The sequence below is a fragment of the Actinomyces gerencseriae DSM 6844 genome, from assembly GCF_000429265.1.
Lineage (GTDB): Bacteria > Actinomycetota > Actinomycetes > Actinomycetales > Actinomycetaceae > Actinomyces > Actinomyces gerencseriae.
In genome coordinates this window covers 283429-341099 of sequence record NZ_KE386871.1, presented here as the reverse complement: position 1 = coordinate 341099, position 57671 = coordinate 283429, and the positions used below count along the sequence as shown (strand labels likewise).

49 protein-coding genes and 3 tRNA genes (1 of these 52 running past the window's edge) are annotated in these 57671 nt (G+C 70.7%); 41 read left to right on the top strand and 11 right to left on the bottom strand.

Annotated features, from left to right (window positions below; genetic code table 11):
* The first annotated feature begins 63 nt into the window (after positions 1–63).
* The 7 genes from G448_RS0110970 (at position 64) to G448_RS0110940 (ending at position 9241) form a co-directional block, all read left to right on the top strand.
* Complete coding sequence (locus tag G448_RS0110970; protein ID WP_026408019.1) at positions 64–1356, top strand: quaternary amine ABC transporter ATP-binding protein; 1293 nt, start codon at positions 64–66, stop codon at positions 1354–1356.
* Positions 1356–2246, top strand: coding sequence for an ABC transporter permease (locus G448_RS0110965; protein ID WP_026408018.1), 891 nt, complete (start codon positions 1356–1358; stop codon positions 2244–2246). Before G448_RS0110970 ends, G448_RS0110965 begins: the two co-directional genes overlap by 1 nt.
* Positions 2247–2333: 87 nt before the next feature.
* Positions 2334–3218 (top strand): glycine betaine ABC transporter substrate-binding protein, encoded by an 885-nt coding sequence (locus tag G448_RS0110960; protein ID WP_026408017.1) that lies wholly within the window; start codon positions 2334–2336, stop codon positions 3216–3218.
* Positions 3219–3371: 153 nt separating this feature from the next.
* Positions 3372–4406, top strand: a complete 1035-nt coding sequence (gene argF, locus G448_RS0110955) for an ornithine carbamoyltransferase (RefSeq protein ID WP_051268932.1) — start codon at positions 3372–3374, stop codon at positions 4404–4406.
* Between the two features lie 133 nt (positions 4407–4539).
* A complete protein-coding gene (locus G448_RS0110950; RefSeq protein ID WP_026408015.1) occupies positions 4540–5664 on the top strand; it encodes an o-succinylbenzoate synthase in 1125 nt (374 codons plus the stop codon).
* Positions 5661–7538: a 2-succinyl-5-enolpyruvyl-6-hydroxy-3-cyclohexene-1-carboxylic-acid synthase gene (menD, locus tag G448_RS16290; RefSeq protein ID WP_084436661.1), complete on the top strand. Its 1878-nt coding sequence runs from the start codon at positions 5661–5663 to the stop codon at positions 7536–7538. Before G448_RS0110950 ends, menD begins: the two co-directional genes overlap by 4 nt.
* Positions 7539–7783: 245 nt before the next feature.
* The gene (locus G448_RS0110940) at positions 7784–9241 is read left to right on the top strand and encodes a S1C family serine protease (RefSeq protein WP_026408014.1); all 1458 of its coding nucleotides are present in this window, start codon (positions 7784–7786) and stop codon (positions 9239–9241) included.
* Positions 9242–10222: 981 nt separating this feature from the next.
* On the opposite strand, the gene G448_RS0110935 is transcribed toward G448_RS0110940, so the two are convergent.
* The 3 genes from G448_RS0110935 to G448_RS0110925 all read right to left on the bottom strand — a co-directional run bounded on the left by G448_RS0110935 (position 10223) and on the right by G448_RS0110925 (position 12458).
* Positions 10223–11143 carry a hypothetical protein gene (locus G448_RS0110935; protein ID WP_026408013.1) on the bottom strand — a complete coding sequence of 307 codons (921 nt, stop codon included), beginning with the start codon at positions 11141–11143 and terminating at the stop codon, positions 10223–10225.
* Entirely contained in the window at positions 11140–11274 is a 135-nt protein-coding gene (locus tag G448_RS19030) for a hypothetical protein (RefSeq protein ID WP_281170952.1), read from the bottom strand. Before G448_RS19030 ends, G448_RS0110935 begins: the two co-directional genes overlap by 4 nt.
* Positions 11275–11738: 464 nt before the next feature.
* On the bottom strand, positions 11739–12458 hold the full coding sequence (locus G448_RS0110925; RefSeq protein WP_051268930.1) for an NUDIX hydrolase: 720 nt from the start codon (positions 12456–12458) through the stop codon (positions 11739–11741).
* A gap of 85 nt (positions 12459–12543) precedes the next feature.
* On the opposite strand from G448_RS0110925, the gene G448_RS0110920 reads away from it, so the two are divergent.
* Together G448_RS0110920 and G448_RS0110915 are read left to right on the top strand one after the other, a co-directional pair.
* Positions 12544–13563, top strand: a complete 1020-nt coding sequence (locus tag G448_RS0110920) for an SPFH domain-containing protein (RefSeq protein ID WP_026408011.1) — start codon at positions 12544–12546, stop codon at positions 13561–13563.
* 2 nt (positions 13564–13565) lie between these two features.
* Positions 13566–14462, top strand: a complete 897-nt coding sequence (locus G448_RS0110915; protein ID WP_026408010.1) for an NAD(+)/NADH kinase — start codon at positions 13566–13568, stop codon at positions 14460–14462.
* Positions 14463–14486: 24 nt separating this feature from the next.
* Here the strand turns inward: G448_RS0110915 and G448_RS0110910 are convergent, their stop codons facing one another.
* Positions 14487–15215 carry a demethylmenaquinone methyltransferase gene (locus tag G448_RS0110910; RefSeq protein WP_051268995.1) on the bottom strand — a complete coding sequence of 243 codons (729 nt, stop codon included), beginning with the start codon at positions 15213–15215 and terminating at the stop codon, positions 14487–14489.
* A gap of 311 nt (positions 15216–15526) precedes the next feature.
* Here G448_RS0110910 and G448_RS0110905 point away from each other — a divergent pair, with 311 nt between their 5' ends.
* From G448_RS0110905 to G448_RS0110825, 17 genes are all read left to right on the top strand, one after another.
* Positions 15527–16795: a geranylgeranyl reductase family protein gene (locus tag G448_RS0110905; protein WP_034495191.1), complete on the top strand. Its 1269-nt coding sequence runs from the start codon at positions 15527–15529 to the stop codon at positions 16793–16795.
* Positions 16792–17151: an NADH-quinone oxidoreductase subunit A gene (gene ndhC / locus G448_RS0110900; protein ID WP_026408007.1), complete on the top strand. Its 360-nt coding sequence runs from the start codon at positions 16792–16794 to the stop codon at positions 17149–17151. Before G448_RS0110905 ends, ndhC begins: the two co-directional genes overlap by 4 nt.
* Before the next feature lie 20 nt (positions 17152–17171).
* On the top strand, positions 17172–17792 hold the full coding sequence (locus G448_RS0110895) for an NADH-quinone oxidoreductase subunit B (protein ID WP_026408006.1): 621 nt from the start codon (positions 17172–17174) through the stop codon (positions 17790–17792).
* Positions 17789–18565, top strand: a complete 777-nt coding sequence (locus G448_RS0110890) for an NADH-quinone oxidoreductase subunit C (RefSeq protein ID WP_026408005.1) — start codon at positions 17789–17791, stop codon at positions 18563–18565. Before G448_RS0110895 ends, G448_RS0110890 begins: the two co-directional genes overlap by 4 nt.
* Positions 18565–19974 carry an NADH-quinone oxidoreductase subunit D gene (locus tag G448_RS0110885; protein WP_026408004.1) on the top strand — a complete coding sequence of 470 codons (1410 nt, stop codon included), beginning with the start codon at positions 18565–18567 and terminating at the stop codon, positions 19972–19974. The genes G448_RS0110890 and G448_RS0110885 overlap by 1 nt, the downstream gene beginning before the upstream one ends.
* A complete protein-coding gene (nuoE, locus tag G448_RS0110880) occupies positions 19974–20693 on the top strand; it encodes an NADH-quinone oxidoreductase subunit NuoE (protein ID WP_026408003.1) in 720 nt (239 codons plus the stop codon). Before G448_RS0110885 ends, nuoE begins: the two co-directional genes overlap by 1 nt.
* 77 nt (positions 20694–20770) lie before the next feature.
* Positions 20771–22045: an NADH-quinone oxidoreductase subunit NuoF gene (nuoF, locus tag G448_RS0110875; RefSeq protein WP_211228011.1), complete on the top strand. Its 1275-nt coding sequence runs from the start codon at positions 20771–20773 to the stop codon at positions 22043–22045.
* 3 nt (positions 22046–22048) lie between these two features.
* On the top strand, positions 22049–24826 hold the full coding sequence (locus tag G448_RS0110870) for an NADH-quinone oxidoreductase subunit G (protein WP_245572297.1): 2778 nt from the start codon (positions 22049–22051) through the stop codon (positions 24824–24826).
* Positions 24827–24885: 59 nt separating this feature from the next.
* On the top strand, positions 24886–26316 hold the full coding sequence (nuoH, locus tag G448_RS0110865; RefSeq protein WP_034495070.1) for an NADH-quinone oxidoreductase subunit NuoH: 1431 nt from the start codon (positions 24886–24888) through the stop codon (positions 26314–26316).
* Complete coding sequence (gene nuoI / locus G448_RS0110860) at positions 26309–27019, top strand: NADH-quinone oxidoreductase subunit NuoI (protein WP_034495068.1); 711 nt, start codon at positions 26309–26311, stop codon at positions 27017–27019. Before nuoH ends, nuoI begins: the two co-directional genes overlap by 8 nt.
* The gene (locus G448_RS0110855; RefSeq protein WP_051268929.1) at positions 27016–28050 is read left to right on the top strand and encodes an NADH-quinone oxidoreductase subunit J; all 1035 of its coding nucleotides are present in this window, start codon (positions 27016–27018) and stop codon (positions 28048–28050) included. Before nuoI ends, G448_RS0110855 begins: the two co-directional genes overlap by 4 nt.
* Positions 28047–28352, top strand: a complete 306-nt coding sequence (gene nuoK / locus G448_RS0110850; protein ID WP_026407997.1) for an NADH-quinone oxidoreductase subunit NuoK — start codon at positions 28047–28049, stop codon at positions 28350–28352. Before G448_RS0110855 ends, nuoK begins: the two co-directional genes overlap by 4 nt.
* A 13-nt stretch (positions 28353–28365) precedes the next feature.
* The gene (gene nuoL / locus G448_RS0110845; protein ID WP_034495066.1) at positions 28366–30405 is read left to right on the top strand and encodes an NADH-quinone oxidoreductase subunit L; all 2040 of its coding nucleotides are present in this window, start codon (positions 28366–28368) and stop codon (positions 30403–30405) included.
* 14 nt (positions 30406–30419) lie between these two features.
* Complete coding sequence (locus G448_RS0110840; protein ID WP_026407995.1) at positions 30420–32036, top strand: NADH-quinone oxidoreductase subunit M; 1617 nt, start codon at positions 30420–30422, stop codon at positions 32034–32036.
* Entirely contained in the window at positions 32033–33631 is a 1599-nt protein-coding gene (gene nuoN / locus G448_RS0110835) for an NADH-quinone oxidoreductase subunit NuoN (RefSeq protein WP_026407994.1), read from the top strand. The genes G448_RS0110840 and nuoN overlap by 4 nt, the downstream gene beginning before the upstream one ends.
* Complete coding sequence (locus tag G448_RS0110830; protein WP_026407993.1) at positions 33628–34737, top strand: polyprenyl synthetase family protein; 1110 nt, start codon at positions 33628–33630, stop codon at positions 34735–34737. The genes nuoN and G448_RS0110830 overlap by 4 nt, the downstream gene beginning before the upstream one ends.
* Positions 34738–35130: 393 nt before the next feature.
* Positions 35131–36513 carry an OmpA family protein gene (locus G448_RS0110825; RefSeq protein ID WP_245572296.1) on the top strand — a complete coding sequence of 461 codons (1383 nt, stop codon included), beginning with the start codon at positions 35131–35133 and terminating at the stop codon, positions 36511–36513.
* Between the two features lie 78 nt (positions 36514–36591).
* Here the strand turns inward: G448_RS0110825 and G448_RS16280 are convergent, their stop codons facing one another.
* From G448_RS16280 to G448_RS0110810, 3 genes are all read right to left on the bottom strand, one after another.
* Complete coding sequence (locus G448_RS16280; RefSeq protein WP_034495064.1) at positions 36592–38097, bottom strand: hypothetical protein; 1506 nt, start codon at positions 38095–38097, stop codon at positions 36592–36594.
* A gap of 28 nt (positions 38098–38125) precedes the next feature.
* Positions 38126–39577 carry a hypothetical protein gene (locus tag G448_RS16275; protein WP_051268924.1) on the bottom strand — a complete coding sequence of 484 codons (1452 nt, stop codon included), beginning with the start codon at positions 39575–39577 and terminating at the stop codon, positions 38126–38128.
* Positions 39578–39705: 128 nt separating this feature from the next.
* On the bottom strand, positions 39706–40995 hold the full coding sequence (locus tag G448_RS0110810; RefSeq protein WP_156911015.1) for a hypothetical protein: 1290 nt from the start codon (positions 40993–40995) through the stop codon (positions 39706–39708).
* A 402-nt stretch (positions 40996–41397) separates the two neighbouring features.
* Here G448_RS0110810 and G448_RS0110805 point away from each other — a divergent pair, with 402 nt between their 5' ends.
* The 10 genes from G448_RS0110805 (at position 41398) to G448_RS16270 (ending at position 48755) form a co-directional block, all read left to right on the top strand.
* Positions 41398–42885 (top strand): FAD-dependent oxidoreductase, encoded by a 1488-nt coding sequence (locus tag G448_RS0110805; RefSeq protein ID WP_026407990.1) that lies wholly within the window; start codon positions 41398–41400, stop codon positions 42883–42885.
* 84 nt (positions 42886–42969) lie between these two features.
* Positions 42970–44085, top strand: coding sequence for an alanine dehydrogenase (gene ald / locus G448_RS0110800; RefSeq protein ID WP_026407989.1), 1116 nt, complete (start codon positions 42970–42972; stop codon positions 44083–44085).
* Between the two features lie 73 nt (positions 44086–44158).
* Positions 44159–45022 carry a zinc metalloprotease HtpX gene (gene htpX, locus G448_RS0110795; protein ID WP_026407988.1) on the top strand — a complete coding sequence of 288 codons (864 nt, stop codon included), beginning with the start codon at positions 44159–44161 and terminating at the stop codon, positions 45020–45022.
* A gap of 202 nt (positions 45023–45224) precedes the next feature.
* On the top strand, positions 45225–46484 hold the full coding sequence (locus G448_RS0110790) for a sensor histidine kinase (protein WP_026407987.1): 1260 nt from the start codon (positions 45225–45227) through the stop codon (positions 46482–46484).
* The gene (locus G448_RS0110785) at positions 46472–47116 is read left to right on the top strand and encodes a response regulator transcription factor (RefSeq protein WP_026407986.1); all 645 of its coding nucleotides are present in this window, start codon (positions 46472–46474) and stop codon (positions 47114–47116) included. The genes G448_RS0110790 and G448_RS0110785 overlap by 13 nt, the downstream gene beginning before the upstream one ends.
* A 209-nt stretch (positions 47117–47325) precedes the next feature.
* Positions 47326–47407 (top strand) — tRNA-Tyr (locus tag G448_RS0110780).
* A 121-nt stretch (positions 47408–47528) separates the two neighbouring features.
* Positions 47529–47601 (top strand) — tRNA-Thr (locus G448_RS0110775).
* Positions 47602–47642: 41 nt separating this feature from the next.
* A tRNA-Met gene (locus G448_RS0110770) sits at positions 47643–47716 on the top strand.
* Between the two features lie 55 nt (positions 47717–47771).
* A complete protein-coding gene (rpmG, locus tag G448_RS0110765; RefSeq protein ID WP_026407985.1) occupies positions 47772–47942 on the top strand; it encodes a 50S ribosomal protein L33 in 171 nt (56 codons plus the stop codon).
* Positions 47943–48191: 249 nt separating this feature from the next.
* On the top strand, positions 48192–48755 hold the full coding sequence (locus G448_RS16270) for a MarR family winged helix-turn-helix transcriptional regulator (RefSeq protein WP_084436659.1): 564 nt from the start codon (positions 48192–48194) through the stop codon (positions 48753–48755).
* 53 nt (positions 48756–48808) lie between these two features.
* Here the strand turns inward: G448_RS16270 and G448_RS0110755 are convergent, their stop codons facing one another.
* Complete coding sequence (locus tag G448_RS0110755; protein ID WP_026407984.1) at positions 48809–49447, bottom strand: Maf family protein; 639 nt, start codon at positions 49445–49447, stop codon at positions 48809–48811.
* 82 nt (positions 49448–49529) lie between these two features.
* On the opposite strand from G448_RS0110755, the gene G448_RS0110750 reads away from it, so the two are divergent.
* From G448_RS0110750 to G448_RS0110735, 4 genes are all read left to right on the top strand, one after another.
* Positions 49530–50504 carry a biotin--[acetyl-CoA-carboxylase] ligase gene (locus G448_RS0110750; RefSeq protein WP_026407983.1) on the top strand — a complete coding sequence of 325 codons (975 nt, stop codon included), beginning with the start codon at positions 49530–49532 and terminating at the stop codon, positions 50502–50504.
* Between the two features lie 92 nt (positions 50505–50596).
* Entirely contained in the window at positions 50597–51790 is a 1194-nt protein-coding gene (locus tag G448_RS0110745) for an adenylate/guanylate cyclase domain-containing protein (RefSeq protein ID WP_245572295.1), read from the top strand.
* A gap of 74 nt (positions 51791–51864) precedes the next feature.
* Positions 51865–52533 carry a response regulator transcription factor gene (locus tag G448_RS0110740; protein ID WP_026407981.1) on the top strand — a complete coding sequence of 223 codons (669 nt, stop codon included), beginning with the start codon at positions 51865–51867 and terminating at the stop codon, positions 52531–52533.
* Positions 52534–52640: 107 nt separating this feature from the next.
* The gene (locus G448_RS0110735) at positions 52641–53720 is read left to right on the top strand and encodes a sensor histidine kinase (RefSeq protein WP_026407980.1); all 1080 of its coding nucleotides are present in this window, start codon (positions 52641–52643) and stop codon (positions 53718–53720) included.
* A 100-nt stretch (positions 53721–53820) separates the two neighbouring features.
* Here G448_RS0110735 and G448_RS0110730 read toward each other — a convergent pair whose 3' ends face one another.
* The 3 genes from G448_RS0110730 to G448_RS0110720 all read right to left on the bottom strand — a co-directional run bounded on the left by G448_RS0110730 (position 53821) and on the right by G448_RS0110720 (position 56601).
* Positions 53821–54516: a VTT domain-containing protein gene (locus G448_RS0110730; protein ID WP_156911030.1), complete on the bottom strand. Its 696-nt coding sequence runs from the start codon at positions 54514–54516 to the stop codon at positions 53821–53823.
* 149 nt (positions 54517–54665) lie between these two features.
* A complete protein-coding gene (locus G448_RS16265; protein WP_390882897.1) occupies positions 54666–55139 on the bottom strand; it encodes a GtrA family protein in 474 nt (157 codons plus the stop codon).
* Between the two features lie 148 nt (positions 55140–55287).
* Positions 55288–56601 (bottom strand): hypothetical protein, encoded by a 1314-nt coding sequence (locus tag G448_RS0110720; protein WP_034495058.1) that lies wholly within the window; start codon positions 56599–56601, stop codon positions 55288–55290.
* A 79-nt stretch (positions 56602–56680) separates the two neighbouring features.
* On the opposite strand from G448_RS0110720, the gene G448_RS0110710 reads away from it, so the two are divergent.
* Positions 56681–57671, top strand: partial view of a 5-(carboxyamino)imidazole ribonucleotide synthase gene (locus G448_RS0110710; RefSeq protein ID WP_026407976.1) — the 5' portion only. It continues 338 nt past the right edge of the window; only the first 991 of its 1329 coding nucleotides appear in the window; its start codon is at positions 56681–56683; its stop codon lies beyond the right edge, outside the window.

Here is a 57671-nt window from a genome sequence, read left to right as displayed (position 1 = left end):
CTGACATCCTTGCCTCCGGCTTCCTCATGGCCCGAGTTCCGGAGTTGGATCTCGAGGAGCGCTGTGAAAGTAATAGAGGCCGATAACATCTATAAAATTTTTGGGCGGCGTCCGGCCGCCGCCGTGAGGAGACTCCAGGCCGGCGAGTCGCGTGATGACCTCAGGAAGGAAGGCACGACGGCCGCCGTCATCAATACCTCCTTCGATGTCAACGAGGGCGAGATCTTCGTCGTCATGGGCCTGTCGGGGTCCGGCAAGTCCACGCTGATCCGAATGGTGAACGGGCTCCTCCCGATCACCTCGGGCGACATGACCCTCTACGACGAGAACCTGGCCAGCGTCTCCAAGCAGAAGCTGCGCGAGGTCCGCCGCCGGCGGGTGTCCATGGTCTTCCAGAACTTCGCCCTCCTCCCTCACCGGACGGTGGGGGAGAACGCCGCCTACGGTCTGCAGATCCAGGGCGTCAATCGTTCCGACCGCCGGAGCAGGGCCGAGAGGGCCCTCGCGATGGTCGGGCTCGAGGGCTGGGCGGACTACAAGCCCGGCGAGCTCTCCGGCGGAATGCGTCAGCGGGTCGGACTGGCTCGGGCCCTGGCCGCCGAGACCGACGTCCTGCTCATGGACGAGGCCTTCTCCGCACTCGACCCGCTCATCCGCCGTGAGATGCAGGACCAGCTCATCGACCTGCAGGGCGAGCTCGGGAAGACGATCCTGTTCATCACCCACGACCTCAATGAGGCGATGCGCCTGGGGGATCGGATCGCGATGATGCGGGACGGGCGGATCGAGCAGGTCGGCACCGCCGAGGAGATCCTCCGCGATCCCGCCTCGGACTACGTCGCGCGCTTCGTCGCGGACGTCGACCGCACTCGTGTACTGACCGCCGGGTCGATCGCCGAGCGGCCCTACGCGGTACTCGGCTCGGATCGCAGCCCTCGTGCGGCCCACAGGCTCCTGCGGGAGCACCAGCCGGCCTGGCTCCTCGTGCAGAACCGCGACCGCACTCCCTTCGGATTCGTCTGGGAGGACGACGTCGCCCGCGCGGTGACCGAGGGCTCCGACACCCTCCCGCTGTCCACCGTCCACGAGACGCCCGTCGTGCGGGAGGACACTCCCGTCAACGAGCTGTTCGACTACGCGGTGCAGCACGCCGCCCCCATCGTCGTCGTCGACGACGACGGCCGGATCTCCGGCATCATCCCGCGCGTCACCCTGCTCGCCGCGATCAGCGAGCACAGCCAGGACGGGGAGGCCGAGGGGCCCGCCGATGCCGCCGAGGGGGCCGAGGGGCCCGCCGATGCCGCCGAGACCGATGAGACCGAGCGGACCGCCGAGACCGAAGGAGACGACGACTGATGCTCCCCGCAGAGACCCCCATCCCCAGGATTCCCGTGGGCTCGTGGGCCGAGCTCATCATCAGGTGGATCCAGAACAACCTCAACGGATTCCTCGACGCCGTCGCCCACGCCGGGAACCAGATCAACGACAGCCTCACGGACGTCCTCCTGATCGCCTCGCCGTTGGTCATGGTGGTGATCTTCGCGCTCATCGCCTGGGTGGTGAAGTCGTGGAAGCTGGCCGTGGGCACCGTCATCACCTTCCTCCTCATCATCTCGATGAATCAGTGGGAGAACGCGATGGAGACGCTGGCCCTCGTCATCGTGGCCACCGCGACCGCCCTCATCATCGCCATCCCCCTGGGGATCTGGGCGGCCCGGAACAGATACGTCAGCGCAGTCGTCCGCCCGGTCCTCGACCTCATGCAGACCATGCCGGCCTTCGTCTACCTCATCCCGGCGGTGCTGTTCTTCTCGATCGGCGCCGTTCCCGGCCTGTTCGCCACGCTCATCTTCGCCATGCCCCCCGGGGTGAGGATGACCGAGCTGGGGATCAAGCAGGTCGACAAGGAGACCGTCGAGGCGGGCCGGGCCTTCGGCGCGACCGACTGGGAGATCCTCACGGGCATTCAGCTCCCCCTGGCCATTCCCACGATCATGGCCGGGGTCAACCAGGTCATCATGCTCGCCCTGTCCATGGCCGTCATCGCGGGAATGGTCGGCGCCGACGGTCTGGGTCAGGAGGTCGTCTCGGCGCTCGCGAAGATCAATATCGCCAAGGGCACGGAGGCCGGCCTGTCGATCGTCTTCCTGGCGATCTTCCTCGATCGCGTCACGTCGGCGCTCGGCGCGCCGAGGGAGAAGGGGTCCCTGCTCTCCCTCATGAGCGGGATCGGGCGACGGTCCTGAATGCCGCCGTTCCTCCGCCGCCCTCGGGGTCGTCGGCGCGGGGCGGACTCGCGAGCACTAGTCACCGGTACACACGAAAGGAACACCATGCAGACCTCTCGACGGACATTCAACGCGGCCCTCGCCTCCCTCGCGATGGGGGGCGCCCTCGCCGCTTGCGGCGGCTCGCGCTCGAAGGGCAAGAGCAAGAAGCTGACGCTCGGCTTCATCTCCTCCTGGACCGACGGCGTGTGCATGACTCACCTCACTAAGATCCAGGTCGAGAAGAACGGGTACACGACCGAGCTCAAGGACCTCAGCGAGCCCAGCGTCCTCTACACCGGCCTGAGCAAGGGCGATATCGACCTCTACGCCTCCGCGTGGCCCGAGGTCACTCACAAGCAGTACATGGACCAGTACGGCGACTCCATCGAGGACCTGGGGTCCTACTACGGGTCGGCGAAGCTGACCTGGGCCGTTCCCTCCTACTCCGCGATGAACTCGATCGCCGATATCCCGGGGCACGCCGACGAGCTCGATCACAAGATCATCGGGATCGAGGACGGCGCCGGCATCACCCAGATCTCCAAGGAGAAGGTCCAGCCCGCCTACGGGCTCGATGATGGCACGTGGGAGGTCAAGACCTCCTCGACCCAGGCCATGGTCACCGAGCTCGAGAAGGCGATCGATGCGCAGAAGGAGATCGTCGTGACGCTCTGGCACCCCTTCTGGGCCTACAACAAGTACGACGTGCGCGACCTGGAGGACCCGGAGGGCGCGCTCGGCAGTGGTGAGGGACTCCACTTCCTGGGACGCAAGGGATTCACGGACGACTTCCCCGAGGTGGCGAACTGGCTCGGCTCCCTCAAGCTGGAGGAGAGCCAGTACGGCGAGCTCGAGAGCCTCGTCAGCAACTACGGCGAGGGCAAGGAGGACGACGCCGTCACCGAGTGGTCCAACAGCCACCCCGAGTTCGACTTCAAGAAGTCCTGACCCTCCCCGGCGCCGTGCTGCCGTGCTGCGGCCCCGTCGTCTCGAGCCGTTGCCGAGTCGACGGGGCCGCAGCACGTGGCGGTGCGCCCTCCATGCCATACGATCCTCCTGTTCCACCCCTCCCTTCCGATTCACCGCGCTGAAAGGATCCGCATGACCGCCTTCGCCCTGCCCGCTCCCGATCCCGCCGTCCTCGCCGGCCTCAAGGGCCGCAGCTTCCTGCGCGAGCTCGACTTCACCCCCGAGGAGTGGATGGCCCTCATCGAGCTGGCCGCCCAGCTCAAGGCGGCCAAGAAGGCCGGTCGCGAGGTCCAGCGCCTGACCGGCAGGAACATCGCCCTCGTCTTCGAGAAGACCTCCACGCGCACCCGCTGCTCCTTCGAGGTCGGAGCGGCGGACCAGGGCGCCCGCACCACCTACCTCGACCCGTCGGGCTCCCAGATGGGGCACAAGGAGTCCGTGGCGGACACCGCCCGGGTCCTGGGGCGCATGTTCGACGGCATCGAGTACCGTGGCGACTCCCAGGCCAAGGTGGGGACCCTGGCCGAGCTCTCCGGCGTGCCGGTGTGGAACGGGCTGACCGACGAGTGGCACCCCACCCAGATGCTCTGCGACGCCCTGACCATGCTGGAGCACGCGGGCAGGCCCGCCGGCGAGATCTCCTACGCCTACGTCGGCGACGCCCGCTTCAACATGGGGCGCTCGCTGCTCGTCAACGGCGCGCTGCTCGGCGCCGACACGCGCATCGTGGCGCCCGAGGAGCTGTGGCCCGACGACGCGTGCGTCGAGGCGGCCCGCGAGGTCGCCCAGTCCACCGGCGCCCGCATCACCCTGACCGAGTCGGTCGAGGAGGGAGTCGCGGGCGCGGACTTCGTCCACACCGACATCTGGGTGTCCATGGGCGAGCCCAAGGAGGTCTGGGACTCCCGCATCGCCCTGCTGCGCCCCTACCAGGTGAATGCCTCCCTCATGGCGATCGCCGGCCCGCAGGCCAGGTTCATGCACTGCCTGCCCTCCTACCACGACCGCAACACGGTCATCGGCGAGCAGATCTACGAGGCCACGGGCATGGACGGCCTGGAGGTCACCGATGAGGTCTTCGAGTCGCCGGCCTCCATCGTCTTCGACCAGGCCGAGAACCGCATGCACACCATCAAGGCCGTCATGGTCGCGACCCTGGGGAGCTGACGCGCCCGCTGCACGGGGCGCTCGCACCCCCTCCGCCGGCCGGCCTCGTCGTGACGATCGTTCCGCGGAGCGAGCAGGACCTGCGACCGGACGGCGGACACGGTCCGCCGCTCATCCGGTTATCCTGGGCGACGTGCCCGACAGGAACGAGGTCGTCGGCTCGCCGCTCCGCGTGAGCGGCGAGCTCGACCTGCACGCCCTGAAGGCCCAGGACTCCTCCGGGCTCCTCGACGGCATCGATCGCGCCGTCGTGTGGGACATCAAGATGACCACCCGCTTCCGCGGCATCACGCGCCGCGACGGCGTTCTGCTCCACGGCGGCGCGGGATGGGGGGAGGTCGCCCCCTTCTGGGACCATGACCTCGACGCCTCCGTCCCGTGGCTCGCCTCCGGACTCGAGTGGGCCCTGGCGGGAACGACCGGGCTGCCCCGGAATCGATACAGCGTCCCCGTCAACGTGACGATTCCCGAGGTCTCCCCGGCCGCGGCCCGCACCCTCGTGAGACGATCCCGCGCGGACACCGCCAAGGTGAAGGTCGCGGGCTCGCACGCCTCCGCGTCCAAGGGCCTGGAGGCCGACCTGCGGCGCCTCGAGGCCGTTCGCGACGCGCTCGGACCCCGCGGCCGGATCCGTGTCGATGTCAATGGGGCCTGGGACCCGACCACCGCCGCCGCGGTCCTGCCACTGCTGGACAGGGCCGCGGGGGGCCTGCAGTACGTCGAGCAGCCCTGCCCCGACGTCGCCGGCCTCGCCGCCCTGCGCCGCCTCGTCGACGTCCCCATCGCCGCCGACGAGTCCATCCGCCTGTCGAGCGACCCCCTGGCCGTCACCCGCAGCGGCGCCGTCGATGTCGCCGTCCTCAAGGTCGCCCCGCTCGGCGGCGTGCGCCGCGCCCTCGCCCTGGCCGAGCGTCTCGGCCTGCCCGCCGTCGTCTCCTCCGCGCTCGACACGTCGGTGGGCCTGAGCGCCGGGGTCTCGCTGGCGGCCGCGCTGCCCGAGCTCGCGGGCGCCTGCGGGCTGGGCACCGTCCGCCTGCTGGACCGCGACGTGGCCGCCCCCTCCTTCGCGCCCATCTCCGGGGGGCTGCCCGTCAGACCCGTCCACGTCTCGCGCAGGCTCCTGGCGAGCGTCGGCGCCGACGACGACCTGACGTCTCGCTGGCAGGTGCGGCTCGGCCACATCGTCAACGCGCTGCGCACACGCCGCGAGCGGGAGCGGCGCGATCCGGCCTCCGCGATCGCGGGAATCCCCCTGTGAACGGGGCGATCGGCGAGCCCCGGGGCTCCGCGTCCGCCTCCAAGCCCCCTTCTGGCGATCCGCAGCCCGCCGCGCTCGCGGCCGCGCGGGCGGTTCTCGACTCACTGATCGGCATGGGCGTGCGGAACGTCATCCTCGCCCCGGGCTCGCGCAGCGCCCCCTTCGTCCCGGTTCTGGCCGCCGCCGAGGCCGAGGGCCTCATCCGCGTGCGCGTCGTGCTCGACGAGCGCAGCGCCGGATTCATCGCCGTGGGGCTGGCCCGCGCCGAGATGAGGCGCCGGGGCCCCCGTCCGGCCGCCGTCATCACGACCTCGGGGACGGCCGTGGCCAACCTCCATCCCGCCGTCGTCGAGGCCGATGCCGCCGGCGTCCCCCTCCTCCTGGTCACCGCCGACCGCCCCCATGAGCTCGTCGGCACCGGCGCCAGCCAGACCACCGAGCAGACGCGCCTGTTCGGAGGCGCCACGCGCGCCGTCGTCGACCTGCCCGCCGATCTGGTCCGCGACCTCGGCCCCGCGGCCGCGGACCTCGCCATCGGCGGCCGGGTCCGCAGCGCTGTCGAGGCCGCCCGCGGCCGGCTCAGCCGGGACCCGGGACCCGCTCAGATCAACGTCCGCTTCCGCCCACCGCTGGCGGGTGCGCTCGTGGAGCGGGCCGTCGCCCGCCCCGTGCCCGCTCCGGCCGCGGCGCCGAGCCCGGCCGGTTCCACGATCCCCGCGGCCCTCGCGGCGCCGCCCGGGTCCGCGAGGCCGGTCGCACCGGCGGTCCCGGCCGCCGGCCCGCCCCCGGCGACGCGGGAACCCCGGGGCGGCGCGCGCGGGCTGGTCGTCGTCGGCGACACCGCGGACCGTCTCGGCGACCTGGGACGCGCGCTCGCCGAGCACCTGGACTGGCCGCTCCTGGCCGAGCCCACATCCGGTGCGCGCGGCGGTCCTCAGGCACTCGTCCGCTACGCGGAGCTCCTGGCCGCCCCGGCCGGCGCGGAGCTGAGCGCCCGCGCGCAGCGCGTCCTCGTCCTCGGACGCCCCGGCCTCACCCGGGCCGTGACGGCGCTGCTGTCCCGCCGCGACCTGTCCATCGACGTCCTGACCAGCACGGCGCGGTGGACCGATGTCGCCGGCACGGCCGCGGCCGTCCACCCCGTCGACCCCCGGGAGCAGGACGTCGCCGGGCTCGCGGCGGCCCTCGGGCTGGAGTCGGCGCCGCCGTCGTGGATGGCCGCCTGGCGCGAGGCCGTCGACCGGCTTCCGGCGCTGCCCGAGGACGGCGAGGCCCTGACCCCGGACAGCGCCGCCCTGGCCGTCTACGCCGCGTGCTCCGCGCCGCCGGCGGGAGCGGCTCCGGCGGAGGCGGTCCCGGACCTGGTGCTCGGCTCGTCCATGACGATCCGCCGCCTCGACCGGCTCGCCCCGCCGACCGCGGGCCCCGCCCCCGCGCCGATCGCCAACCGGGGGCTGGCTGGCATCGACGGGACCCTGGCGACGGCCCTCGGAGTGGCGCTGGCGCAGGAACGGGGCGGAGCCGGTGTGCGGGCCGTCGTCGGGGACCTCACCTTCCTCCACGACGCCATGAGCCTGGGGCGAGGGCGGTGCGAGGCGGAGCCCGATCTGCAGGTCGTGGTCGTCGATGACGCCGGCGGGGCGATCTTCTCGACACTGGAGTACCCCGCCGTGACCGCGCCGGAGGTGCTCGACAGGTACTTCACCACTCCCCAGGGTGCCGATGTCGCGGCTCTCGCCCGCGCCCTGGGGGCGCGGGTCCACGGGCCGCGCACCGCGAGTGAATTGCGCCATGTGCTGGCCGGGCCGGTGCGGGGGCTCAGCGTCGTGCACGTGCGGGCGGACGATCGCTCCCGACAGGCGCGACCGGCGTGATCCGGCGCCAGGACCGGGATGCAGATCGTTGAGATGATGGCCGAAACCTGCCAGCCGGGGTTGGGGCGGCGTCGGGCGGGCGGAACGGATGGGGATGATGACCGATGGTGTCGGCGTCGGGCCTCACGCACTATAGACTCGCAGCCGACACAGGAAAGTCCCAGACGAGAGTCGGCAGTGGTCCAGACCGGCCGTGTTGGGTTGGAGTCGATTGATGAAAGGGCTACGGTCCGAGGAGGAACCCAATGAGCACCTACGATGAGCAGCAGTCCGGCGCCCAGTCCGGCACCCCGCCCTACCGTGGGGGCGCGTCCGATTCGCCCTACGCCTCCTACACCTCGGCGCCTCAGGCCCCGGCGGGCTACGACTTCACTCGGACCGCCTCCGCCCCGGCCGTCGACTCCACGATGCCCGACGGCGCCTCGGGCGGGCTCGGCGCCGACGGCCGGTCGCCGTACGCCACTGGGCCGCTCCCGCCGTCGGCCTCCGCCGGCGATGGCGGCGGGCGCCGCGGTCCGGGGTGGGGCGGGGTCATCGGGACCTCCCTCGTCGTGGCCCTGCTCGCCTGCGGCGGCACGGCCGCGGGTCTTCAGTACTTCGGCCGGGGCCTTCCCACGGCCTCGCCCGCCTCCGCGCCGACATCCGTCGCCACCGGCGCCACCACCCAGACCGTCTCCTCGACCGGCACCGCACCCGACTGGGAGGCGGTCACGGCGGCCGTCTCCAACGCCGTCGTGTCCATCACCGTGGAGCAGGGGCAGTCGACGTCGGTCGGCTCGGGGGTCGTCTACGACTCCTCCGGGCACATCGTGACCAACAACCACGTCGTCGGCGGGGCCAGCCGGATCCAGGTCACCCTGGCCGACGGACGCATCTACGACGCGAAGCTGACCGGCACCGATCAGGCCACGGACCTGGCCGTCATCGCGCTGGAGAACCCGCCCTCGGATCTGACGGTGGCTCAGATCGGGGATTCCAGCGGACTCGTCACGGGCCAGGACGTCATGGCCATCGGAAACCCGCTGGGCCTGTCCTCCACCGCCACCACCGGTATCATCTCGGCCCTCGATCGGCCCGTCGTCACCACTCAGGAGGAGAAGAGCGACTCGGCGGACGACCCCTCCGGCAGCAAGCTCCGCGACCTGGGCAATCGGCTGACCCAGAACGACAAGAAGTCCTCCCAGGTGTTCACCAGCGCCATTCAGATCGACGCCGCGATCAACCCCGGGAACTCCGGCGGTCCGCTCTTCGACGAGACGGGCACGGTCATCGGCATCACGAGCTCGATCGCCTCGACCGGGTCGTCCTCGTCCTCCTCCTCGGAGCCCTCCGGCTCGATCGGCATCGGTTTCGCCATCCCGTCGAACCTGGCCAAGAAGGTGGCCGACCAGCTCATCGCAACGGGGACGGCGACCCACGCCTACCTGGGCGTGAGCATCGGCAACGGCGGTGGCACCGCCGACGGCGTGACCCGTGCCGGCGCCGAGGTGGGCTCGGTCGAGTCCGGGTCGCCCGCGGAGACGGCGGGCCTGAGGGAGGGCGACGTCATCACCGCCATCGACGGCAAGCCGACCCGCGAGGGCTCCGCTCTCACGGGCTTCGTGCGGCAGTACTCCGCCGGAGACCAGGTGACTCTGACGCTGATCCGCGACGGCAAGGAGATCCAGGTGCCGGTGACGCTCGCCGAGCGCAAGGACTCCTGAGGGGCCGTTCTCCCGCGCGTTCGCGCTCTGCATGTCGGTCCCGCCGGCGCATGCCGTCGGCCTCCTGCGCATGCTGGCCTCGCCGGCGCCCGCCGTCCGATGACCGCGGGCGCCGGCGGTGTATCGGGGGCCGCTGCGTCAGGCTCCACCCCCGGGGCTCGTGGTGGGATTCCCGGGGCTCGCGCCGCCGGGGCTCGCGCCGCCTCCAGGTCCAGGAGCCGTCGGTGAGTTCGTCGGGGGTGGGTTCCAGGATGGTCAGGACGGTGCTCAGGGCCTTGGTTTTGGCGAGGTCGGCGCGCAGTCGTGCGTTGGTGGAGAGGGTGCGCAGGAGGCGGTCGAGCTGGCGAAGGCTTAACGGGAGGTAGCCTATGGAGTAGGAAAGGGTCTGGTTCTTCTTGGAGGCGATGACGGCCTTGCCCTGGGACACGCCCACCAGGTGAGGCCGGGCGCTCCACGGGATGGTGTCGGTGCGCCCATCGATCCAGGTGAACTCCACACCGTGCTCGCTGAGGGCGATCCTTCTGCGGTTCGGGCCGCCCGCACGGATGATGGGCGTCGCATAGGAGAGCGCGGCTGTCCCAATGGTGGCCGGCCCGGCGGGTGCTATCCACTCGCCGCGTGATCTCACCAGCCACACGAGCACACCTACGACGCAGGAGCACGCTGCGAGAAAGAGAGTGCCGAGCTCCCATCGGATCAGCGATTCGGGAGTATTCATGATGATTCGTGCACCTTTGTGACTCCACCACCGACGTCCCCCGGATATGGCTGTCTTCGGGTGGACCTGAGAGACGAAGAGCGACAGCAGAACCGTGTCGATGTAGAAGAATCCTGAGGCGGTACTGCGATCCCCGGCCGTATAAGCGAAGTGGGAGATGAGGGACAATCCGAAGGCGGAGAATGCGAATATCGAAGTATTATGCTTGCGCATTCTGTCGGCCTGTGGCGGCGGGAGCACCCTGGATCGTCGTAAGCTGATCGTCACCCGAATATTCTCTTCCAGGCGGATGACGTCTTATCGCCGATCCATTCCGTACTGGTTTCGTAGGCGTCGGAAATGCCCTCGTCAATGCGTTCGCGCGTCTGAAGGGGTATCCAACTCTCGTAGGCCTTTCCGGCGCCATAGGAAAGTGCTGCGCTGCCTAGCACTCCTAATGCGACTGCTCCCATTTCAGGAGCCAGGGCTGCTGCCCCTGCTATTACTAGTGCACTGCCGACATATCCTGCTGTTGTTTCGAGTGCCACCCTGCCCGGCGAGGCGCCGTTGGAGATCTCCCAGCCTGCGAGTGCGAGGGTCAGGACGGTCCCCGTGCCTTTGGTGAATTTTCCGGCTTTTGTCGCAATTCCGGTGTCGATGGTCTTCGATGAGGCAGATGCCTTTGCTCGTCTACTCATCGAATCGGGATTGGGTGACTTCTTCCCCGCTTTTTTCTGCGGATTGTCTGACTTGAGAGCGGCTCTCTTCGTGGCGGCGGGGACGGCTTTGCGGACAAGGGCGTCGAATTCGTGTCCGTAGTAGACATTCTCGATATTGTGCTCCGCGAACTTGATGGCGCCGTCCTGGAGCGATTTCGTGGTCAGCTCGAAGAGCGGCGAGTCCGGGCTGACCGTCATGTGCTCGGCCGCCCAGTCCGTCAGCTTCTTGTGGGCCTTGGGGACCTTCGTGGAGAGCTTGTCGAAGAGCTTCTTCTCCAGGTAGCTCTCGTGGTCGTTGTTCGCGCTCTCCCACGCGCTCTTCTCGTCCGCGGTGCCCTCGTCGAGGCGCTTCCCCGGCGATCCGCCGTAGCTGCCGGACGACGGCATGGTGGAGGCGTTCGCCTCGAGGTCCTCCTGCGCGTCATCGAAGGCGCTCCTCGCCTTCCGGGCTGCCTCGTAGTTGATCTCCAGCTGCCCTTGGCTCATTCGCCGTCCCCCTCGTGCCGCAGCTCGCGGGGCATGGCCAGGTCAAGGTGGATGACGTCGTAGGGCTGGTCGGCCTCGAGCTCGTGAAGCCTGTTCGTGTGGCACAGGATCCACGGCTGGTGCGGACCCATGCAGTCGTTCAGCGGTCCAGCGCCGTGTACGCCAGCAGGGCGACGCGCCCGTCCTTCGTGCGGCGCATCTCGACCTCGGCGCCGAAGCGACCCGGAGTGCGGCAGGTCAGGTACACGACCGGGGGATGGTGACGGGGCCCTGCTGTCCGCTCGTCATGGTTGTCGTATCAGGGAAGGGAGCCATGAAGTCGCGGTAGCAAGCCCATGGTGCCCCTGTCACGGCCGTTCGCAGCCGCGGATCCGCCGTATCGCGGGGCCGGCTGTGGTCTTTAGGCAGACCTAACGTAAGGGTGTCGCGGACCCGCTGACTCGCGGGGCCGGCGCTTCCGGGCTCGCCGATCTCGATGCGGAACCGGACCGATCTCGATGCGGAACCGGACCGATCTCGATGCGGAACCGGACCGATCTCGATGCGGAACTGAACCGATCTCGGCGAAGGGGGGCGGCGCCGGGTCGGTGGCGGGTCAGTGGCGGGTCAGTGGCGGGGAGAGCACGGTCGCCGTGGGCTCCACGCCGGGCGCCGCCCGGTACAGGGCGGCGGGCCGTCCCGCACCCGTCTGCGACACGCCCCCGGTCGGTTCGAGGAACCCCTCGGTGCGAGTGGCCTTGCGGTGGAAGTTGCGCGGATCGAGCCTCACCCCCCAGATCGCCTCGTAGACCGAGCGCAGCTGGGAGATCGTGAACTCGGGCGGGCAGAAGGCCGTGGCCAGGGGCGTGTACTCGATCTTGGAGCGCGCCCGCTCCACGCCGTCGGCGAGGATCCGCTCGTGGTCGAAGGCCAGGCGGGACGCGCCGGCGCCCACCTCGCACCAGCGGGCGCCGCTCGCGTCCCCACCCGCCCGGGGCGCGGTGAAGCGGGGCGCCATGAGCAGGTGGGCCACCGACAGCACCGGCCCGCGCGGGTCGCGCCCCTGGGGCCCGTAGGTGGCGATCTGCTCCAGGTGGCCCGGCGGGACGATCCCCGTCTCCTCGGCGAGCTCGCGTCGCGCGGCGTCCATCGTCTGCTCGCCGGCCAGCAGGAAGCCGCCCGGCAGGGCCGCCTCGCCCTTGAACGGCTCCAGGGCGCGGTCCACCACGAGCACGTTGAGCCGTGCGTCGATGATCGTCAGCGCCACGATATCGACCGCGACGGGCACCAGCAGCGCGGTGGGGGGCGGGGCGGGGGCGGCGTCCGGGGCGTGCATGCCCGCAGTCTATCGCGTCAGTTTGACGAGAACGGCTCGCCCCCGTTATCGTCTGACTGACGAAAAACCTGAGCGAGGAGCCGACATGGGCATCATCCGAACCGTCCCCTTCATCCGCCACTACCAGGGGGCGCCGACCGAGTACGTCATCCGCCTGCGGCGCGGGCGCGTCGTGCGCAGTGGCGTCGGTCAGGCCTTCTGGTTCCGCCCCGCGAGCGCGGCCCTGTCCGAGCTGCGCGTGGTCGACCGCGAGCGCACCGTCCTGTTCCACGTGACCACGGCCGACCAGCAGGACGTCACCGTCCAGGCGACCCTGACCTACCGCGTCGCGGATCCCGGGCTCGCCGCCTCCCGCTTCGACTTCGACGTCTACCCCCGATCCATGGCCGGACCGCCTCGCGGCGAGGAGGAGATCGGCGAGCTCGTCGCCCGTATCGCGCACTCCCTGACGATCGACGTCGTCGGGGGCCTGGAGATGGTCGATGCGCTGCGCAGCGGGATCGAGCGGGTCGGCGAGGCGCTGGCCGCCGGCCTGCCCGGCCAGAGGCGCCTGACCGGCTCCGGCATCGAGGTCTGCGACGCGCGGGTCCTGTCGCTGCGTCCCGAGGGCGACATCGAGAAGGCTCTGCAGACGCCGCTGCGCGAGCAGCTCCAGGCCGAGGCGGACCGGGCGCTGTACGAGCGACGGGCTCTGGCCGTCGAGCGCGAGCAGCGGATCTCCGTCAACGAGCTCGCCAGCAAGCTCGACCTCTCCCGGCGTCGTGAGGAGCTCGTCGCCCAGGAGGGGGCCAACGCCCGGCGCGAGGCCGAGGAGAAGGCCTCCGCCGCGCTCGTGGACACCAATGCCTCCGCCGAGCGCCGCCGCATCCGCTCCGAGGCCGAGGCGGCCGAGACCGAGCGGCTCGGCCGGGCCACCAACGAGGTCGAGGCGGCCCGCCTCAGTGCTCTGGCGTCGATCGGCACCGGGGCGCTGCGCGCCATCGCGCTGCAGGAGGCCGCCAGGCACCTGCCGCGGGTCGGCCAGGTCAATCTCGCCCCCGACATGCTCCAGAGCCTCCTCGCCGGCCTGCTGCCGCGGGCCGAGGCGGAGGAGGGGCGCTCATGACGCTGCGTCGCCGGGCGGTCCTGGTCCGCCGTCGCACCGAGCTCGAGGAGCTGCTCGATCGGCACTCCACGCGCGGGCAGGCCGAGTTCTTCCTGCGCTCGCGCGGGCGCTCCCTGGACGAGGTTCAGCGCGCCCACGACTGCGCGCACGAGGCCCTCGCCGCCGTCGCGGCCCGTCTCCCCGAGGACTGGGCGCGCACGGGCGTCGAGCGCCGGGACCTGGCCGCCTTCCTCTTCGCGCCCGAGGACGTCGTCATCGTCGTCGGCCCCGACGGGCTCGTCGCCAACGTCGCCAAGTACCTGCGCGGCCAGGTCGTCATCGGGATCGACCCGCGCCCGGGGGCCGAGCGCGGTCCGCTGGTGCCCTGCGACGTGAGGACCGGCGGGGAGCTGATCGACCGGATCGCCGACGGCGAGTCCCCGTCCGTCTCCCGGCGGACCATGGTGCGCGCCCGCCTCGACGACGGCCAGGAGGTGACCGCCCTCAACGAGGTCTACCTCGGGCACGCCTCGCACCAGTCGGCGCGCTACCGCCTGGACTGGCGCGGTCGTCGCGAGCTCCAGTCCTCCTCGGGCGTGATCGTCTCGACCGGGACCGGCGCCACCGGCTGGAGCGCCTCCCTGGCGCACGACAGGGGCGGGCGGGAGCTGCCGGCCCCCGCCGAGCGCGGTCTGGCGTGGTTCGTCCGGGAGGCGTGGCCCTCGCCGGCCACGGGCGTCTCGATGACCGAGGGGCGGCTGGGGGAGGGCGAGGAGCTGGGGCTCGTGGTGTCCTGCGAGCGCCTCGTCGTCTTCGGCGACGGGATCGAGGACGACTGCTGCGAGGCGGCCTGGGGCCAGCGGGTGCGGGTCTCGGTGGCCGAGTCCACCCTGGCGCTGGCCGATCCGCCCCGCGCCTGATCGCGCCGTCGCGCCCGTCGCCGCTCAGCCCCGCCCCGACCCGACCGACCGCGCCCACCCGGCCGGCCTGGTGGCCCGGTGGACGGCGACGATCCCGCCCGACAGGTTCTTGTAGCCCACGCCCCGCCAGCCGGCCCGATGCATGAGCGCGGCCAGCCCCGCCTGATCGGGCCACGCCAGGATCGACTCGGCCAGGTAGTCGTAGGCCTCGGCGCTGGAGGACACGAGCCGCGCGGCCGCCGGCAGCGCCGTGCCCAGGTAGAAGCGGTACGCGCTGCGGAGCGAGCGGCGCACGGGCGTGGAGAACTCGGCGATGACCAGGCGCCCGCCCGGGCGCGTCACGCGCGCCATCTCCCGCAGGGCCCCGCCGGCGTCCTGCACGTTGCGCAGCCCGTAGGAGATGGTGACCGCATCGAAGCTCTCGTCGGCGAAGGGCAGTGCCGTGGCGTCGCCGGCGATGAAGGCGATGCCGGGGTGGCAACGCCGGCCCTCGGCCACCATGCCGGTGGAGAAGTCGCAGGCGACGACGTCGGCGCCGTCGGCGGCGTAGTCCGCGGAGGAGGTCCCCGTGCCGGCGGCGAGGTCGAGCACCCGCGCGCCGGGCCGGGCGGCGACGGCGGCGCGGGTCGCGGCGCGCCACACGCGCACCTGCCACAGGCTCATGATGCTGTTCGTCAGGTCGTAGCGGCGCGCGACGGCGTCGAACATCCCCGCGACCTCGCGGGGGTCCTTGGCAAGAGTGGCTCGGCTCATGCGGCCCATGATCTCAGGTCGCGCCATTCGGGGCCGCCGGTATATTCGTGAGGGGGAAGGGCCCTAATTTGATCGGCGCCCCGACCGGGGCGCCGGGGCGCGCGCGCCGGCGCTGACGCCATGGCGCGGAATTGGGATTCCCCTCCGACCGGGGTTCGGGCGCCGGCCGCGGCCTCGGTAGAGTCGGCGCGGGTCCTCCTGGCCGGGAGGACTATTCGGCATGGGGGAACACGGGAGGAAGGGGCGCGGTGACTGACCGGGATGGCGGGAGCAGCGGGCGCGCCGCTCGTGCGGACGGCCCCGCCGGCGACATGCGCGCCGACGTCATCGTCGTCGGCGCGGGACCGGCCGGCTCGTCCGCCGCCTACCACCTGACCACGTGCGGCCTGGACGTCATCCTGATCGAGCGGCACGAGCTCGGCCGCGACAAGGTGTGCGGCGACGGCCTGACCCCCTCGGCCGTTCGCGAGCTCGTCCGCATGGGCGTGGACACGTCGACCTGGCAGCGCAACATGGGGCTGCGCGTCATCGGGGGCGGGCACCGCCTCCACATCCCCTGGCCCGAGCAGGCCTCCCTGCCCTCCTACGGACTGGCGCGTCGGCGCGCCGAGCTCGACCGGGACCTGGCCGAGCACGCGGCCGACGCCGGGGCCCGCCTGCTGACCGGCGTCACCGTGACCGGTCCGGTCACCACCGCCGCGGGGCGCGTCGTCGGCGTCGAGGCCAGGCCGACGGCCCGGGTCGCCTATCCGGGGATCCCCGCCCCGGCCGTCCTGCGGGCCCCCCTGGTCATCGACGCCGGCGGAGTGTCGGCCCGCCTGGCCACTGCCGTGGGCCGGCACAAGGACGAGCGCAAGCCGCTGGGCGTGGCTGTGCGCGCCTACTTCCGCTCGCCGCGGGCCGAGGACGCCTGGATGGAGTCCCGTCTCGAGCTGTGGGACGGACCGGCGAACCGCTCCGACCTCCTGCCCGGATACGGGTGGTTGTGGAGCGTCGGCGACGGGCTGGTCAACGTGGGGCTGGGCTCGGTGTCCTCCCGCGCCGCGACCACCCGGGTCGACTACCGGGCCGTTTTCCGCCGCTGGGTGGCGAGCGCGCCCGCCTCCTGGGGCTTCGGCCCGCGGACCCGGGTCGGGCGCCTGTCCTCCGCCGCCCTGCCCATGGCCTTCAACCGCAAGCCCCACTACGCCGACGGCCTCATGCTGCTGGGCGACGCCGGCGGCATGGTCTCGCCCTTCAACGGCGAGGGCATCGCCCAGGCCCTCATGTCGGGGCGCCTGGCCGCCGAGGCGGCCGCGCAGGCCGCCGCCCGCTCCACGGCGATCGGCCGCGAGCGGGCCCTGGCGCAGTACCCCGCCGCCATGGAGGCCGAGATGGGCGGCTACTACACCCTTGGCCGCGTCTTCGTCTCCCTCATCGAGCACCCCGAGATCATGCGCGTGTGCACCCGGTACGGCCTGCCGCGCAGACGCCTCATGAGGCTCGTGGCCAAGCTCCTGTCCGATGGTTGGGAGCGTCGCGGAGGCGACGCGATCGACCGCTTCATCCAGCTCCTGACAAGAATGGTGCCGGCAGCATGAACCCCTACGTCTCCCTCCTCATCATGGCGGCGATGGCCCTGGTCGTGGCCATCGGCGGCCTCGTCCTGTCCGCGATCGTGAGCCCCAACCGGCGCAACCGGGTCAAGGTCGCCAACTACGAGTGCGGCATCGACCCCACGCCGACCAACACCGAGACCGGGCGCTTCCCCGTCGCCTTCTACCTGGTGGGCATGACCTTCATCATCTTCGACGTCGAGGTCGTCTTCCTCTACCCCTGGGCCACGGCCTTCACGCGCCTGGGCCTGTTCGGACTGAGCGCCGCCCTCGTCTTCGTCGCCCTGATCACGGTGCCCTACATCCTGGAGTGGCGCCGCGGCGGACTGGACTGGGACTGACGGGACCGGGGCGGCACATCATGAGAATGCGCGACTACAACGAGAAGATGCTCCGCATCCCCTCCAAGCGGGATGACCTCCAGCTCGCCGCCGAGCAGTCCGTCGAGGGCCCCGGCTTCCTGATCACCAGCGTCGAGCAGCTGTCGGGCCTGGCCCAGGCCCGCTCGCTGTGGCCGGTGACCATGGGCCTGGCCTGCTGCGCCATCGAGATGATGGGCGCCGGCACCCCCCGTTTCGACATGTCCCGCTTCGGCTGGGAGATCTTCCGCGCCTCGCCGCGCCACGCCGACGTCATGATCGTCTCGGGCCGCGTCTCCCACAAGATGGCGCCGATCGTCCGCAACGTCTACGACTCCATGCCCGAGCCCAAGTGGGTCATCTCCATGGGGGCCTGCGCCTCGTCCGGCGGTGTGTTCAACAACTACGCGATCGTCCAGGGCTGCGACCACATCGTCCCGGTCGATATCTACCTGCCCGGTTGCCCGCCGCGTCCCGAGATGCTCATCAACGCCATGCTCGAGCTGACCCGCCAGATCGAGCGCCGCCCCGTCTTCAAGCACCGCGAGGACATCGCGCGCGCCGTCGAGGCCGCGGCCCTGGCAGCCGTCCCCCTCTCCGAGATGAAGGGGCGGCTGGCATGAGCGAGAACAAGGGGGCCGCTCCCTCCGACGCCGCGGGCGAGGAGCTGGAGAGGCCCGCCGCGCCCGTTCCCGAGGTCGTTCCCGGCCGTCCGGTGCGTCCCGAGCTGGTCACCGAGGTCGTGGCCACCCACTCCGGCCAGTTCGGCGCCGCCGACGCCGGGGACACGACCGGCTACGGCCGGCAGCGCACCGTGGTCGCCCTCGCACCGGCCGCCGCTCGCCCCTACGGCTCGTGGTTCGACGGCGTCGTCGACGCCCTCATCGAGGATCTCCAGGACGCCGGAATCGACCCGGCCGAGGCCATCGAGAAGGTCGTCGTCGAGCACGACGAGCTCACCCTGTTCATCAGCCGCGAGCACCTCCTCGACGTGGTGCGCCCCCTGCGCGACGACCAGGACCTGCGCTTCGAGCTGTGCCTGGGCGTCGCCGGCGTCCACTACCCGCAGGACGCCGGCCGCGAGCTGCACGCCTGCTTCGCCCTGATGAGCCTGACCCACGGCGGGCGCCAGCTGCGCCTGGAGGTCGCCTGTCCCGCCTCCGACCCGCACGTGCCCTCGATCGTGCCGGTCTACCCGGGCGACGACTGGCACGAGCGCGAGGCATGGGACCTCATGGGCATCGTCTTCGACGGGCACCCCAACCTCACGCGCTCGGCCATGCCCGACGACTGGGTGGGGCACCCGCAGCGCAAGGACTACCCGCTCGGCGGCATCCCCGTCGAGTACAAGGGGGCCACCACCCCGCCCGCCGACACCCGGAGGTCGTACCGCTGATGAGCACCCCCGCCTCCTCCGCCCCCTCCTCCGGCTCCTTCCACGCGGCCGGACCCGCCACCGACGACATCGCGGACGGCGCCCCCCAGTACACCCTGTCCGGCGGTGACTGGGACGACGTCGTCGCCGCCATCGCCGCCCGCGACGAGGACGACCGCCTCCGCCACGACCGCATCGTGCTCAACATGGGTCCCGTCCACCCCTCCACCCACGGCGTGCTGCGTCTGGTCCTGGAGGTCGACGGCGAGACCGTCACCGAGGTCCGCGTGGGCACCGGCTACCTGCACACGGGCATCGAGAAGAACATGGAGTACCGCACCTGGGTCCAGGGCGAGACCTTCGTGACCCGCATGGACTACGTGGCGCCCTTCTTCCAGGAGGTCGGTTACGCCCTGGCCGTGGAGAAGCTGCTCGGCGTCACCGACGACGTCCCCGAGAAGGCCTCGGTCATGCGCGTGCTCCTCATGGAGCTCAACCGCATCGCCTCCCACGTCGTCGCCATCGGGTCCGGCGGCAACGAGATGGGCGGCACCACCCTCATGACCATCGCCTTCCGGTGCCGCGAGAACATCCTGCGCGCCTTCGAGATGGTCTCCGGGCTGCGCATGAATCACGCCTACGTCCGTCCCGGCGGCCTGGCCCAGGACGTCCCGCCGGGCTTCTCCGACTTCGTCCGCTCGGTCATGCCGAACATCAAGAACGATGTCGGCGAACTCGAGGCCCTTCTCATGGAGAACCCGATCCTGAAGGCCCGTTTCGTCGGCGTGGGCGAGATCTCGCTGTCGGCCGCCATGGCCATGGGGCTGACCGGGCCGTGCGCGCGCGCCGCCGGCTACCCGCTGGACATGCGCAGGATCAAGCCCTACTGCGGCTACGAGACCTACGACTTCGACATCCCCGTCTACGACCGCTCCGACTGCTACAACCGCCTGGCCGTCCGCTTCGACGAGTGCTACCAGTCCCTGAAGATCGTCTCCCAGTGCGTGGACCGCCTCGATGAGATCACCGAGCGCGGCGACGACCCCTCCAACACGACCATGGTGGCCGACCCGACCATCGCCTGGCCCGCCCGCATGGCCATCGCCACCGATGGGCAGGGCCAGTCCCTGGAGCACGTGCGCGAGATCATGGGGACCTCCATGGAGTCCCTCATCCACCACTTCAAGCTGGTGACCCAGGGCTTCCGGGTCCCGGTCGGGCAGGTCTACCAGACCGTGGAGCACGCCAAGGGGGTCCTGGGCGTCCACGCCGTCTCCGACGGCGGCACCCGCCCCTACCGGGTCCACTTCCGCGACCCCTCATTCTCCAACCTGCAGTCGCTGGCCATGATGGGCGAGGGCGGCATGATCGCCGACCTCGTCCCCTCCCTGGCCTCCATCGACCCCGTCCTGGGAGGCGTGGACCGCTGATGAGCACCACCGAGAACGCCCGCACGACCGCCGCCGGTTACGAGGCCGCCGGCTACGAAGCCGATCTGGGGGCTCGCGTCGGCGTCGAGATCGAGCAGATCAAGTCCCGCTACCCCGCGGGTCAGGAGCGCAGCGCCCTGATCCCGATGCTGCACCTGGTCCAGAGCATCGACGGCTACGTCTCCCCGCGCGGCATCGCGCTGTGCGCCGAGGCGCTGGGCCTGACGCGATCCGAGGTCTCCGCCGTCGCCACCTTCTACAGCCAGTTCCACCGCCACCCGGCCGGGGAGTACCACGTCGGCGTGTGCACCAACGCCCTGTGCGCCGTCATGGGCGGCGACGAGGTCTGGCGGGCCGTGAGCGAGCACACGGGCCTGGGCAACGACGAGACCAGCGAGGACGGCCGCATCAGCCTGGAGCGCGTGGAGTGCAACGCCGGCTGCGACTACGCCCCGGTCGTCATGGTCAACTGGGAGTTCTTCGACAACCAGACCCCGGCCTCCGCCGTCGAGCTGGTCTCGCGCCTGGAGCGCGGCGAGGACGTCGTCCCCACCCGCGGCCCCGAGACCCTGCCGACCTTCCGCGAGAACGAGCGCCTCCTGGCCGGCTTCGAGGACGGGCGCGCCGACGAGGGCGTCGGCGCGGGCGAGGCGAGCCTGCTGGGCCTGCGCATCGCCCGCGAGAGGGGCTGGACGGTCCCGGGGGAGGAGACCAAGTGAGCGGCGGCGCGAGCGGCGGCCGGCCGGCCGGTCCGGTCTTCACCGCACCGGGGACCCTCACCCCGGCCATCACCGACATGTGGGACAAGGACCGCTCCTGGACCCTGAGGACCTACCGGGCCAACGGCGGCTACCGAGGGCTGGAGCGGGCCAGGACCATGAGCCAGGAGGAGCTCGTCGATCTGGTCAAGGCCTCCAACCTGCGCGGTCGCGGCGGCGCGGGCTTCCCCACAGGGCTGAAGTGGTCCTTCCTGCCCGCCCCCGACGGCGGGGCCCGCTACCTCGTCGTCAACGCCGACGAGTCCGAGCCGGGCACGTGCAAGGACATCCCCACCATCATGGCCAACCCGCAGGCCCTCATCGAGGGCGTGGCCATCTGCTCGCGCGCCATCGGCTGCGACCACGCCTTCGTCTACCTGCGCGGCGAGGTCGCCCACGTCTACCGCCGCCTGCTCCACGCCGTCGCCGAGGCCGAGCAGTCGGGGCTGCTGGACACCGGCTTCGGCCTGGACGGCTCCCGGCCGCTGACCATCACCGCGCACGCCGGCGCCGGCGCCTACATCTGCGGCGAGGAGACCGCGCTGCTCGACTCCCTCGAGGGCCGCCGCGGCCACCCGCGCCTCAAGCCCCCCTTCCCGGCGGTCCAGGGCCTGTACGCGCGCCCGACGGTCATCAACAACGTCGAGACCATCGCCTCCCTGCCGGGGATCCTCTCCCGCGGACCCGAGTGGTACTCGTCCATGGGCACCGAGCGCTCCAAGGGCCACGGCATCTTCTCCGTCTCCGGTCACGTGGCCCACCCCGGCCAGTTCGAGGCGCCCTTCGGCATCACGATGGGGGAGCTCATCGATCTCGCCGGCGGCGTCCGGGCCGGGCACAGGCTCAAGTTCTGGGTCCCGGGCGGATCCTCCACCCCGATCTTCGGGCCCGAGGAGCTCGATGTCCCCCTGGACTACGAGTCGGTCGGGGCGGCCGGCTCCATGCTGGGCACCCGCGCCCTCCAGGTCTTCGACGAGACGGTCTCCGTCGTGCGCGTCGTCGCCCGCTGGACCGAGTTCTACCAGCACGAGTCCTGCGGCAAGTGCACCCCCTGCCGCGAGGGCACCTACTGGATGCGCCAGATCATGCTGCGCCTGGAGGCCGGGCGGGGCCTGCCCGGGGACGTCGAGAAGCTGGAGTCCATCGCCTCCAACATCGCCGGCCGCTCCTTCTGCGCCCTCGGCGACGCCTCCGCCGTCCCGGTCCTGTCCGGCATCAAGCGGTTCCGCGCCGAGTTCGAGGCCGGGTACACCTCCGCGGCCCGCGAGCTCCTCCCCTATGAGGCCTCGGCAATCGTTGAAAGCGCACGGTGAGACATGACTGACACGGCCACCGACATGACCGACATGGTCCACATGACGATCGACGGCGTCCCCGTCGAGGTCGCCAAGGGCACGCTCCTCATCCGCGCCGCCGAGAAGATCGGCGTGCGCATCCCGCGCTTCTGCGACCACCCGCTGCTCGCGCCGTCGGCGAACTGCCGCCAGTGCCTGGTGGACGTGGCCATGCCCGGCCGCGACGGCGTGGTCCGCCCCATGCCCAAGCCCCAGCCCTCGTGCGCCATGACCGCCATGGAGGGCATGGAGATCTCCACCCAGGCCACCAGCGAGGTCGCCGCCGGGGCGCAGGCCGGGACCATGGAGTTCCTCCTCATCAACCACCCCCTGGACTGCCCGGTGTGCGACAAGGGCGGCGAGTGCCCTCTGCAGAACCAGGCCCTGGAGCTCATGGCCTCGGGCGCCCAGTCCGCCACCCGCTTCACCGACGTCAAGCGCACCTTCCCCAAGCCCCTGCGCCTGACCAGCAACATCCTGCTCGACCGCGACCGCTGCATCCTGTGCCAGCGCTGCGTGCGCTTCGTCGACCAGATCGCTGGCGACCCCTTCATCGCGCTGCAGGGGCGCGGCGCCGGCCACGTCGGCGGCGAGGTCACCGGGGGCCTGTACTCCGAGCAGATCGGCCGCTACGACTCCACCGTCCTGGACTTCTTCGACCCGGAGGGCGTGGCCGGCGTGACCACCGAGACCATCCGGGGCGAGGCCTACCTCGCCCCCGAGTCCGACCTGGCCGGGCCGGGCGGTGGTCCCGGCGTCATCGACGGCTCCGTCCACGGGCCCGGGGACCTGGCGGGCCGCGAGGACCTCGACGTCTCGGGCCGCCCCTTCGCCTCCTACTTCTCGGGCAACATCATCCAGATCTGCCCCGTCGGGGCCCTGACCAGCGCCCGCTACCGCTTCCGGGCCCGCCCCATGGACCTGGTGTCCACCGAGTCGGTCACCGAGCACGACGCCTCCGGCTCCGCCATCCGCGTCGATATGCGCCGCGGCGTCGTGCTGCGCCGCCTGGCGGGCAACGACCCCGAGGTCAACGAGGAGTGGATCACCGACAAGGACCGCTTCGGCTTCGCCTGGTCCGCCCAGCCCGACCGTCTGCGCGTTCCGCTCGTGCGCGACGAGGAGACCGGTCTGCTGACGGGCACCTCCTGGTCCGACGCGCTCGACGTCGCCGCCCGGGGCCTGGCCGCGGCGAGGGACGCCGGCGGCGTCGCCCTGCTGCCCGGGGCCCGCACCACCCTGGAGGACGGCTGGGCCTGGTCCCGCTTCGCCCGCCAGGTGCTGGGCACCAACGACATCGACCAGCGCGTGCGCGACCACTGCGAGGAGGAGGACCTCTTCCTCGCCTCCCGGGTCGCCGGAACGGGACTGGGCGCCGTGACGTACTCCTCGCTGGAGCGGGCCGGGCAGGTCCTCCTGGTCGCCCTCGAGCCCGAGGACGAGTGCGGCTCGCTCTTCCTGCGCCTGCGCAAGGGGGTGCGCGCCGGCGGCGTCCGCGTGGCCACGATCGCCCCGCTGATCACCAACGGCTCGCGCAAGCTCAGCGCCACCACCGTCCTGACCGTTCCCGGCCAGGAGGCGCGGGCCATCGCCCTGCTCTCGCAGACCCACCCCGACGTCGTCGAGGCCCTCAAGGCCGAGGGCGCCGCCATCCTCGTGGGAGAGCGCGCCGCCGCCGTCCCGGGCCTGCTCACGACCGTCGACACCCTCGCCACGGCCACCGGGGCCCGCCTGGCATGGGTGCCGCGCCGCGCCGGCGAGCGCGGCGGCATCGAGGCGGGGCTCCTGCCCTTCCTCCTGCCCGGCGGCCGTCCCGTCGCCGACGCCGCGGCCCGCCGCGAGGTCCAGGACGCCTGGGGCATCGACCCCGCCGGGATCCACGCCCACGCGCCCCTGCCCGACGCGCCCGGGCGCAACGCGACCCGGATCCTGACCGACCTGGTCGATGGCGGCCTCGGCGGCCTGGTGGCGGGCGGCATCGACCTGCGCGACTTCCCGGACCCGGGCCTGGCCAGGGCGGCGCTCGCCGCCTCCGGCTTCACCGTCCAGCTCGAGGTGCGCCGCTCGGAGGTCAGCGAGCACGCCGACGTCGTCCTGCCGGTCGCCCCCGCCGAGGAGAAGAACGGCACCTTCGTCAACTGGGAGGGGCGCGTGCGCCCCTTCGGTCAGGCCCATGTCTCGCGCGCCCGCACCGATCGCCAGGTCCTGGCGATGCTCGCCGCCGAGATGGGCGACGACCTCGACGTCGATGACCTCGAGACCCTCCACGCCCAGCTCGCCGAGCTCGGCCTGTGGAGGGGGGAGCGGGGCGGCGTCGTCTTCATCGAGCCGCCCGCCGCCGAGCCGGCCACCTCCGCGCGCCGGTCGGGCCTCTCGACCGCGACCGGCCTGGACGCCGTCCTGGCCACCCACAAGCCCATGCTCGACGCCGGCCGGCTTCAGGACGGGGACGCCTTCCTCGCCGCCACCGCCCTGCGCCCGGTCGCCCGTGTCGCCGCGGATCTCGCCGACCGGCTGGGCCTGCGCGGCGGGGAGAGCGTCGATGTCGCCACCGCGGTGGGCGCCGTCACGCTGCCGGCCGTGATCGCGGGCCGGGTCGCCCCGGGCACCGTCTGGTTGCCGGAGTGCTCGCCCGGCTCCACGATCCGTCAGGCGCTCGGCGCCTCCCACGGCTCCCGCGTCCGGCTCTCCCCGACTCCCACCGACATCCTGCCCAGCACGCCGGCGGGCACCCCGATCAGAACGGAGGCGACCCGGTGAGCATTGCGATTCCCATGATTTCCGCGTCTTCCGCGGCTCCCGCGTCTTCCGCGATCCCCATGACTCCCGCGGACGCCGAGGGCGGCGTGATCGCCGACTTCTCCGCCGAGACCTGGTGGCTCACGCTCCTCAAGGCGGTCTTCGTCGTCGCCTTCCTCATCGTCAGCGTCATCCTCGCGCTGTGGGTGGAGCGCCGCGGACTGGCGCGCATGCAGACGCGCCCCGGCCCCAACGTCAACGGCCCCTTCGGCTTCCTCCAGGCCGTCGCGGACGCGGCCAAGCTCATCATGAAGGAGGACTTCTGGCTGGGAGGGGCCGAGAGGCTCATCTACATCCTCGCCCCGGTCATCGCGGCGTTCAGCGCCTTCATGGTCTACGCCGTCATCCCCTTCGGGCCGCAGGTCTCCGTCCTCGGGCACTCCACGCCGCTGCAGCTGACCGACTTCCCGGTCGCGGTCCTCTACATCCTGGCGATCACCGCCTTCGGCGTCTACGGCATCATCCTGGGCGGCTGGTCGACCCACTCGACCTACCCGCTCTTCGGCGCCGTGCGCTCCGCCGCTCAGGTCATCTCCTACGAGCTGAGCATGAGCCTGGCGATCCTCACGGTCTTCCTCGCCTCGGGCACCATGTCGACCTCCGGCATCGTCGGGGCCCAGCAGCGCATGTGGTGGGGCCTGGCAATGGTGCCGAGCTTCCTCATCTACGTCGTGTCCATGGTCGGCGAGGTCAACCGCCTGCCCTTCGACCTGCCCGAGGCCGAGGGCGAGCTCGTCGCGGGGCATATGGTCGAGTACTCCTCCATGAAGTTCGCCTGGTACTTCCTGGCCGAGTACATCAACATGTTCAACGTCTCGGCCGTGTGCGTCACCCTGTTCCTGGGCGGCTGGCGCTCCTTCATCGTGGCGAGCTTCTGGGAGGGGGCCAACTCCGGCTGGTGGCCCGTGCTGTGGTTCGTCGCCAAGGTCTGGCTCGTCATGTTCTTCATGATCTGGACCCGCGGCACCCTGGTGCGCATCCGCTACGACCACTTCATGAAGCTGGGGTGGAAGTTCCTCATCCCCGTCTCGCTGGCCTGGTTCGTCCTGGTGGCCGTCCTCCAGGGCTACCGCACCTTCTTCAGCGGCTCGTCCCGCGCGCTGCTCATCATCCTGGCGGTCGTCTTCGTGGTGGCCCTGCTCGTGTTCCTCCTCCTGCCCGAGGAGCAGGACGAGCCCGGTCCCGAGGGCGACGGCGTGACCGCGCCGGGGGAGGAGCTCGACGCCTTCGCGGACGGCTACCCCGTCCCTCCGCTGCCCGGCCAGCAGCTGCCCGTCTCCCCGCGCGTGCGCCGCGCCCAGCGGGCGGAGTCGCCCGCCCGCATCGACGCGGCCGGCCCCGCGGCGCTCCCCGTCGGCGTCGGTGCCGTCGATACCGCCGGCTTCGCGGCGGGCGGCGCCCGGGCCACCCCCGACTCCGGCGACATCGTCCAGGAGGGAAACGATGACTGACCAGACCTCCGACGCCTCCCGCATCCCGGAAGAGCGGCCGAGCACGGACCACGACCAGTGGCTGCGCGACCCTCCCGGCCCCGTGGGACGCTTCTTCGCGCCCGTCGCCGGCTACGGCGTGACCATCTCCTCGATGTTCCGGCCCACCGTCACCGAGCTGTACCCCTTCGAGGCGCCGGTCCTCATGCCGCGCTACCACGGGCGCCATCAGCTCAACCGCTACGACGACGGCTTGGAGAAGTGCATCGGCTGCGAGCTGTGCGCCTGGGCCTGCCCGGCGGACGCCATCTACGTCGAGGCGGCCTCGAACACCCCGGGGGCCCAGTACTCCCCCGGCGAGCGCTACGGCCGCGTCTACCAGATCAACTACCTGCGCTGCATCTTCTGCGGCATGTGCATCGAGGCCTGCCCCACGCGGGCCCTGACCATGACCCATGAGATCGACGAGCTGGTCGGGCCGACCCGCACCGGCCTGATCTACGAGAAGCAGGACCTGCTCGCCCCCGTGCCCGACGGCGCGCTGGAGACCCCTCACCCCATGGTCGAGGGGACCGAGGACGGCGACTACTACCGGGGCGAGGTCACCGGCGTCACCCAGGCGCAGGTCGACTGGGTCCGCGCCCGCCGGCCCGAGGACCCGACCCTGGCGTCCGCGCGGCCGGCTCCCGTCCCGAGCACCCTCGAGGAGGCGGTGCACTCATGATCTCCGCGACCGCGCTGCCGGTGCCGCCGGCCTCGACCGAGCTGCTGCCCGCGACCCTGACCGCGGATGGCGCCCTCTCCGTCGGGGAGACGATCCTCTTCGCAGTCGTCGCCCTGATCGCCGTGACCTGCGGCCTGGGGCTGCTCACCGCCAAGCGCGCGGTGTCCGCCGCCGCCAACATGATCGGCATCATGATCTGCCTGGCGGTCCTCTACATCACGAGCGAGGCGCCCTTCCTGGGCATCACCCAGATCGTCGTCTACACGGGCGCCGTCATGACACTCGTCCTGTTCGTCATCATGATGGTCGGCGTCGGCGGCGAGGAGCCGATGGCCGGCACCGGCCCGCCCGCCGTCACCTGGGCGGTGGCCGCCCTGGGCGCGGGACTGGCCGTCATCCTGGCCGCCGTCGTGTGGCGCTCCGTCCTCCCGATCGCGACCGACGAGGGCGGAGGGGTCCTCGCGAATCCCTCCGAGCCCTCCGCTCTCGCCCTCGTGCTGTTCGGCGACCACGTCGTCATCATGGAGCTGACCGGCGTCCTGCTCATCATCGCCGCCGTCGGCGCCCTGACGCTGACCCACCGCCAGCGCATCCGTCCCCGCATGACCCAGCGCCTCCGGATGAGGGCCAGGATGCGCGCCTTCGCCGAGACGGGCGCCCACCCCGGTCAGAAGCCCATGCCCGGCGTCTACGCCGCCACCAACGCCGCCGCCGCACCGGCGCTGGGCGCCGACGGCGAGGCCCTGGAGGAGTCGATCCCGCGCGTGCTGCGCGTCCGGGACCAGGGTCTGGAGCTGTCCGAGGTCTCCCCGGAGACGGGGGCCGCCCAGCGCGCCGGCACCATCGCCGCTCGCGAGGACGCCGTCGTGGGGCGCTCCGGCATGGAGGCCATGCCCGGCGCGGCCGCCCCGGTCGTCGCCCAGCCCGTCGCGAAGCCGGTCGCGGCGCGGCCCGGGAGCCGGCCCGACGACGACTCCGACCGGCCCGACGACGACTCCGAGAAGAAGGCGCACGAGGAGGAGCAGAAGTGACCGTCCCCGTCACCGCCTACATCGTGCTCGCCGGGGTGCTCTTCAGCCTCGGGGCGCTCACGGTGCTCCTGCGCCGCAACGCCATCATCGAGCTGATGGGCGTGGAACTCATGCTCAACGCCGTCAACCTGGTCCTGGTGACCTTCTCCCGCATCCGCGGCGACCTCACCGGTCAGATCTTCGCCTTCTTCGTCATGGTCGTCGCGGCCGCCGAGGTGGTCGTGGGCCTGAGCATCATCGTGTCCATCTTCCGCACCCGCAGGTCCACGTCGGTCGACGACGAGAACCTGCTCAAGAACTGAGGGATCGCCGCCCATGATCGCACCATCTCTCGTGCTCGCCGGCGCCCCGGGGATCGGCGCGGGACCCGGCGCCGTCCCCCCCGCGCCCCTGGTCTCGCCCGCAACCGGTGCTGCGGCCCTGGCCTGGCTGCTGATCGCCGTGCCCGCGGCCGGTGCCGCCGTCCTCCTGCTGGCCGGACGCGCCTCCGACCGCTGGGGCCACCTGCTGGGCCTGGCCGCCTCGCTGACCAGCGCCTGCCTGGGGCTGGGGATCCTCGCGCAGATCCTCCGCCTGCCCGCCGCCGAGCGCGTTATGAGCGTGGACCTGTGGCGCTGGTTCGGCGCCGGGGACCTCACTGTGCGCATCGGCCTGCGCATCGACCCGCTCTCGATGACCTTCGTGGCGCTGGTGACCTTCGTCGGCTTCCTCATCCACGTCTACTCGGTGGCCTACATGGCCCATGATCGGGATCGCCGCCGCTTCTTCGCCTACCTCAACCTGTTCATCGCCGCGATGCTCACCCTGGTCCTGGGCGACTCCTACATCGTCCTGTTCGTCGGGTGGGAGGGCGTGGGCCTGGCCTCCTACCTGCTCATCGGCTTCTGGAGCACCGCCGACGCCGACGCCCCGCAGGCCGAGAGGTTCACCAGCCGGCAGAATGCGACGGCCGCCAAGAAGGCCTTCATCATGAACCGCGTCGGCGACGTCGGCCTCCTGCTGGCCATGATGACGATGGTCTCCTCCCAGGCCCGCTCGGTCTCCTTCATCTCCGTGCTGCCGGCCGCCGAGGACGGTTCGCTGTCCACCGCCCAGTTGACCGCCATCGGCTTCTTCCTCCTGCTGGCCGCCTGCGGCAAGTCCGCCCAGTTCCCGCTCCAGGCCTGGCTGGGCGACGCCATGGCCGGACCCACGCCGGTCTCCGCCCTCATCCACGCCGCCACCATGGTGACCGCCGGCGTCTACCTCATGGTGCGCTCCGGGGCGATCTTCGAGGGGGCCCCGGACGCGCAGCTGGCCGTCGCCGTCGTGGGCGCCATCACCCTCGTGCTCGGAGCGGTCATCGGGTCCGCCAAGGACGACATGAAGAAGGTCCTGGCGGCCTCCACCATGAGCCAGATCGGCTACATGATGCTGGGCGCGGGACTGGGACCGATCGGCTACGCCTTCGCCATCTTCCACCTGCTGACCCACGGCTTCTTCAAGGCCCAGCTCTTCCTGGGCGCCGGAAGCGTCATGCACGCCATGGGCGACCAGGTCGATATGCGCCGCTTCGGCGGCCTGGCCGGGGCGATGCGCACCACCTGGATCACCATGGGCATCGGCTGGCTCGCCATCCTCGGCATCCCGCCCTTCTCCGGGTTCTGGTCCAAGGACAGGATCATCGAGGCCGCCTTCGTCGGCGAGGGCGCGCGCCCCTGGATCCTCGGCTCCGTCGCGCTCCTGGGGGCGGGGCTGACCGCCTTCTACATGTCCCGCCTGTTCTTCATGATCTTCCACGGGCGCCCCCGCTGGACCACCGAGAGGGACATCGAGGGTGCCGTCCACCCGCATGAGTCGGGCCCGCTCATGACGCTGCCCCTCATCGTCCTGTCGATCTTCTCCGTCGGCCTGGGCGGGCTGCTGTCCATGAACGACGCCTTCGCCATCTGGCTGGAGCCGGTGACGGGGCGCGTCGAGCACGGCGAGCCCGTGCTGCCGGCCGCGGTCATCATGGGCGCCACGCTCGCTCTCGTCGTCATCGGCGTCCTCGTCGCCTGGCTGATGTACGTGCGCCGCGCCGTGCCCACCGTCGTCCAGACCGGCAGCGCCCTGGTCGAGGCCGCGCGCCGCGACATGTATCAGGACGCCGTGAACGAGGGACTGGCCATGCGCCCGGGACAGGGCCTCGTCATCGCCGCCTCCGCCTCGGATCGCTACGTCGTGGACGGCGCCGTCGAGGGGCTCGCCAGGGCCACCGCCGGAGCGGGCCGGCTCGTGCGGCGCACCGAGTCCGGGTACGTGCGCTCCTACGCCGGCTACATGCTGGCCGGAACGGTGCTCGCCCTCATCGCCGTTCTGGCCAGCAGGTTCTGAGAGGACACGACCACATGCAGCCCATCACCGCATCCATCCCCGGGCCGGCACCCGTGCTGACCGTCATGGTGCTCGTCCCGCTCGCCGGGGCGCTTCTCCTGTGGTTCGTGCCCCCGCTGCGCGGCCTGGCCCGCGGAGTCGGCCTCGTCTTCTCCCTGGGGGCGCTCGGCGTCGGCATCTGGGCGATGGCCCTGTTCGACCCGGGCAGCGGCGGAACCGTCCAACTCGCCGAGACCCGGCCGTGGATCCCGACCCTGGGCATCTCCTGGGCCCTGGGCGTCAACGCGCTCGGCCTGGCCATGCTGCTGCTGGCGGCCTTCCTCGTGCCCCTGGTCCTGCTCGCCGGCTGGGGCGAGATCCCCGCCGAGCACCAGGCCCTCTTCACGGCCCTGGTGCTGGCCCTGGAGGCCTTCGTCGTCGTCATCTTCAGCGCGCGCGACGTGTTCCTGTTCTACGTCTGCTTCGAGGCCATGCTCGTGCCGGTGTACGTCCTCATCGGTCGCTTCGGGGGGCCGGATCGCCGGCGCGCCGCCCTGAAGTTCCTCCTGTACTCCCTGGCCGGAGGACTCGTCATGCTCGTCGGCGTGGTCGCCCTGTTCTTCTACGGCCCGCGCACGGAGACCGGCTACCTCATCGGCTCCCTCGCCGGGTCCCTCAGCGCCCCGCCCGCCGCGGCACGCTGGATCTTCGCATCCTTCATGATCGCCTTCGCGATCAAGGCCCCGCTGGTGCCCCTGCACACCTGGCTGCCCGACGCGGCCGAGCAGGCCACCCCGGGCACCTCGGTCCTCCTCATCGGCGTCCTGGACAAGATCGGCACCTACGGCATGATCGCCCTGGTTCTGCCGCTCTTCCCCGAGGCGGCCGCCTGGGCCGCCCCGGTCGTCCTCGTGCTGGCCGTCGTCGGCATCATCTACGGGGGCCTGGCGGCCATCGGCCAGGACAGCCTCTACCGGCTCATCTCCTACACCTCGATCAGCCACTTCGGCTTCATGGTGCTGGGGATCTTCATCGGCGACCGGATCGCCGCGATCGGCGCCATGGTCTACATGGTCGCCCACGGACTGTCCATCGCCGGCCTCTACCTCGTCACCGGCTTCCTAGCCCGGCGCACCGGCACCGTGGCGATCGGCGAGCTCGGCGGCATCGGCCGGGTCATGCCGCTGGTGGCCGGCACCTTCCTGGTCTCCGGCCTGGCCTCCATCGCACTGCCGGGCCTGAGCGGCTTCGTCCCGGAGTGGATGGTGCTCACCGGCACCTTCTCCCGGTCCGTCGTCCTCGGCGTCGTCGCCGTGGCGGGCGTGGTCATCGCCGCGGTCTACGTGCTCCTGCCCTACCAGCGCGTCTTCACCGGCGCTCCGGACGCCGAGCGCGTCGGCAGCGCGGACCTGGACGGGCGTGAGCGGCTCGTGCTGGTCCCGATCATCGCCGCCATGCTCCTCCTGGGACTGGCCCCCGGCGCGCTCACCGATGCGCTCGACGGCGTCGCCGAGCAGGTGGCGACCACCATGAGCGCCGACTCCGGGCGTCCGGCCGCTCTGAGCGACCCGGCTGCCGCGACCGGTCCGCTCGCCCCGGCGGATCCGCCATCGCCCTCCGCCCCCACCGTCACGGAAGGGATCAGCAAGTGAGCGTCACCGTCCCGATCATCGAGTGGGCCGGGCTCATCCCGGTTCTCATCATCCTGGGGGCCGGTGTGCTCGGCGTCCTCGTCGAGGCGTTCGCGCCGCGCGGGGGACGCCTGCAGGTGCAGGCGGTCCTGTCCGCGGTGGCCATCCTCGCCTCCGGCACGGCCTTCGTCCTGCGCTGGAGCCAGGTCCTCCCGCAGGACGCGGGGACCGGCAGGATCCGGCCATCGGGACGCGTGCTGGCCGCCGGGATCAGCGAGGATCCCTTCGGGGTGGCCGCTCAGGGCATCGTGCTCCTCATCGGTCTGCTGGCCGTGCTGATCATGGCCGACCGCACCACCGCGGGCGACGGCGCCTTCGCCGCGCAGGCCGCCGATCGCCCCGGCAGCGCCGAGGAGACGGAGTCCCTCCACCGCGGCTGGACCGCCACCGAGGTCTTCCCGCTCATGCTGTTCTCCCTGGCCGGCATGATGCTCTTCCCCATGGTCAACGACCTCATCGCGCTGTTCGTCGTGCTCGAACTGGTGTCGCTGCCGCTCTACATCATGGCGGCCACCGCCCGCCACCGCCGTCTGCTGAGCCAGGAGGCGGCGCTGAAGTACTTCGTGCTGGGGGCCTTCGCCTCCGCGTTCCTCCTGCTGGGCTCGGCCTTCCTGTACGGCCTGTCCGGCTCGGTGTCCTACACGGGGGTCGCCGACGCGCTCGCCGTCGGCGGTGCGATCGACGTGATCGACATGGACTGGCTCGGCCTGGCGGGCGTGGTCCTGGTGACCGTGGGGCTGCTGTTCAAGACCGCAGCCGTGCCCTTCCACGCCTGGAGCCCGGACGTCTACCAGGGCGCCCCGACCCCGGTCACCGGCTTCATGGCCGCCGGCGTCAAGGCCGCCGCCTTCCTGGCGCTCGTGCGCTTCTACTACCTGGTCGGCGGTGCGTTCGGGTGGGACATGGCCCCGTTCCTGTGGACCGTCGCGATCCTGACCATGGTGGTGGGCACCGTCGTCGGCGTCGTTCAGAGCGATATCAAGCGCATGCTCGCCTACTCGGCCATCGCCCACGCCGGCTACATGCTCATGGGCATCATCGCCCTCAACGGGACGGGCATCAGCGCCCTGCTGCTCTACGCGCTCGCCTACGGCGTGGCCACCGTCGGGGCCTTCGGCATCGTCGCCCTGGTGCGCACGGGGCACGGTGGTGCGGCGGGCGCCGAGGCCACCGACCTGGGGTCCTTCGCGGGCCTGGGGCGGCGCAACCCGTGGCTCGCCGCCGCCATGGCGGTGTTCCTGCTGTCCTTCGCAGGCGTGCCGCTGACGGCGGGCTTCGTCGCCAAGTTCGAGCTGTTCATCGCCGCCGTCGGCGGCGGGGCCATGTGGCTGGTGATCGCCGCGGTCATCTCCTCCGCCATCACGGCCTTCTTCTACATGCGGCTGATCGTCCTCATGTTCTTCCGCGAGCCCGAGGGGAGCGGGGTCGTCGTCGTGGAGTCGATGGGTCCATCGGGTGCCGCCATCGTCGTGGCGGTCTTCGTCACGGTGGCGCTCGGAGTGCTGCCGCAGGCCGTTATCGCGCTCCTGGGCCGCGCCGCTATGCTCCTACCGTGATCGGATCGCTGCCCTTGAACGCCCCTCCGCAGCTCGAGGGACGGATCATCCCGGCTCTCGAGGCCGTCGAGGCGCGTCTGCTCGACGTCGTCAGCAATGCCGACGAGACCATCAACCCGCCCACCTCCCATCTGGCCGAGGCCGGGGGGAAGCGGCTGCGACCGGTTCTCACGCTCCTGACCGCCCAGCTCGGGGACACCGGCCTTGCCGTGGGGGAGCAGGTGCTCGACGCCGGCGTCGCCGTCGAGCTGACGCACATCGCCACGCTCTACCACGACGACGTCATGGACGAGGCGCCTCTGCGCCGCGGTGCGCCCAGCGCCCAGACGGTGTGGGGCAACTCCGCCGCGATCCTCACCGGCGACGTGCTGGTGGCGCGCGCCTCCCAACTCGTCGCGGCGCTCGGTCCACGGGCCGTGCTCGCCCACGCCAAGACCTTCGAGCGCCTGTGCATGGGGCAGCTCCACGAGACCCTGCCCCGTCCGGCCGGCACCGATCCCGTCGACCACTACATCCGGGTCCTGGCGGACAAGACCGGCTCCCTGATCGCCATGTCCGCTCGCTACGGCGCCATGCTGGCCCGCGCCGGCGACGCCACAGAGCGCATCGTGGAGGAGTTCGGCGAGAAGATCGGGGTCGCCTTCCAGCTGGCCGACGACGTCATCGACCTGGCGAGCGACTCCGAGACCACCGGCAAGACCCCGGGGACGGATCTGCGGGAGGGTGTGGACACCATGCCGGTGCTCCTGCTGCGCAAGGCCCTGGCGGCGGGCGAGCTCGACGCGGCCGGACAGTCGATCCTCTCGAGGCTGTCGACCGGGAACCTCGACGACGACGCGGTGCTGGCCGACGTCGTCGCCCGGCTGCGCCTGCACCCGGTGCTGGCGCGCACGCGGGAGATGGCCATGACCTGGGCCCGGGAGGCCGTGGGCGTGCTCGCAGGGCTGGAGGACGCCGTCCGCGCCGGGACGCGCCGGCGCCTGGATGCGACGGGCGCCGACGAGGCCGAGCGGCAGGCCGCTCTGGCCGACGCGGAGCAGCGCGTCGAGCTTGTGCGGGAGGGCATGGAGGAGTTCGCGCGGCTGCTCGTGGACAGGGCGGCCTGAGGCCTCCGGGACGGGCCGCGCTCCTCTCACCGACCGATCCCGCACTCGCCGGGTTTCCCCATGGAGTGATGGGGAGTGATGGGGAGTGCCCGGGGACGAGCGGGTACCTGCCCATCGCGAGCGGCGGCCTGGGGCGCATAGCGTGTCGGGCACATGCTCCCGATGCGCTGAAAGGTCCCCGACATGATTTCCTCCGCGACGTCGTCCGCCGATCGCAGCTCCCGACCGACTCGCCGCAGTGTCCTGGCCCTGTCCGCCCTGGCCGGGGCGGGGGCCGTCCTGGCCGGTTGCGGGATGCCCGGGAAGGGCGGTGCGGCGTCCGGGAAGGACTCAGGCTCTGCTGCCTCTGCTCGTGCTGCGGTGGCGGCGTCGACCGGGCCTCATGGTGGGGTGGTGCTCGACACGGAGTACAAGGGTGCGCCGCTGACGGTGGAGGTCGGTCCGGTTGCGGTGAAGGACAAGTACTCGGTGGCGAGGTTTCACATTTCCTCCGACTCTGAGGAAGCCGTGTACCTCAGTCAGGCCTTCGCCATTGGGACGAATGTCTCCACAACGGCTGATGTCCGCATGATGTCGTTGGAGCGAAGCGTGGTCTACCCCGAGCTGGCGAGGAACAATGAGGACCTCGGTGGTTCGGTTTCAAAGGGTAAGCCGGTTGAGGCGTTTCCCGTCTTCGCGGCTCTGAGTGATGAAGTCCGGTCGGTGGAGATGCTTCTCCCCAATATGGGTGTTGTGATCGGCATTCCGGTGGTTGCGGCGTCGGATGTGGATCTTGACATCGCTGACGTCATCGCCAAGGCGAAGCTCGATGAATCCGATCCCGGTCCCTTCGAGCTCGAGCGGGCGGCCGTGTCGATGGACGGCTCATCGGATACGAAGCAGGATGAGACGTCGACGACGGTGACGGTGGCCGGGGACGTCACCTTCGCGACTGACTCCGATCAGCTCTCGGCACAGGCCGATGCTGTGTTGGCCGGTGCGGTGGAGCAGATCGAGAAGCACCCTTCGGGTGGGGAGCTGACGATTACTGGGCACACCGACGACGTGGCTGACGACGCGCATAACCAGGATCTGTCGGAGCGGCGTGCCGAGGCGGTATCGGAGCGGCTCAAGGAACTGACGGACTTGTCCAAGTGGAATCAGTCCGTCTCGGGTGAAGGGGAGTCCTCGCCACGAGTGCCGAACGACTCCGACGAGCGCAGACAGGCCAACCGCCGAGTGGAGATCACGCTGACGCCGTCGAAGCCCGCCGAAGCCGGTGCGTCGCCGAGCGCGAGTGCGGCTCCGCCATCAGCCGCCACGCCCGATCCGGCCGGCCCGGTGGGTAAGGGGCCGGAGGGTGTCGATGTGACGGTTGAGGGGAAGACCGTGCACATGTCGATCGACCATGTGGTTCGAGTGGGGGAGTACGTGACCGGAAAGGTGGTGCTCACCTCTGACGAAAAGGTCTATGTGCCGGTCTCTTCCTTCGCGTTGCCGGGAAAACTCATGGAATTGCGCGGACTGTCCGGAGTTTATGGTGTGAGTAGTTTGACCATCCTCAGTGGCGGATTAAGGCATCTGGAGGCGGATTATGCGTACTCTGATGGCAGACGATTTCCTTTGGCCAATAACTTTGTCTACGATCTTGAGCCCGGGGCCTCCCAGTCTTTTCCGGTTGTCTGGCCGGACGTCGGTGAGGACAGCATTATGATTGATATTCCCGAAGGTAAGTACCGTTATGCGAGGGAGCGAATCATCGCCCGCCTCACCGACGTCCCTGTAATTGATGCGTAGGAGCCGCGGTGGGGCTCTCTGATATGAGGACCCGGACGGCAGGAGAGCTCGCGCGCGGAAAGGGCGAAGCCGTTCCCGTCATGTTGCTGTTGCCGTTGCCGTGGCGGTCTCCTCGGGGGCGTCAGAGGGTGTCGAGTGCCCCGGGTGGTCCATCCATCCGTTTGCCGGATAGAAGGCGCCTTGTAGCGCGAGACCCCATGCGGAGACCGCGATAGGCCCGTTGTCGGTGTCGATCGGAACCTGCCCGATATCCTGACCGGACGATAGGGACGTCAGTTGAAGAGTTGCGTTTCCTTTATATTCTGGGCGGTCCGGCGTGGTCGTATAGGCGATATCGCCGAATACGCAGGCCGCACGGGGAACGGCTCGTTCATCGGAGGCCCAGGACAGCATCGGCGTCGTCGCCCCGGGCTGGCGCACAGAGAATGTGGGTTTTGTGTATGTGCCGTAAAGGATGACCTCGTGCTGGCCCGTGTGGATATCGGATGTATACATGTTGTGAAAATGTTCGCGCTGGCGGCTCAGTGCGACGCTGTCCCCCGTGGTGAGGCTTCGCATGTGCGAGCTGTCGCTATCGCCGGCCCCCGGAGTGGCGCGAGTCGTGTAGTAGTAGATCCAGTCGTCCTGGACTCTTTCGATCCGCCATTCGTCTTCCGTGGTCTCTGTGGTGCCGTTGGTGAGGTAAACGAATACCGCCTTCGAGTTCTCGTCCATTGCGGTCAATGCCTCCCCTTTTTCGTCCATGTCCTGATAGCTGCCGGTGAGAACGGTGCTCGCGTCGAATTGCGTCGACAGATCGGTGGCGCTCAGGCGGAATCCAAAACCTCTGGCATCTGCGGCGTCATGGTCCTTGCTTCCGGCTATGAGCAGAGCGCTGTGGTCGGCATTGAAGTTCAAAGACACCCGATCGAGCAGCTGTCTGTCGAACTTGTACGCCTCGACCAGCCGCACCGATGCTACGATCGCGTAGTCGGAAACGGAAACCTTGACCACGTCGATCGCGCACGTCACCGGTTCTCCATACGAACCCCCCGGCTGCGAATCGCCTTCGTAATAGACGCCGGCCACAAGATAGGCATGGGTGTCATCCACGATCGCAGGACCGGTCGCGACACTGATCTCCGGGAGTGCTGGGGTCGCTGTCGTGGTGGGGCCGGCAGTTGCTTCTGCTTCCGGGGTGGAACTCGCCGCCAAGTCAACTAACCTCGCGTTCCAGCTCCCCTTGCTGTCGGGCGTCAATGCCCAGGTGGTCGGGCCCTTCAAGTCGACGACAACGGGGCACTGACCTTCGGAGACGGTCTCCTGCAACTCGGGGATTGCGATCATCCCGCACAGATGATGTCCGTGCAGAGCGGTGATCGTTGCGTTCGTCTGGGCTCTGGTGTCCGGCCACATGGCCTGGTCGGAGAAATATGAGGGGACTGCGGTATCGGTCGGCGGCGACGGCCGCGGTGTCCTGCTCGGGGTCGGCATCGGGGCGATTGACGGGGTTGGTCCCGGAGCGGACTTGCCGAACGTGCCCGAGCAGGCTTCGAGTCCGGCCAGTGCGCCGATGGCCGTGGCGAGGAGTGTGCGACGACGCATAGTGGATTCCTTTCCTCCGGGAGGAATGTCAAGAGGCAGTGGACGTGGCGGACGCATCCGGGCTCTCCGGTTCTGCTGTGATCGAAGCATCGAGCCAGGCGGTTGCCGAGTAGAAAGCGCCGTAGGTGGCGAGTCCCCATGGTGTGATGACATTACTGTATTCTCCGGCCAGTCCCGTCTCGCCTTCAGTCTGAGTGATCTCCTTGCCTGTGCTGATCGACGTGAGATCGAGATGATCAGTCGTGGTGCTCCCAGAGTCATCGAGGTCATAGGATGAGTACAGGATATCGCCGACGACGCACGCGCCATCCGGTACTCTTCGTTCGTTCTCAGTCCATTTCAGTGCCGGTGCGGAGGCTCCCGGCAGGCGCACGGACAAATAAGGAGCGGAACCGCGCTGATGATTGAATGCAAGGCTCGCCTGCTGATCGGAGGAGATAGTCGGCCACCACTCGACCTCGTTCTCCCAGTCGCCCTTCAGGACAACGGTCTGACCGGAGGAGACGTTTCTCGCCAGGCCTTGCTCGTCGGTGGTGTCATCCCTGTAGTAGTACCAGTCGTCCCTCACGATGATCGGGACGGCTCCTCCAGTGCTTTCGTGCTCGCCGTTGCTCAGGAACAGGATGCTCGAGTTCGATGCGGTTGCGGGATGATAGCCGATGGCCTGACCATAGGATCTGATATAGGTGACATATTGGTTCTCCAGGATAGAGCGCGCGTCGAGCTCGACCGACAGATCCGCAGCGCTGAGGCGGAGAGCTATGTAATTCTCGGGGGGCTGAGTCGTCGGCGATTGGTCTCCCTTTCCCGTCATGATGAGGGAGCTCCGGTCGGCGGAAAAAGATAGATTGATGCTCTCGACATTCTTGGTCGAATACTTCTCGGCAACTGTTGCGACGTTCATGATGGAAGCGTCGGAAAGGCGGACCTTGGCCACGACTACCGGACAGGTCGTGCCCTCGGGAGGATGATCGTACGATGAAGGGTCCTCGGTGCTCGGGGAGGACAGGATAAGGGCGCCCATGGTGAGATAAGCGTATTCGTCGTCGAGAAGTGCGGGACCCATCATGATCGTGGTGAGCGCAGTTCGCGGGTCCTTGCCCATGCTGTGGAGACCAGCCGTCTCCGCCTCCTTGGTCGTCCAGGACCCGTTCTCATCCAGAAGAACCGCGTGGGTCGTGAGGGTCCCTACGTCGACGACGACGGGGCACCAACCGCCGGTGATCACGTCGAGAGCCTCCTTGATCCTGGCACCACCGCACAGATAGCGGTCGTGGGCGGCGGTGATGACGGTGTCGGTGTCTGTTGTCCCCGCTGTCGGCCATGTGGGCCGATCTGCGAACGACGTGGGAACCGAGTCGGGTCCTGGGGGTGGTGTCGGAGCGGGGCGGTTGGGCTGTCGAGTCTGATGAGTGCAGGCGGCCAGGACGGGCAGGGCCGTGGTGGCCGCGGCGGTGGCGAGGAAGGTGCGACGACGCATGACGTTTCTATGGTTTCCTGGAACGGGGGCGGGCTTCTCGATGCTCGGCATCGAGATTCGGCTGCGGGGACGTGGACTTCTTCTGATCCGGGAGCATCTCCCAGAGCCGTGAGGCGAGATCTGACCAGTCATGATGTTCCTGTTGAGGAGGGTGCGGGGTCTTCCGCCCATTCGCTTGCGGGGTAGAAGCGGTATCCGTCGCTGATCCCATAGGGGGTGACTGCGTTGATGCCCCCTCCTGCTCGGGCCTTGTCGAGCTGGAGGCTCTTGATGTTGCCTCCTGACTTCAGGCCGGTGACGCTGATCCTGCCGGATGCGGAACGTGTGTAGAGGTTGGCTCCGTACACGAGTCCCGACGCGGGCACTGTCCGTTCTGCCGTGGTCCAGGTCAGCGTTGCTGTGGCCGACCCCGGCGGGCGCACGTCGATCTGATCCGATGCGCAGGTAATGATGTATCCTCCGTCTGCCGTCGTGTTCCCGGGGGAGGAGTAAGTGCCGGGGTATCCGGTGAGGACAGCTTCCTCGCCGGTGCCCAAGTCGGTCATGACCGTTGTATGGCCCCCAGGTTCGTATCGACTCGAGTAGAGCCATCGTTCGCACACGAATCGAGGGGTATCCCCTTTGGGGACCTCGTGGGGAGCGCCGTCGGTCAGAGTGACTATCGTGGTGCCTGATGTGATATTACTGTCTTTGTCCGTGCAGACGGCCTCGTCCCCCAGGTCCCCCCGGCAGGTTCCCGTCAGAACAGAATGCGCATCGAATTGGACCGATAGATCTGCGATGGATAACCGGAGGGCCAGATAAGGGTCACTACCGGTCGTGAGCATGAGGGCGCTTCCGTCGGAGGTGGGGGCGATGCCGCCGCTCGGCCCATTCCGAGTGGTGAGCGAATAGATGGGAAAGCCGGTCGAGAGCTGGGCGCTGGAGACCACGTCGGCGTCGGACAACCGGATCTTGAGCAGGGTCAAGGGACCCTTCGGATCCGTCGGGCCGTCGGTTGCCCTCGCTCCTTCACTCCTGCCAACGATGACGTAGGCGTGATCGTCGTCGAGAGCGGAGGGCCCGGCGGCGAGCACCGTGACGGCCCCGGGGCTCGGCGTGGCCGTCTCCTCCGGTGGTTCTATCAACGTGACAACGGACGTGCGGTAACTGGTCCCGGAGTCGTCGGGGAGCACGGCGTAGACGTCGGGACCGCTGAGGTCCACGATGACCGGGCACATTCCCCGGAGGTCCGTTCGATCCGGGAGGTAACGGGCATTGATGCTGCCGGTGAGGCAGTGGCCGCGGGCGCGCATGACGCGGCACTCGTCCTCCCGGACCGGGGTGTCCTCCTCGATCTCGACTACTCCTGGTGGTGGCCAGAGCGGCTCCGTGCCGAAGTCGGTGGGCGCTGCCGTGGGGCTCGGTGGCGTCGGCACCGGCGTGCTCGGGCTCGCCGTGCTCGAGGGTGAGCTGTGGGAGCGCGTGGCGGTGCATCCGCCGGGGAGGGAGAGGCCGGCGCCCGCTGCGGCGCCGAGAACGGTAGTGAGAAATATGCGGCGGCGCATGCTGCTCCTGTGGCGTGCTGGAACGGGGCCGGCCATTGCGACGGCCCCTTGATGGTCGGCCCGCTTCCGAGTCGGGGCAATGGGGAGTTGTCCCGAACCCATCGACCGGGATCGCGCCGACGTGACGCGCCTCAAAGCGACGATGTCGTCCGCGCCCTGGGTGAGGCCGGCCTTCGTCCATAGACTGTGGCGCGGTGCCCCGCCGCCGTCCCCCGCCCGGGTCCGCCGGTCCCGGTGCCGCATCCACGCCCCCTCTGCCAGGAACGAAGAACAGTGAACGCACGTCCCCTCAATGTCGCCGTCATCGGAGCCGGTCCCGCGGGCATCTACGCCTCGGACATCCTCTCGAAGTCGGGCATGGAGGTCCGTATCGACCTGTTCGAGCAGCTGCCCGCGCCGTACGGCCTCGTGCGCTACGGGGTGGCCCCCGACCACCCGCGCATCAAGCAGATCATCGTCGCCCTCTACAAGATCCTCCAGCGCGGCGACATCCGCCTCATCGGCAACGTGGAGGTGGGCCGCGACATCTCCGTGGCCGAGCTCCACGAGCACTACGACGCCATCATCTTCTCCACCGGCGCCGACACCGACGCCCCCCTGGACATCCCCGGCGTCGATGCCCCCGAGTGCTACGGGGGCGCCGACTTCGTCTCCTGGTACGACGGCCACCCCGATCACCCGCGCACGTGGGATCTCAGTGCCAGGGAGGTCGCGGTCATCGGCGTGGGCAACGTGGCTCTGGACATCTCGCGCGTCCTGGCCAAGCACGCAGACGACCTCATGACCACCGAGATCCCGGCCAACGTCGCCGCCGCCCTCAAGGACTCCCCGGTCACCGACGTCCACGTCTTCGGACGCCGCGGTCCCGCCCAGGTGAAGTTCACCCCCCTGGAGCTGCGCGAGCTCGGCAAGCAGGCCGATGTCGACGTCCTCGTCGATGAGGAGGACTTCGAGTACGACGAGGGCAGCCAGGCCGCACTCAAGTCCTCCAACCAGCAGCGCCAGGTCGTCAAGGCCCTCGAGGGCTACGCGATGCAGGAGCCGGAGGACCTCACCGCCTCCCGCCGCATCCACATCCATCTCTTCCAGGCGCCCGCGGCCGTTCTCACCGACGACGGCGGTCACGTGCGGGCCCTGCGCACCGAGCGCACCCGTCTGACCGGCGACGGCGGCGTCACCGGCACCGGCGAGTTCCACGACTGGCCGGTCCAGGCCGTCTACCGCGCCGTCGGCTACGCCTCCAGCAGCATCGAGGGCCTGCCCTTCGACGCCGAGCGACACGTCGTGCCCAACGAGGGCGGCCGCGTGCTCGGGGAGGACGGCGAGCCGCTGACCGGCCTGTACGCCACGGGCTGGATCCGGCGCGGTCCGGTGGGGCTCATCGGCTCCACCAAGTCCGACGCCCAGGAGACCGTCTCGAACCTCGTGACCGACGCGAACGCCGGCCTCCTGCACGCCGGGACCGACGACGAGACCCAGGTCGGCCACGACGCCCTCATCGCCCTGCTGGAGTCCCGCGGCGTCCCCTTCACCAACTGGGAGGGCTGGGAGCTGCTCGACGCCTACGAGCGCGAGCTCGGCGAGGACTACGGCGAGGTCGTCGTCACCGGCGGCGAGACCAGGTCGCGCGAGCGCGTCAAGGTCGTCTCCCGCGACGCCATGACCGCGATCTCCCGCTCCACCGAGGTCCCCGAGGACCTCATCGGCCGGCCCGAGGCGGACCGCGTGCCCGAGCGCGTCGCCGACCGCCTGGCCGACTGACCCAGGGCTCGGCGGCCCTGCCGCCGGTCCCGGTCGATACGCGTCAACCCGTCCCCTCACGACGACCACCCCGGAGGTAGAACCATGCGAATCGGTGTTCCCACCGAGATCAAGGACAACGAGTTCCGCGTCGCCGTCACGCCGGCCGGCGTTCACGCGCTCGTCCGGCACGGGCACACCGTGGCCGTCCAGGCGGGCGCCGGCCAAGGGGCCTCGATCCCCGACGAGGAGTACGTCGTCGCCGGCGCCGCCATCGTCGACGACGCCTCGGCGCTCTGGGCCGACTCCGAGCTCATCCTCAAGGTCAAGGAACCGGTCGCCGAGGAGTACCGGTTCCTGCGCCCGGACCTGCTGCTGTTCACCTACCTCCACCTGGCCGCGGACCGCCCCCTGACCGAGGAGCTCCTCTCCGAGCGGGTCACATCCATCGCCTACGAGACCGTCGCGACCGACACCGGTGCCCTGCCCCTCCTGGCGCCCATGTCCGAGATCGCCGGGCGCCTGGCCGCCCAGGTGGGCGCGGACGCCCTGCTGCGCCCCCGCGGCGGGGCCGGCGTCCTGCTGGGCGGGGCGGCCGGGGTGCGGCGCGGAGACGTCGTCGTCCTGGGAGGCGGCACCGCCGGCCTGAGCGCCGCGCGGGTCGCGGCCGGCATGGGCGCGGATGTCACCGTTTTCGACGTCGACCCCGTGCGCATGCGCCGCATCGAGGAGATCGATGGCGGAACCATCCGCACCCGCTTCTCCACCGAGCTCGACGTGGCGCGGGCCTGCGCCGGAGCGGACCTGGTCATCGGCGCCGTCCTCGTGCCCGGGGCCCGCACCCCGAACCTGGTCACGCGCGCGATGGTGGAGACCATGCGGCCGGGCAGCGTGCTGGTCGATATCGCCATCGACCAGGGCGGCTGCTTCGAGGACTCCCGCCCCACCACCCACTCGGCGCCGACCTTCGAGGTGGACGGCAAGGTCTTCTACTGCGTGGCGAACATGCCCGGTGCCGTGCCGCACACCTCCACCTACGCGCTGACCAACGCGACCCTGCCCTACGCGCTCGCCCTGGCCGACGACGGCTGGCGCGACGCGATCGGGGCGCACCGCGACCTCGCCCGCGGCCTGACCACTCACGCCGGAGCGCTGTACACCGCCGGGGTCGGCGAGGCCCTGGGGATCCCCGCGGCCGACGCGGCCGCCCTGCTGGACTGAGCGGATCGGGCGCGGGGGCCGGGGCCCGCATCGTCTCAGCGTGCGCACAGACAGTGCTCATACACTGCCCGTCATGACCGAAGCCAATCACCACAACGGGTTCAAGACCGCCCTCCTCATGGGCGGTCTGTGGAGCCTGCTCCTCCTCTTCGGGTGGGTGCTCGCCAAGGGCACCGGCTCCTCGATCTGGCTGTTCGTCATGCCGCTGATCGGTGTCGCCCAGACCGCCTACTCCTACTGGAACTCGGACAGGCTCGCCGTGCGCTCCATGGGCGCCATCGAGGTGACCGAGGCCCAGCAGCCCCGGATGCACGCCATCGTGCGGGAGCTCTCCGCCGCGGCCGGACAGCCCATGCCGCGCCTCTACGTGGCGCCCACCATGAGCCCCAACGCCTTCGCCACCGGCCGCGACCCGGCTCACGCCGCGGTGTGCTGCACCCAGGGCATCCTCCAGCTCCTCAACGAGCGCGAGCTGCGAGGGGTTCTGGGGCACGAGCTCTCCCACGTCTACAACCGCGATATCCTCACCGGCTCCGTCGCGGCGGGCATCGCCGGGGTCATCTCCTCGGTCTCCATGATGCTCATGTGGTTCGGCGGCGGGAGGGACCGGCGCGAGGGCAATGGCCTCGTCGTGCTGCTCCTGGCCCTGCTGGCCCCGCTGGCGGCCAGCGTCACCCAGTTCGCCATCTCGCGCACCCGGGAGTACGACGCCGATCACGACGGAGCCGTCCTCACCGGTGATCCGCTGGCCCTGGCCAGCGCGCTGAGCAAGCTGGAGTCGGGCGTCTCGCGCGTGCCCATGGGGCAGGACCCGCGGGTGGAACCGGTCTCCTCCATGATGATCGCCAACCCCTTCGGACGGGTCCGCAACCTCTTCTCCACCCACCCTCCCATGGGCCGGCGCATCGAGCGCCTGGAGCAGATGGCCGGCTACTGACGGCCCGCCACTGGCCGATCGTGGCCCCGTCGTCGAGATCGGTCGAGTTCCGTGTCGAGATCGGTCCGGTTCCGCGTCGAGATCGGTTCCGGGAACCGCTTCGTCGTCCTCGGACCAGGGGCCCGGTGGTCGGGCCAGCCCGACCACCGGCTGGCCAGGTGGCGGACTGGGACCACCGGCGTCACCGGGGCAGGATGTCCCCATGAGCCTTCCACCCTCATGGGGACGCCGCTATCGGCAGCTGGGACGTGACGCCGTCTACCTCCTGCTCTCCTGGCCCATCCACCTTCTCGCCTTCATCGTCGTCGTGCCGCTGACCGCCCTGGGGGCGGGAGTCATCATCGTCTGGGTCGGCGCGCCCATCCTGGTGCTGAGCCTGGCGATCTGCGCCGGCTTCGCCGCCGCTGCGCGCCGCGCCGTGGCGGCCGTCGATTCCAGCGAGTACGTGCCCGGGCGTTACGCGCGGGCGGAGCCCGGGGCCGGGCTCACGCGCCGCCTGGCCGTGCCGCTGCGCGACCCGCAGCGCTGGTTGGACCTGGTCTGGGTCGTCGTCGGCCTCGTCGTGACGCTCGTGACCTGGGCCGTGTCCATCGCCTGGCTCGCGATAGCGATCGCCGGGCTGCTCGGACCCGTTGCGGAGGTGGTCCTGGACTCGGTCCTGGGATCCCGGAGCGAGTCCCTGGCCGAGCTGCTCGGGCTGCGGCCGGCTCTGCTGTGGCAGATCGGGATCGACCTGACGATCGGTGTGCTGTTCTCCCTCACGGCTCCCTTCGTCCTGCGATCGCTGGCGCGCGCTCAGCAGGCCTTCACCCGCGTCCTGCTGTGCCGTGGTGGCGAGATCGCGCGCCTGGAGGCCTCCCGAGCCGCCGTGCGGCGCGCGGAGGCGGACGCCCGTCGTCGGCTGGAGCGCGATATCCACGACGGTCCCCAGCAGCGGCTCGTACGTCTGGGCATGGACCTGGCGCGGGCCAGGCGTCGGACCGCCGAGGACCCGGAGGCCGCGGCGGGCATCCTCACCGAGGCGATGGCCCAGACCCGCCAGACCCTCGACGAGCTGCGCAGTCTCTCGCGCGGCATCGCTCCGCCGGTGCTCGTCGACCGCGGCCTGTCGGCGGCCCTGATCGAGGCCGCCGCGCGCTCCGCCGTGCCGGTGACGGTGCGGGCGGACCTGCCGCACCTGCCCGATCACGTCGCTCATGCCGCCTACTTCGTGGCCAGCGAGGCGCTGGTCAATGTCAACAAGCACTCCGGGGCCCGCTCGGCCGAGCTCGGCGCCGTCGTCGACGGCGAGCGGCTGCGCCTATGGGTCGCCGACGACGGCGTCGGGGGAGCGGCGCTCGCCAAGGGGCACGGCCTGGCCGGGCTGGCCGAGCGGCTCGACGGCGTCGACGGCGAGCTCACGGTCACCTCGCCGGACGGCGGCCCCACCCGGGTTGAGGCGGTGATCCCGTGCGAGTCCTGATCGCCGACGACTCCGTTCTCCTGCGTCAGGGGCTCGCGCTCATCCTCGCCGAGGGCGGTCACGAGGTGGTCGCCGAGCTCGGCGACGGCCGGGCGCTCGAGGCCGAGACGCTGCGGCTGCGCCCCGAGCTCGTCATCGCCGACATTCGCATGCCGCCATCGCACACCGACGAGGGGCTGCGCGCCGCCACCCGTATCCGGCGGCAGTGGGGACGCGCCCCCATCCTCCTGCTGAGCCAGTACGTGGTGGCCGGCTACGTGCCCGAGCTCCTGGCCGATGGCGGGGGCGGTATCGGCTACCTCTTGAAGGACCGTGTCACCGACATCGACTCCTTCCTCGAAGCGGTCGAGCGCGTGGCGCGCGGCGAGCTGGTCCTGGATCCCGACGTCGTGGCCCAGGTGATGCACCGGAGCAGGCGGGACGACCCGATCGAGTCGCTCACGCCGCGCGAGCGCGACGTGCTCGCGCTCATGGCCGAGGGCTGCACCAATGCGGCCATCGCGGCACGGCTGGTGGTCACCGAGGGCGCCGTGGAGAAGCACACTCAGCGCATCTTCGCCAAGCTGGGCCTTCTTCCCGGCTCCGCCGTGCACCGTCGGGTCAAGGCCGTGCTCACCCTGCTGTCGGCCTGAGCGGGCGGGGGCTCGATCCGACCCCGCCGGGCCGCTGGGTTCGTGCCGCGCCCCGGCGTCCCCGACGCCCCGACCGGGGCCCGCCGCGGCGGGGATCCGGGCGTCCGGGTGTGACCAGGCCCCCACGGCGGGGAATGGCGCGGATCGTCGTCGGCTTGCTATTCTTCCACGGCGTCGCGCCCCCTGGATTCGGGACGGGCGCGGAGCACGGCGGGTTGCCCGAGCGGCCAATGGGAGCTGACTGTAAATCAGCCGCGGAATGCTACGGGGGTTCGAATCCCTCACCCGCCACCGTGATCGCCCCGCCCCGGCGGGACGATCGGTGCCGTCCATAGGGCGGTGCGGCAGTGAGGGAGGACACGCAGGGCCGGATTGCCACGGCAAATCCGATCCGCATAGGATCTCGCTCGTTGCCCCGATAGCTCAGTCGGCAGAGCGTCTCCATGGTAAGGAGAAGGTCAAGGGTTCGATTCCCTTTCGGGGCTCTGGCGCCAGCGGGGCCGTACGGCCCTTCTTGTGTTGATATGGCGAGGTAGCTCAGCTGGTTAGAGCGCACGACTCATAATCGTGAGGTCGAGGGTTCGAGTCCCTCCCCCGCTACGCAGGATTCGAGCAAGGCCCCCACCGGCTCAAGGATCAATCAGAGGAGAGACACGTGGCTAGCAAGACCAGCGACGTTCGCCCCAAGATCACTCTGGCTTGCTCGGAGTGCAAGGAGCGCAACTACATCACGAAGAAGAACCGTCGGAACACCCCCGACCGGCTCGCGATCAAGAAGTTCTGCGCTCGTTGCGGCAAGCACACCGAGCACCGCGAGACCCGCTGAGGGACGTTTCCCCTAATTCCTTTCCGCGGCCGATACGGATCGGCCCGCGAGCACGACCGGCCCCGTCGACGAGCAGTCGGCGGGGCCGGTCGCACCCGTGCCCCGTCGCGAGGGCCCGGTGAGGAGGAGCACGAGGCGTCCTCCGATGATCGGATGATATACAGAAAGGGAGACAATCGCGATTGTTCCATCCTGAATGATCATGTGGAACGTGTGGAAGCGGGCGCCACCCGTGCGAGCAGCAGGAGGATGACGATGGATGAGGCGAGCGGTGCGGTGGCGGGCGACTGCGGCCGGGCCGCCGTCTCGGCCGCTTCGCCCTCCGACGAGCCGCCGTCGGAATGCGGCGCTGCCACGGCGGGTCCCGACCGTCCCCTCGACGACGTGGAGATGCGGGCGTGGCGCGCCTTTCTCGCCGCATCGACCTCGGTGTCCGCCAGCCTCAACCATGAGCTGGAGGTCGGCGCGGGCGTCTCCATGCACGAGTACGAGATCCTCGTGCGGCTGTCGGAGGCGCCCGATCGCCAGTTGCGCATGTCCACCCTGGCCGGGCACGTCTCGCACTCCCGGTCGCGCCTGACGCACACGGTGGGCCGTCTTGAGAAGGCGGGCTACGTCGAGCGCGCCTCGTGCGCGGTCGACAAGCGCGGTGTGAACTGCCGGCTCACGGAGGAGGGCCTGAGCTTCCTGCGCACCGCGGCCCCCATTCACCTGGACGGCGTGCGTCGGCACGTCGTCGACCGCTTCACGCATGAGCAGCTCATCGTGTTGACCGGACTCCTGACCGTGCTCGTGGGCGGCGGGACCGACTGAGGCGGCGGAGCCCGGCCTCCCGCGCCCCGCTCGACCCGCCCGCCCGGGGCGCCTCAGGGGGAGACCCACAGATCCGTCCACCTCACATCCAGGTCGGCCAGCAGACGCCGCAGCAGCGGCAGTGAGATGCCCACCACGCCGTGCGGATCGCCGTCGATTCCGTCGATGAAGGCCCCGCCGAGCCCGTCGATGGTGAAGGCCCCGGCGCACCCCAGGGGCTCGCCGGTGGCCACGTAGGCGTCGATCTCGGCGTCGGTGGGGGAGCCGAAGCGCACGGTCGTCGAGGAGACCCCGCCCGCCCGGGCGCCGTTGCCCACGCGCACCAGGGCGTGGCCGGAGTGGAGCACTCCCGTGCGCCCGCGCATGGACCGCCAGCGCGCGCGGGCGATCTCGGATGTCCCCGGCTTGCCGACGACCCGCCCGTCGATCTCCAGCATGGAGTCGCAGCCGACGACCACCAGGGAGGGATCCGCCTCCCGCTCGGCCCGGGTGACGGCGGCGGCCACCTCCTCCGCCTTGGCGCGCGCGAGGGCCTGCACCTGCTGAACGGGGGTCGGCTCCTGACGGGAGTCGGCGGCGAGCACTCGCAGGACGGCGTGCTCATCGACGTCGGAGACCCGCACGAGCGGCTCGACGCCTGCGGCGCGCAGGGTGGCCAGACGACCGGAGGACTGCGAGGCCAGGAGGATCACGGTCCCACCCTAGATGACGGCCCCGCGGGTCGAGCACGGCGGGCGCAGCGGGCCGGCGGGCGCGGTCCGATAGGCTGCCGCGATGAGCAGCACCCCCTTCACCCCCTTCTCCCGGCTCGTCACGGTTCGAGTCACCGGTTCGACCAATGATGACCTGCGCGTCGCCCTGAGCGGGCCGGACGGGCGCGTGGACCCGGAGGCGGCCCGCTCCTGGCCCCATCTGTCCGCCCTGCGCGCTCGGGCGCAGACGGCGGGCCGCGGGCGCGCGGGGCGCACATGGGAGACGCCGTCCAGCGGCGCCCTGACGGTGTCCGTGGTCCTGCGCCCGCTCGTACCCGCTGCGAGGCTGGAGTGGCTGCCGCTGCTGACGGGCCTGGCGGTGCAGCGCGCGCTCGCCCCCCGCCTGGAGGGCGCCGGCCAGCGGGTGCGGACGAAGTGGCCCAACGACGTCGTCGCTCTGCCCGAGGAGACGTCCACCTGCGCGGTGGCGGACGTGCCCGGGTGGGGGCCCAGTCGCAAGGTCTCCGGCGTCCTGTGCGAGCTGGTGCCCGGTGCGGACCGCGTCGATGGCCACTCCGGCGGTGCGGATGGGTCGCGCGACGGCGCGGAGGCGGCTCGCGCCGCGATGCCGGCGGTGATCGTCGGCATCGGCGTCAACCTGGCCCAGGGCGCCGCCGACCTTCCCGTGCCCTGGGCGGCCTCGCTCGTCGGCCTGGGCGCGGATCCCGGGCTCGCGGCCGCCGACGACGTCCTGAGGGACCTCGGCAAGCACCTCGCGGGGCTGGTCGCGCGCTGGGAGGAGCAGGACGGCGATCCCGATGGGGGCGACGGCGGGCTCGGACGGGATCTGCGCGAGGCCTGCTCGACGCTGGGCCGGGACGTGGTCGTCACCGTGCCGATGGGGCCGGCGGGGTCGCCGAGCCGGGTTCGGGGGCGGGCGGTCGACCTGCGGCCGGGACTCGTTCTGCGCGACGCCGTCGGAGGTCCGGCGGGGGACGGGGCCGAGGAGTTCGTCGTGTCCGCCGGGGACGTGGCATCCGCGCGCTTCGGAGCGTAGGCCGTGCCGTGGGCACGGGGATCCGGCCGAGGAGAGCGACTCGCGTTCCCTACGATGAGCGTCATTGTGTGACGTGCGCTACGGTTGCGGATGTGATCGACCAGACCAGCCCCGCGGTCCAGACCCAGGAGGGGGAGCCCCGGGCACTCGCCACAGCATCCAGCGGTACCTCCAGCGGCGCGTCGGACAGCGCGATCGGTGCGGCGGCCAACGGCGCCGCGCCCGACGGCACCGCCATCCCCTGCGGTGCCCAGTGGGCCACTCTCGCCGGTCACGAGCACCTCCTCCTCGGAGGGCCCCCCGTTCTGAGCATGCGCGAGATGGCCGAGCGCGCCGGCACCAGCCTCGGGCTCGCCATGCGCTTCTGGCGGGCGATGGGCTTCGCCGACGTCGATCCGGACGAGGTGCGCTTCACCGAGAACGATATCGATGCGCTGCGCACCATGGCGGACCTCATCGACGACACCGATGACGGGCTCCCCTCCCCGGCGGCTCCCGGCGGCGGGCTGGCCGCCAGCAGCGTCCTGGAGCTCTTGCGGGCCCAGTCCTTCACCATGGACCGTCTCGTGCTGTGGCAGCTGGAGACCCTCGTGACCGATATCGGGCAGCGCCTCCACCTGGACGACACCTCCGCCAGGCTCGTGGCGCTGGACCACATCGACGAGCTGGTCGGCTCCCTGTCCGCGCAGCTCGGCTACGTCTGGCGGCGGCACCTCGCCGCGCTCATCGGCCGCACCGACACCGAGGTCGCTCACCGCGGACGCGAGGACGCCGGTCCCGACCTGTACCCCCTGTCCCGTTCGCTCGGCTTCGTCGATATCGTCTCCTTCACCCAGCGCGCTCAGACGATGGGCCGCAAGGAGCTGTCCGCCATGCTGGAGGACTTCGAGTCGACGGCCCGGGACGTGGTCACCTCCCGGGGCGCGCGCGTGGTCAAGACCATCGGGGATGCCGTCATGTACATCGCCGACGACCTTCTCGTCGCCGCCGAGGTCGTCACCGCCCTGGTCGACGAGCTCCAGTCCGGCCCGGAGATGCTGCTCGTGCGCGCCAGCCTGGTCCAGGGCAGGGTCGTCTCCCGCTCGGGGGACGTCTTCGGCCCGCCGGTCAACCTGGCCTCCCGCCTGGTGGACACGGCCGATCCCGGGGGGATCCGGATGGACGAGGCGACCGCCATGGCGATCGCCTCCGGTCCGGGATCCGACCACTACCGGGTCGATCCCTGTCACGAGGTGGTCGCCAAGGGTTTGGGCAACATCACGCCCTGGGAGCTCTCCCGCGCTTGAGCGGAGATCCGGTCCCCGTGTCTCCATCTTGCGAATGATGGCGGCGGGGCCTTCGGTCGCCTACGATCCGACCTATGACGACAGTGCTTCTCGTTGAGGACGATCCCGCCATCTCCGAGCCCCTCGCTCGCGCCTTCGGGCGCGAGGGCTACGAGGTGCGCGCCCACGGCACCGGCAAGGGTGCTCTCGAGGAGATCGCCGGCGCCGACATCATCGTGCTGGATCTCGGCCTGCCCGATATCGACGGGCTCGATGTCGCCCGTCAGGTGCGCGCTCAGGGTCTGACCACCCCCATCCTCATGCTCACCGCCCGCAGCGAGGACACCGATCTCGTCGTCGGTCTGGATGCGGGTGCCGACGACTACGTCACCAAGCCCTTCCGCCTGGCCGAGCTGCTGGCCCGCGTGCGCGCCCAGGTCCGCCGCGCCTCGGGCGAGGCCATCGAGGACGAGCTCACCGCCGGTGAGATCCGCGTGGATGTCGCCGCCCACCGCGCCTTCGTCGCCTCCCGCGAGCTGCAGCTGACCACTCGCGAGTTCGAGCTGCTGCGAGTGCTGGTGCGCGGCGGCGGCCAGGTCGTGTCGATCGAGGATGTCCTCAAGGAGGTCTGGGGCGAGGATCCAACGGGTACTGAGCAAACCCTTGAGATGCACGTCACATGGCTGCGTCGTAAGCTGGGCGACGACGCCGATGCCCCTACGCTGCTCCTGCGCGACGGCGTCGGCTACCGTCTGGCGGTGTAGCACTCCGGCCGCCCGTGCGCGGGTGTCGGCCCGACGAGCGCGCCCCGGTCCCGCCCAGTGCGGACCGGGGCGTCTAGCGTGGTGCAGGATTCACGAAGGGAGCGGGCATGCGCCGTCGGACGATGACGATGACGATGGTGGCGGTCTCCGTCGCCGTCGTCCTGCTGGGCATCCCCCTGGGGGGCGCTTGGATCGCCCTGGCCTTCCGCACCACGCCGAATGCCAATGACCGCGCCCGGGTGGTGATCACGGTTGCCCTGACCGCCGTGGGGCTGACGGCGGTGGCTCTGATCGCCGCCTACGTGGTCGCCGCCAAGGCGTCGCGGCGGATCAGCGCTCCGCTGATCTTCCTGGCGGCGGAGGCCGAGCAGCTCGGCTCGGGGCAGGTGCGCCCGCGTCTGCGCCGCTCGGGCATCGAGGAGATCGATCTGGTCCAGGCGGAGCTGGTGCGCACCGCCGAGCGCGTCGCGGGCAGGCTCGCGGCCGAACGGCAGTTCGCCTCCGACGCCTCCCACCAGTTGCGCACGCCCTTGACGGGCTTGAGCCTGCGTCTGGAGGAGATCGAGCTCATGTCGAGCGAGGAGGAGGTGCGCGCGGAGGCGCGCGCGTGCATCGAGCAGGTCGATCGGCTCACCGGAGTGGTGGAGGACCTGCTCAAGGTCTCCCGACGCACCGGCGGCGGCACCACCGAGGCCCTGCACCTCGACGAGGTCTTCGCCCAGCAGCGCGAGGAGTGGGAGCCGGCTTTCACGGAGGCGGGCAGGGAGATCACCTTCGCCGACGACGTCGAGCTGCCGGTGCTGGCGAGCCCCGGCTCCCTGGCGCAGGTGCTGGCCACCATGATCGAGAACTCGCTGCGCTACGGCGCGGGGACGACGAGCGTGAGGGTGCGCAGTGCCAAGGGCGGGCACGGCGTCTTCATCGATGTCGCCGACGAGGGCGATGGCGTCGAGGAGGATATCGCCCAGCACGTGTTCGAGCGCCACGTCTCCGGGCACGGCTCGACGGGAGTGGGGCTGGCGCTGGCCAAGGACCTGGTGGAGGCCGACGGGGGCAAGATCGAGCTGTCGCAGCGCAGTCCGGCGGTGTTCTCCGTCCTGCTCAACGCTGTGCCACGGTCACTGGATCCGAACAACGTGCTGCCGCAGGGGGCGCTGGTGAGCGTCGGGCGCAGGCGCCGCTTCTGACCGCTCTCGTCCCGCGCCGCTCCTGACCCGCGCCGTCGTCGGCCCCGCTTCCCCGCCGGCCTGCTGCCGAGGTTCGGCATGCCGCCGGCGGGGCGGTCCGTCAGGCCATCTCGCGCTTGCCGCCGGCGAGGCGCTTGCCGCCGGCGAAGCGCTTGCGCAGGGCCGCGATGAGCATCGGGATGACCGAGACGAAGACGATCCCGAGGATCATGAGGTCGATGTTCTTCTGGATCCAGGTGATGTTGCCCAGGAAGTAACCGAGCCAGGTGATGCCGAAGGCCCAGAAGGTCGCGCCCAGGGCGTTGAACCCGAGGAAGTGGCTGTAGTGCATCCTGCCGACTCCGGCCATGACGGGAGTGAAGGTGCGCACGATCGGGACGAACTGGGCCAGGGTGATGGCCTTGCCCCCGTGCTTGGCGAAGAAGGCGGCGGTGCGCTCGACGTACTCCTGCTTGAACAGGCGGGAGTCCGGCTTGTTGAAGATCGCCGGACCCGCCTTGCGGCCGATGACGTAGCCGCACTGGTTGCCGCAGATCGCCGCCAGCCAGACCAGGGGCGCGGCGATCCAGATGTGGACCGGCACACCGCTGGAGGGATCGCTCTCGCCGATGGCGACGAACATTCCCAGGGTGAACAGCAGGGAGTCCCCGGGCAGGAAGAACCCGACCAGCAGCCCCGTCTCGGCGAAGATCACGAGCATGACGCCCACGATCGCCCATGGGCCGATCCATCCGACGAAGGCGGTGATGATGTTGGCGGGATCCAGCCACTCCGGCCCGAGCGCGGGGGCCGGCATGAGGGGATGGACGGGGGACAGGATCGTGGAGAGTCCGGCCGTGGCGGCCGCGGTCGATATCGTCACCGACTCAGGCTATGGAAGACGTCGCATCGGCTGCCATGAGGACGCCCTCAACGGGCATGTGGCGTCAGGCACGCCGGAGCCGCTCAGCTCGTTCCGGCCGGATCGTCCGCCGCGGGTGCTCCATCCGCTTCGTCGTCGTCCGTCGTGCCGTTGAAGACGATGTAGTGGTAGAAGGCGAATCGGAAGGCGGTCCCCAGGCCGAAGCCGACGATGTATGCGGCGATCATGTCGGCGAGCGGCGAGGCCAGCCCCAGGACGTGGTGGGTGAAGAGCAGGCAGAACTGGGTGATGAACAGACCGCCCAGGTTGGCCAGGGCGAAGAGGAGCGCCTCTCGCGCCATGTTCTCCTGCGTGCGCCCCCGATAGGTCCACAGGCGGTTGGCCACCCAGGAGAAGATCGTCGCGATCGTCGCGCTGGTCGCATTGGCCGTGTTCGGGTGCCCGGCCAGCAGGCCCAGCGGCCCGTGCTGGAGGAGGACGAACAGGCCCGAGTCCACGACGTAGGCCAGCGCCCCCACCAGCCCGAACTGCAGGAACTCCGTCACCCAGGCGCGAATGCGCTCCTTGAGGGTCGGCCCCTTGAGGAGGGCGGGGTCGCGGTCCGTGTCCGATGCGGAGTCGGCGGGCGGGATCGAGCGCGATTCGAGCGTGCCGGGTGCGCGCGAGCTGGATCGAGTCACACTCGTGATCGTAGGGCACGGGTGCTCACGGCACCCACTGGGTCACCCTGACGGAGAGGTCCCACACCCAGCCGATCCAGAACAGCTGCCCCACGACGCAGGTCGTCAGCAGCAGGATCCTGAGCCGGAGCGACAAGGAGGCTGCCAGCGCCCAGGCCACCGGCGCCAGCGGCAGCAGGATGCGGAAGACCGACGTCGTGGGGTCGAAGAACGCCAGGAGGTACACCACGTAGGCGATGCACCAGAACCACGCCCCCGGGCCCAGGCGCCGCAGCGACGGCGCGCTGAGCGCGGCGGCGGCCACCACCAGGATCCCCGCCAGCAGCAGCGGCCCCAGATGCGGTCCGACCCACCAGCCGCTGCGAGCGAGCCAGGGCGCGAAGGGCGTCAGCGAGCCGTCGCGCCACGCCGTCTCGGTCGCCGTGTACGCATCCCCGCGTCCGGTGGACAGCCAGGCGAGCACCGGCCAGGCCAGGGTGCACGCGCCCGAGAGGATGGTCAGCGCCAGCAGGCGCACCTGTCGCCCGCGGTCCGGCCCCGACGGCCCTGAGGCGGCGGGCAGGAGCCCACTCCTCCACCGCCCCCGTGCCCCGGGCGGCCGCTCACCGGCGAGTTCCCACAGCCACCAGGCGCCGAGGGCGAGGGTCAGCGGAACCCCGATCGGTCGGGAGAAGGCCGCGAGCACGACGCAGACGGCGGCGAGGGCGAAGCGCCCCCGCCCGCCGCCCCCGGCCAGGGCCAGGGCCGCCGCCGTGAACAGCAGGCCCAGGGACTCCGCGTAGGGCACCTGCAGCACGAGAGCGCACGGCGAGCTCCACATCAGGGCGACCGCCCACAGCGACGCCCGCTCTCCCACCACCGGGGCCAGCCACCGGTCCATGACGACGGCGGCACCGGCGGAGGCCGCCGTCGCCACCAGGGCGGCGCAGGCGTAGAAGGACCACCCCGTGGCCCGCACGATCCCACCGGCGAGGGCGGGAAGCAGCGGCATGAACGCCCAGGCGTTCTGATCCACATGACCGTCGGCATCCGCGGCGAGCGCGGAGGGATAGCCCTGCTGATCGATGCGGTTGTACCAGCCCGAGTCCCAGAAGGAGATGTGCTCCAGCCAGGTGGGGGAGGGCGGCGCCCATATCGTGCGCGGGGTGTCCGGGGCGCTCAGTCGCAGAATGATGAGCGAGACCGCCGAGGCGGCGCCCCACACCGCCAGGATCCTCAGCCAGTGAGGGGCACCGGTGCGGTGATCGGAGGATGGCGCTGCGTCATCGGGAGCGTCAGGGGCATCGGGGGCCCGCCGCGCGGAGGGCGGCGATTGGGCGGGGGCGAACGGGCTGAGCACGACGCCCAGCGTACGGCGCCGAGGAGGACCGGGGGCGGCGGGGCGTCGGCGGTTCGCCGTCTGCCGGTAGCCTGGGGAGGTGATCGCACCCATTCTCGCCGTTGTCGGAGGCGGGCAGCTGGCCCGCATGATGCAGGAGGAGGCCTCCGCTCTGGGTATTCATCTGCGGACCCTGGTCGAGGCGCCGGACGGCTCGGCGGCGCAGGTCACGGTGGACGCGCCCGTGGGCGGGGCCGACGAGGACGTCGCCGTGCGCGCCCTCGTGGACGGTCGCGACGGCGCCCAGCGCCCCGGAGCCGTCGATGCCGTCTCCCGTCAGGCCGTCGGCCGTGCCGATGCCCTCACCTTCGAGCACGAGCACCAGGACCTCGAGCTTCTGGAACGGCTTCGGACCGAGGGCGTCTCCGTCCAGCCCGGCCCGCGGGCCCTGCTGCTGGCGCGCGACAAGCTCGCCATGCGCCGCGCCATGGATGAGGTCGGACTGCCTCAGCCCGCGTGGGCCGAGGTCGCCGGCGATGCGGGCGCCATGGCCGAGCAGATCGGCGCCTTCGCCGACCGCCACGGCTGGCCGGTGGTGCTCAAGACGCCGCGCGGCGGCTACGACGGTCACGGCGTGCTCGTCGTGGACGGGCCGCGGGACCTGCGCGACAGCGGCGCGGAGGCGGCGGCCTGGATCGCCGATACCGCCGCGGCCCGTGCCGGTGCGGCCTCCGACGGCGCCGGGGGCGGGGGGAGCCTGGGCGGCGGCGCGGTCACCAGCCTGCTGGTCGAGCGGGCGATCCCCTTCACCCGCGAGCTCGCCGTCCTGCTCGCCCGCAGCCCCAGCGGGGAGGTGCGGGTCTGGCCGGTGGCGCAGACCGTCCAGGACGGCGGCGTCTGCTCCGAGGTCGTCGCCCCGGCTCCGGGCCTGGAGGAGGCGGACGCGGCGCGGGCGCAGCGGATCGGGCGCACGGTGGCCGAGCGCTTCGGGGTCACCGGCGTGCTCGCCGTCGAGCTGTTCGCCGTCGAGGCCGCGGGGCGCCCCGCCTCCCTGTATGTCAACGAGCTGGCGATGCGCCCCCACAACTCGG

What these genes read in the sequence shown, in the direction of transcription:
- G448_RS0110965 (WP_026408018.1), top strand. Translation starts at nt 1,356, where the DNA reads ATGCTCCCCGCAGAGACCCCCATCCCCAGGATTCCCGTGGGCTCGTGG.
- G448_RS0110960 (WP_026408017.1), top strand. Translation starts at nt 2,334, where the DNA reads ATGCAGACCTCTCGACGGACATTCAACGCGGCCCTCGCCTCCCTCGCG.
- argF (WP_051268932.1), top strand. Translation starts at nt 3,372, where the DNA reads ATGACCGCCTTCGCCCTGCCCGCTCCCGATCCCGCCGTCCTCGCCGGC.
- G448_RS0110940 (WP_026408014.1), top strand. Translation starts at nt 7,784, where the DNA reads ATGAGCACCTACGATGAGCAGCAGTCCGGCGCCCAGTCCGGCACCCCG.
- G448_RS0110935 (WP_026408013.1), bottom strand. Translation starts at nt 11,143, where the DNA reads ATGAGCCAAGGGCAGCTGGAGATCAACTACGAGGCAGCCCGGAAGGCG.
- G448_RS19030 (WP_281170952.1), bottom strand. Translation starts at nt 11,274, where the DNA reads ATGGGTCCGCACCAGCCGTGGATCCTGTGCCACACGAACAGGCTTCAC.
- G448_RS0110925 (WP_051268930.1), bottom strand. Translation starts at nt 12,458, where the DNA reads ATGCACGCCCCGGACGCCGCCCCCGCCCCGCCCCCCACCGCGCTGCTG.
- G448_RS0110920 (WP_026408011.1), top strand. Translation starts at nt 12,544, where the DNA reads ATGGGCATCATCCGAACCGTCCCCTTCATCCGCCACTACCAGGGGGCG.
- G448_RS0110910 (WP_051268995.1), bottom strand. Translation starts at nt 15,215, where the DNA reads ATGAGCCGAGCCACTCTTGCCAAGGACCCCCGCGAGGTCGCGGGGATG.
- G448_RS0110905 (WP_034495191.1), top strand. Translation starts at nt 15,527, where the DNA reads ATGCGCGCCGACGTCATCGTCGTCGGCGCGGGACCGGCCGGCTCGTCC.
- ndhC (WP_026408007.1), top strand. Translation starts at nt 16,792, where the DNA reads ATGAACCCCTACGTCTCCCTCCTCATCATGGCGGCGATGGCCCTGGTC.
- G448_RS0110895 (WP_026408006.1), top strand. Translation starts at nt 17,172, where the DNA reads ATGAGAATGCGCGACTACAACGAGAAGATGCTCCGCATCCCCTCCAAG.
- G448_RS0110890 (WP_026408005.1), top strand. Translation starts at nt 17,789, where the DNA reads ATGAGCGAGAACAAGGGGGCCGCTCCCTCCGACGCCGCGGGCGAGGAG.
- G448_RS0110885 (WP_026408004.1), top strand. Translation starts at nt 18,565, where the DNA reads ATGAGCACCCCCGCCTCCTCCGCCCCCTCCTCCGGCTCCTTCCACGCG.
- nuoE (WP_026408003.1), top strand. Translation starts at nt 19,974, where the DNA reads ATGAGCACCACCGAGAACGCCCGCACGACCGCCGCCGGTTACGAGGCC.
- nuoF (WP_211228011.1), top strand. Translation starts at nt 20,771, where the DNA reads ATGTGGGACAAGGACCGCTCCTGGACCCTGAGGACCTACCGGGCCAAC.
- G448_RS0110870 (WP_245572297.1), top strand. Translation starts at nt 22,049, where the DNA reads ATGACTGACACGGCCACCGACATGACCGACATGGTCCACATGACGATC.
- nuoH (WP_034495070.1), top strand. Translation starts at nt 24,886, where the DNA reads ATGACTCCCGCGGACGCCGAGGGCGGCGTGATCGCCGACTTCTCCGCC.
- nuoI (WP_034495068.1), top strand. Translation starts at nt 26,309, where the DNA reads ATGACTGACCAGACCTCCGACGCCTCCCGCATCCCGGAAGAGCGGCCG.
- G448_RS0110855 (WP_051268929.1), top strand. Translation starts at nt 27,016, where the DNA reads ATGATCTCCGCGACCGCGCTGCCGGTGCCGCCGGCCTCGACCGAGCTG.
- nuoL (WP_034495066.1), top strand. Translation starts at nt 28,366, where the DNA reads ATGATCGCACCATCTCTCGTGCTCGCCGGCGCCCCGGGGATCGGCGCG.
- G448_RS0110840 (WP_026407995.1), top strand. Translation starts at nt 30,420, where the DNA reads ATGCAGCCCATCACCGCATCCATCCCCGGGCCGGCACCCGTGCTGACC.
- G448_RS16280 (WP_034495064.1), bottom strand. Translation starts at nt 38,097, where the DNA reads ATGCGTCGTCGCACACTCCTCGCCACGGCCATCGGCGCACTGGCCGGA.
- G448_RS16275 (WP_051268924.1), bottom strand. Translation starts at nt 39,577, where the DNA reads ATGCGTCGTCGCACCTTCCTCGCCACCGCCGCGGCCACCACGGCCCTG.
- ald (WP_026407989.1), top strand. Translation starts at nt 42,970, where the DNA reads ATGCGAATCGGTGTTCCCACCGAGATCAAGGACAACGAGTTCCGCGTC.
- htpX (WP_026407988.1), top strand. Translation starts at nt 44,159, where the DNA reads ATGACCGAAGCCAATCACCACAACGGGTTCAAGACCGCCCTCCTCATG.
- G448_RS0110790 (WP_026407987.1), top strand. Translation starts at nt 45,225, where the DNA reads ATGAGCCTTCCACCCTCATGGGGACGCCGCTATCGGCAGCTGGGACGT.
- G448_RS16270 (WP_084436659.1), top strand. Translation starts at nt 48,192, where the DNA reads ATGACGATGGATGAGGCGAGCGGTGCGGTGGCGGGCGACTGCGGCCGG.
- G448_RS0110750 (WP_026407983.1), top strand. Translation starts at nt 49,530, where the DNA reads ATGAGCAGCACCCCCTTCACCCCCTTCTCCCGGCTCGTCACGGTTCGA.
- G448_RS0110740 (WP_026407981.1), top strand. Translation starts at nt 51,865, where the DNA reads ATGACGACAGTGCTTCTCGTTGAGGACGATCCCGCCATCTCCGAGCCC.
- G448_RS0110735 (WP_026407980.1), top strand. Translation starts at nt 52,641, where the DNA reads ATGCGCCGTCGGACGATGACGATGACGATGGTGGCGGTCTCCGTCGCC.
- G448_RS0110730 (WP_156911030.1), bottom strand. Translation starts at nt 54,516, where the DNA reads ATGCCGGCCCCCGCGCTCGGGCCGGAGTGGCTGGATCCCGCCAACATC.